Origin of the sequence: Burkholderia sp. BCC1640, from assembly GCF_902833125.1 — a bacterium.
Taxonomy (GTDB): domain Bacteria; phylum Pseudomonadota; class Gammaproteobacteria; order Burkholderiales; family Burkholderiaceae; genus Burkholderia; species Burkholderia diffusa.
Window position 1 is genome coordinate 1 of record NZ_CADFEF010000019.1, and the last position, 57,266, is coordinate 57,266.

Sequence of the window (57,266 nt, forward strand, 5' to 3'; positions counted from 1 at the left end):
CGGTGTCGGTCAACTCGCGCGTGTCGGGCCAACAACAGGCTCTTTTGCATTGGAAACGCGCCGAAAGCGCTACGCAAGAGCCAGTGCAGACCCTCGTCCAGGCTCCTGTTCCATTGGAAAGCGCTACCGACCGTTACCGGACAATTCTTGACGGTGTGCGCTCTCCCGAACTGGTAGGATGCGCGTCGCCTCGCCTCATGCAATGCGCCACCGGCGCCATGATCGAGCCCTTTATCTGTCCGCACGCGAGCTTCGCGCGAACTCCATACCGCGCCCGCCCGGCCCCTCGTTGAACCCGTAGCCCCCGGCGCCGCCCCACCCGGCCCCGTTGCAGCAACCGTTGAAGTGGCGCACGTTGCGCCTGCAAGCATGAAGAAACTGAAGCAGCACATCCGCACCCTGAGCGAGATCGACCGTACGCCGGCGGTGCGCGTCTGCGCGCTGCTGCTGATGGTCGGCCTGCTATACCTGCTATGGCCGTCCGCCGAAGTCGCGCGCCTCGCGCTGGAATCGGTCGTGCGCTGACGCACGGCTCGCCGCCGCTACGCTATACTCGCGCAATGGAAACCAAACCTGCCTCGCCGAACGTGCATTGCTGGTGGCGCGCCTGACCCAGGCGGCCCGTTTCCTTTTGCATGTCCCGAACGTGATGCCGCCAGCCATGGCGGCATTGTCGTTTCTGCGCTCACGTCATGGCTGGTGGCTTCGATAACCCGGAGCCAATCCACACCATGACGCACCCGCCCCGACCGACCATCCTCACCGGCGACCGCACGACCGGCCCGCTGCATCTCGGCCATTACATCGGCTCGCTGCGCGCGCGCGTGCAGATGCAGCACGAAGCGACGCAGTTCCTGCTGCTCGCCGATACGCAGGCGCTGACCGACAACATGGGCCGCCGCCAGCGCGTCACCGAGAACGTGATCGAGGTCGCGCTCGACTACCTAGCCGTCGGCATCGATCCGGCGATCTCGACGATCGTCGTCCAGTCGCAGGTGCCCGAGCTCGCCGAGCTGTCGCAATACCTGCTCAACCTCGTGACGGTCGCGCGCCTCGAGCGCAATCCGACCATCAAGGAAGAGATCCGCCTGCGCGGCTTCGAGCGCGACATCCCGGCCGGCTTCCTGACCTACCCCGTCAGCCAGGCCGCCGACATCACCGCGTTCAAGGCAACGCACGTGCCGGTCGGCGACGACCAGCTGCCGATGATCGAGCAGACCAACGAACTCGTGCGCCGCTTCAACGCGACGGTCGACAAGCCGGTGCTGGTGGAATGCGAGGCCGTGCTGTCGGCGGTCACGCGGCTGCCCGGCATCGACGGCAAGGCGAAGATGAGCAAGTCGCTCGGCAACGCGATCACGCTCGGCTCGACGCCCGACGAAATCGCGCAGGCCGTGAAGGACATGTACACGGACCCGAACCACCTGCGCGTGAACGATCCCGGCCAGGTCGAAGGCAACGTCGTGTTCACGTTCCTCGACGCGTTCGAGCCCGACGTGCAGAAAGTCGACGAACTGAAGGCGCACTATCGCCGTGGCGGCCTCGGCGACAGCGTCGTCAAGCGCGTGCTGAACGAGCGACTGCAGGCGCTGATCGAGCCGATCCGCGCGCGTCGTCGCGAATTCGAAGCGGACAAGGCGGAGGTGATGGCGATCCTGAAGCGCGGCACGTTGTATGCGCGCGAGGTGGCCGGCGCGACGCTGGCCGAGGTGAAAGGAGCGATGGGGCTGACGTACTTCGATTGAGCCGCGCGCGCAGCAAACGCGACCGGCGCCGCGCTTGTCCGCGACCCGACGGCACGACACCGTGCCGCGGGCGATCAGTCGTCGGCGAGTGCCGTCATGGCCGCTCGTGCGCCGGTGGCGCGGCGTGGCACACGACCTCGATCCGGTTGCCGGCCGGATCGACGACAAAGGCCGCGTAGTAGTCGGCGTGATAGTGCGGCCTCAAGCCGGGGTCGCCGTCGGGCCGCCCGCCCGCGGACAGCCCCGCCTCGAAAAATGCATGCACCTGCGGGCGGGAAGCCGCCTTGAAGCACCAGTGTCGCTTGCTCGTCCCGACTTCGGCGGGATCCAGATAAATCGCCAGGAAGGTCGATGCGGTGTCGGTGGCACTGCAACGTTCGCCGTAACCGAGCGCGGTGCCGCGATCATAAACCTTGGTCGCGCCCAGCGCGGCCATGACACCGTCGTAGAAGGGGCGGACCTGGTCGATATCCGGAACGCCGATGGACACGTGGTCAAGAAGTTGCATGATGTTGGCTCCATTGAACGAGCACGAGTCTACACAAACTTCCTTGGTTGACTCCACCGATGTCGCACCTGCGCCCTTTCACGCCATCATGACGCCCCACAAAATGATCGACCGACGCGACTGAAACGAACCCGAGCGGCTCCTCGCGGACAACGCGTCACTTCATCTGCATGAGCTGCACGAGGTTGCCGCACGTATCGTCGAGCACCGCGATCCGCACGGGCCCCGCGTCCATCGGCGCCAGCGTGAAGTGCACGCCGAGCGCGTCGAGCCGCGCGTACTCGGCGTCGAGATCGTCGACCTGAAACGACGCCGCCGGGATGCCGTCCTCGTACAGCGCCTGACGATAAGGGCCGACCGCGCGATGATGACTCGGTTCGAGCATCAGCTCGGTGCCGTCGGGCTGATCCTTCGACACGACCGTCAGCCAGCGGTACGCGCCCACCGGCACGTTGTTCTTCAACCGGAAGCCGAGGGTGTCGGTATAGAACGCGAGTGCCTTGTCCTGATCGTCGACAAAAATACTCGTCACGTAGATGCGCATGCGAAGTTCTCCCAATCGTGCGCGCCGCGACGCGCGTTGCCGCTTACGTGATCTGATACGTCGATGCCGGCACGAACTCCTCCGGCATCGCGCGCTCGCCCAGCTCGAGCACCGACCGCTCGATCGTGCGCGCCATCGCATCGAGCGCTAGCGCGTTCGGCGCGAGGCCGAACGGGTCGGCCACCTCGTTCGCGATCGCTTCGAGCGCGATCAGCGTGTACGAGATGAACACGCAAATCAGCGGCGTGAAGAATTCCGTCGAATCGACGAGTCCGAACGGCAACAGCACGCAATAGGCATAGACGGTGCGATGCAGCAGCACGCTGTACGAGAACGGGATCGGCGTCGTCAGGATGCGCTCGCAGCCGCCCACGGCCTTGCCCAACGCGGCCAGTTGCGTATCGAACATCCAGCACGTTGCTTCGCTACCGGGCGCGCGACCCAGCGCGCGGACGATTCCGCCGCGCAGTTCATCGAGAATCGCGACGGGCTGGTAACACTTGTGCGCGAACGCGGCGGCGCGCTCGGCGCCGAGAATGCGCTGCAGGTCCTGCGCCGGATCGGTATGACGCAGCTGATGCTTCAACGCATACGTGAACGCGATCAGCAGATCGGCGAGCCGGTCGCGCTCCGCATCGCCGACGCTGTCGGGCAAGTAGCGCCGCAGCTGCGACGTGACGGTGCGCGCGGCGATCAGCAGGTTGCCCCACAGAAGCCGCGCCTCCTTGAAGCGCTCGAAGCTCGCGTTGTTGCGAAACGCGAGAAAGATCGCGAGGGCCAGCCCGAACAGCGTGAACGGCGCGGTGTTCAGCGGTATCTTCTCGCCGAAGATGCGCCCGTTCGTGAAGACCGCCAGCGTGCTGACGATCGCCATGAACACGAGTTGCGGAATGATCGATTGCAGCACGGAGCCGTTCCATATGAACAGCATCCTGAGCCAGTTTTGTCGTGGTCTGACGATCATGGTGTTGTCTCGACTGCCGATGAAATACGCCATACGGATCGCCGCCGCCCGATGTGCAACGGCCCGCGCGTGGCGGGCCGGGTGACGCGCTTCACCGCGCTTGCGCATGATGATACGCCCGCGCACGCCCTGCCCCGTCACCGGGGCGCGCCGGTCAGTGATAACCGGCGTCGCCCTCGCGCACCTTGCCGCGGAACACGCGGTACTGCATCGCGTTGTACACGAGGATGATCGGCAGCACGATCACGGTGCCGACGAGCGCGAAGAGCTGGCTCGAATGGCTCGACGACGCGTCCCAGATCGTCAGTGACGGCGGCACGATGTTCGGCCAGATGCTGATCACGAGGCCGGTGTAGCCGAGGAACACGAGCGCGAGCGTCAGCAGGAACGGCGTCGCCTCGTGCTCGCGCTTCACCGTGTGGAAGATGCCCCACACGCACGCGACGACGAGGATCGGCACCGGCAGGAACCAGCCGAGGTTGCCGCTGCCGAACCAGCGATGCGCGACGGCCGGCAGCCCGATCACGGTCCACAGGCTGACCACGCCCATCACCGCGAGCAGCACGCCCGCGAGCGGCTTCATCAGCAGGCGCATCTTGCGCTGCAGTTCGCCGTCGACTTTCAGGATCAGCCAGCCGCAACCGAGCGTCGCATAGGTGACGAGCACGCCGATCCCGCAGAACAGGCTGAACGGCGACAGCCAGTCGAACGGCCCGCCCGCGAACTGGTTGTTCACGATCCGGATGCCCTGCAGCAACGAACCGAGCGTGATCCCCTGGCAGAACGCGGCCAGCGCGGAGCCGCCGATGAACGCGAGATCCCACAGGTGCTGCGTGCGGTTCGCCTTCGCACGCAATTCGAACGCGGCGCCGCGGAAGATCAGCCCGACCACCATCAGGATCAGCGGCAGGTAGTTCGCCGGCAGCAGCGTCGAGTAGACGACCGGAAACGCGCCGTACAGGCCCGCGCCGCCGAGCACGAGAAAGGTCTCGTTGCCGTCCCATACCGGCGCGACGGTATTCAGCATGACTTCGCGTTCGGCCTTCGCGTCGAAGAACGGAAACAGCAGGCCGATGCCGAGGTCGAAGCCGTCGAGCATCACGTAGATGAACACGCCGAGGCCGATGATCGCGGCCCACACGACAGGAAGATCGATGTGCATCGCTTACTCCGCTTCGGTGACGTTCAGCGGCGTGGACAGCGCGCTCTTGCGCAGCCCCGGATGCCGGTGCAGCTCGATGTATCCGGCCTGGGCGGCCGGCCCGCGCTTCATCAGTTGCATCATGTAGTAGATACCCGTTCCGAACACCAGGAAATACACGACCACGAAGATCAGCAGCGACACGCCGACCTGCTGCGCGCTGAGCGGCGCGATCGAATCGACGGTGCGCAGCACGCCGTATACGGTCCACGGCTGCCGCCCGACTTCGGTGGTGATCCATCCGGCCAGCAGCGCGACGATGCCGGACGGCCCCATGCACACGACGAACCACTGGAACCAGCGCGTTTCATACAGGCGTCCGCCTTTTCTCAGCAGCAGGCCGAGCAGCGCGGTGAGCAGCATCAGCATCCCGAGGCCGGCCATGATCCGGAAGGTCCAGAACACGATCGGCGAATACGGGCGGTCCTGCGCCGGGAATTCCTTCAGCCCGCGAATCTCGCCGTCCCAGCTGTGCGTGAGGATCAGGCTGCCGAGGTGCGGCACCTGGATCGCATAGCGCGTCGTCTCGGCCTGCATGTCGGGCAGACCGACGAGGTTCAGCGCGGTGCCGCCCTTCTCGGTTTCCCACAGCCCCTCGATCGCCGCGATCTTCGCCGGCTGGTATTCGCGCGTGTTCAACCCGTGCGCATCGCCGACGACGATCTGGATCGGCGCGAGCAGCAGCAACATCCACAGCGCCATTGAGAAGCTGCGCTTAACCGGCTCGTCGCGGCGCCCCTTCAGCAGGTGCCACGCCCCGCACGCGGCGACGATGAAGCCCGCGACGATGAACGCGGCGATCGTCATGTGCACGAGGCGATACGGGAACGACGGGTTGAATATGACCTTGAACCAGTCGACCGGCACGACGAGACCGTTCTCGATCCTGTAGCCCTGCGGCGTCTGCATGAAGCTGTTCGACGCGAGGATCCAGAACGTCGAGATCAGCGTGCCGACCGCGACCATCAGCGTCGCGAAAAAATGCGCACGCGGGCTGACGCGCTGCCAGCCGAACAGCATCACGCCGAGAAAGCCGGCCTCGAGGAAGAAGGCCGTCAGGACTTCGTAAGTGAGCAGCGGGCCGGTGATGTTGCCCGCGACGCGCGAGAAGCCCGCCCAGTTCGTGCCGAACTCGTACGCCATCACGACGCCGGAGACGACGCCCATCCCGAAGCCGATCGCGAAGATCTTCGACCAGAACTGGAACATGGATTTATAGGCGGCGTCGCCGGTGACGAGATAGCGCCATTCCAGCACCGCCAGGAAGCTCGCCATGCCGATGCTGATCGCCGGAAACACGATGTGGAACGACACCGTGAACGCGAATTGCAATCGGGCGAGATGGAACGCATCGAAGATTTCCATGACCGTAATTTGCTCGTGATTGTGAGGACGTCAGCTCGAAGCAGGAAATCGCGCGACGGCTTCGCGACGGCACGTGCAGGCAAGAACGGATCGCGGGGCGCGGCAACGAAGCGTGAATGACGATATCGCGTTTCCGACGATACTCGCAATCGCGCGAACGTGCGCTGAAACTGTGCTTTCCCCGGGGCCGAAGATGTGTGCACGGAAAACCCGTTGCGGGGCCGCGAGGCTGTCAGCTGTACTGCTTTCCGCACTGCGACGCTGTGCATCCGCGTCACGGCCGAACGCCCGTACCCCGTATTACGATTTCGCGCACTGGCTCGCGTGAGCACGAACATGAGCATGGATTGGCGCGTCATGCCCACCTTTCGCGCATCCGGGATGACGAACTGTATTCCTGCATTTCGTGCGGGATTGTGTCTCTGCCGATGGAATCCAGCGGCCTATCCTCACGATGAGGCTCGTCACGACCCGTGCGCCGACACCTCTGCGCACGCACGGCCGATCGCCGATGCCGTTCCGATCACTTCATGCAGGCAGCCGAACCCATCGTGAATGCCATCGCTTCCGCGCCAGTCGCCGCCGCAACCGGCGGCGCATCGCCCGGTGTCTTTTCCCGCCCGCTCGACACGCTCGCGCGGCCGCTGCGCGACCTCCGGCTGTCCGTCATCGACCAGTGCAACTTCCGCTGCGGCTACTGCATGCCGCGCGACAGCTTCGGCCCCGACTATGCGTTCATGCCGTCGTCCGAGCGGCTGTCGTTCGCGCAACTCGAGAAGATCGCGCGCGCGTTCGTCTCGCTCGGCGTCGAAAAGATCCGCCTCACCGGCGGCGAGCCGCTGCTGCGCCGCAACCTCGAAGCGCTGATCGAACGGCTCGCGACGCTGACGACCGTCGACGGCAAGCCCGTCGAAATCGCGCTGACGACCAACGGTTCGCTGCTCGCCGCCAAGGCACGCGCGCTGCGCGATGCAGGCTTGTCGCGCGTGACCGTGAGTCTCGACGCGATCGACGATGCCATATTCCGCCGGATGACCGACACCGCCGTGCCGGTGGCGCGCGTGCTGGCCGGCATCGAGGCCGCGCAGGCGGCCGGGCTCGCGCCCGTGAAGGTCAACGCGGTGATCGAGCGCGGCGCGAACGACGACCAGATCCTGCCGCTCGTGCGTTACTTCCGTCATAGCGGCGTGGCCGTGCGCTTCATCGAATACATGGACGTCGGCGGCGCGAGCGCGTGGTCCGGCGACAAGGTCGTGCCGGCCGCGCGGATGCGCGAGCTCATCGAAGCGAGCTATCCGCTCGTCCTCGTCGGCGAACCGGGACACGATGCCACCGCGATCCGCTGCCGGCACATCGACGGCGCGGGTGAGGTCGGTTTCATCGCGAGCGTGTCGCATCCGTTCTGCGGCACGTGCTCGCGCGCCCGCGTGTCGGCCGACGGCCAGCTTTATACGTGTCTGTTCGCGATGCATGGCACCGACCTGCGGCCGTGGCTCGATGACGCCGCATCGATCGACGGCCTCGCCGACACCGTGCGCGCACGATGGACACGGCGCGACGACCGCTATTCCGAACGGCGGGCCACGAACGCGGCCAGGCCGTCCGGCAAGACCTACCCGACCGTGCGCATGTCGCTCGTCGGCGGCTGACGGGCTGCTGCCGCGCGAAGCGGAGCGAACCGCATACTGGAGAACCGTCATGACCAGTTTCACCGAATCCCGTGCCGCGTCGCCAAACGATCCGCCGCGTGACGGCGGGCAGTCCGAACCCGTCGACTCGCACACCGAGCCGCCGCCGGCGATCGCAGCCGGATTCGAGGTGCGTGTGCAGTACACGGCGATCGACGCCGGCGCCGAGATCGCGCCGATCGTTCGCAATCCGAATGTCGGTGCGGTCGTGAATTTCCTCGGTGTCGTGCGCAACGAAGGCGACGTCGACGACGTGATCGCGCTGGAAGTCGAACACTATCCGACGATGACCGAGCAGGCGCTTTGGAGCATCGTCGAGGAGGCCAGTGCGCGGTGGCGGCTCGAGACGGCCAAGGTCGTGCATCGCGTCGGGCGCATTCCGTTGGGCCATGCGGTCGTGATCGTCGTGGTGGCCGCCGCGCATCGCGCGTCGGCGTTCGATGCGTGCGAATTCATCATGGACTTCCTGAAGACGCATGCGCCGTTCTGGAAGAAGGAGATCCGGCACGACGGCGTGGCCGGCTGGGTCGAACCGAAGGCGCATGACGATCAGGCGATGCGCCGCTGGGGATGAACGTGCCGGCCAACGCCTTTCCGATCCCGCCGATTGCACCGATTTCGCTCAGGACATCGTAATGAAACTGACGATCAAATACTTTGCGAGCATTCGCGAACAACTGCATACCGACGAGGAAGTTGTCGAGATCGATGCGCATGCCCTCACCGTCGACGCGCTGCGCGCCGCGCTCGCCGCACGCGAGGCGCGCTGTGGCGAAGCGCTGCGGCTGGACCGGCCCGTGTGCGCGGCCGTGAATCTCGAGATGGTGACCGGCACATTCGTCGTGCGGGAGGATAGCGAGGTGGCGTTCTTTCCGCCGGTGACCGGCGGGTAATGCGTTCACATCCAGCGGCGACTGACGGATCGTAGCCGTTCGACGCGCGACGGGTTGGCTAATGGAGCCCACGAAGAAAATCCGGAACCGGATGGTCGATCGAAGCAAGATAACCCGCCATCGCACCAGCCACTTTCCGCACGGCCGGACGCGCGGTCATTCGTTCGCGCCAGGCGAGCAGGTTCGGCGTCTCCGCCGTCATCGGCGCGCCCTTGCGCGCGCCGAACAACTGCGCCATGTAGAACGCGATGTCGGCGTACGAATAGGTGCCGACAAGGAATTCCCGGTCCGCCAGCACGCGTTCCATGCGTCGATAGTATTGCCGCGCTTCGTCGCGCGCGGCCCGTGCCGCTGGATGATCCGGCGTCTCTTCGAGGCCCATCAGCCGGATCACGTGCGGAAAATAAACCTCGTCGCTGCAGTGCTCGAGTTGACGCGCCACCGCGCGCGCTTTCGGCTGCGCGGGCCATAGCGCGGGATCGGGCTTCAGGTCTTCCAGGTACTCGAAGATCTGCGTGGAATCGAAAATCTCCAGGTCGCCGTCGATCAGCACCGGCACCTGACGCTTCGGATTGATGCGCAAGACGTCCGGATGCTTCGGGTCGTAGCCGCGCTGCTGGCTGAACGGCACCAGCACGCGCTCGAAGGCGATGCCCTTCTCGTGCGCCGCGATCTCGACTTTCGCGCCGAACATGCTCAGCGGACCGGTCATGATTTTCATGTATCGCTCTCCTCGTCGGGTTTCGCGCAGCGGCCCTCACATGAGCACCGCCCGCGTGTCGGCAAGCCCGCGCCCGACTCCGTTGCGCGCCAGCCGATCGCGGATGTGTCGGATCATAGATCCGATAACATGACATCCCGTGTCATGTATTCCGGATGAGGTACCACACATGAAAGCCAGCCGGCTGTTGTCGATCATGATGATGCTGCAGGCGCGCGGCCGCATGACCGCGCCGGCGCTGGCCGCCGCACTGGAAGTGTCCGAGCGGACGATCCTGCGCGATATCGATCAACTGTCGACGGCCGGCGTGCCGATCTGGGGCGATCGCGGACGCAACGGCGGCTTTCAGTTGCAGGACGGCTGGCGTACCGATCTCACGGGGCTGACCGAGCAGGAGGCACATGCGTTGATTCTGGCCGGCCTGCCGGGGCCGGCGGGAGAACTCGGGCTCGACGGGATGGCCGCGTCCGCGCGGCTGAAGATGATCGCCAGCCTGCCGCCGGACTCGCGCGAACATGCCGATCGTGTCGCGAGCCGGCTGCATGTCGATACCGTGGATTGGTATCGGGCGCAGGAAACGCCGGCGTTTCTGCGTGAAGTCGCCGATGCCGTGTGGCAGTCGCAGCGGATCGAGGTGACGTACGAAAGCTGGCGCGGTGTGTCGCGCCGCGCACTCGATCCGCTCGGGCTGGTGCTCAAGGGCGGTGCGTGGTACGTGGTGGCGAAGGTCGCCGGCAAGCGCGATGCACTGACTTTTCGGCTCGCGAACATTCGGGAACTCGCGGCGTCGCGCCGGCGATTCAAGCGGCCCGCGCGGTTCGATCTGGCCCGGCACTGGCGTAATGCGATGAGCCGGTATGAAGCGGAGCTTTACCGGTTGACCGCGCACGTCGCGGTGTCGGCGCGCGCAGAGAGCTGGCTGATCAATGCGCGCGTCAAGGTCGCGCCCGTCTCGGATAGCGCCGGCAGCAGCGCGATCCCGCCGGGATGGAGGGAATTCCTGATGCCGATCGAATCGATCGAGCACGGTGCGCGCAAGCTGCTTGGATATGGTGCGGAGTTGAAAGTGCTCGGGCCGCGGGAACTCGTGGTTCGATTGACCGACGAGGTTGCAGCGACGAAGGCGCTGTATTCACCCGCGCCGCCGACGATCGACGACGCTCCAACATTCGCGGCGTGATCGGAGCGAAACTGCTCGCATTCACCGTCTTCACCGCGCACTCCGTCGTGATGGGCGCATTCCTCGAAGACACTGCCCGTCGAGATCGCCTGGATCGGCGTCGGTGTCTTCATCGTGCCTATCTTGCGTTGGGATCTTGAAGCTTCGTTGCGCAGGATGTCGGCATTTCTGCTTTCATTCGCCCTATTTTTCGCAAATTCGCAACTCCTCGGCTTTTTCGATTGGCGTTTTTGCCGATGTGGACGGCGCGTGCGGGATTTTCCACATGATGAAACCGCGCCGGTCGGGCGAACGCCGCATCTGCGACCGGCCATATGCCCCGCTGCGCCCGGATTCGCGGCCACTCTCTGCACCAAGCCCCAACTCAATCCACCGAATTCTTCCGCAAAGTGCACCGCTACAGCACTCGCCTTTCCAGGTCCCATATACAACTCTTATATAAGACATAAGACATTTGACGCCTGACCATATTGCGACTAGAATCCCGTCCAAGCAGTGAAGCAGTGTCCGGAACAGCAGCCTCGGCGTGCCTGGAAAGCCCTTCCCCTGAAACGCAATCTCAGCAGGTCCCCCCATGCTTGAAAACTTTCGTGCTCACGTGGCCGCCCGCGCCGCGCTCGGTATTCCTCCCCTGCCGCTGACGGCTCAGCAAACCGCCGAACTGGTGGAACTGCTGGCGAACCCGCCCGCAGGCGAAGAGCAAACGCTGCTCGACCTGATCACCCATCGCGTCCCCGCCGGCGTCGACGAAGCCGCGCGCGTGAAGGCCGGCTTCCTGGCCGCCGTCGCAAAGGGCGAGACGGCCTGCCCGCTGATCTCGCGCGAGCGCGCGACCGAACTGCTCGGCACGATGCTGGGCGGCTACAACATCCAGCCGCTGATCGAGTTGCTGTCCGACGAAGCAGTCGCGGCCGTCGCTGCCGACGCACTGAAGAAAACCCTGCTGATGTTCGACCAGTTCCATGACGTGAAGGAACTCGCCGACAAGGGCAACGCGCACGCGAAGGCCGTGCTGCAGAGCTGGGCCGACGCCGAATGGTTCACGAGCCGTCCGGAAGTGCCGGAAAGCCTGACCATCACCGTGTTCAAGGTCACGGGCGAAACCAACACCGACGACCTGTCGCCGGCCCCGGACGCCACCACCCGCCCGGACATCCCGATGCACGCGCTGGCGATGCTGAAGAACGCGCGCCCCGGCATCACGCCGGAAGAAGACGGCAAGCGCGGCCCGGTCAAGTTCATCGAATCGCTGAAGGACAAGGGTCACCTGGTCGCCTACGTCGGCGACGTGGTCGGCACCGGCTCCTCGCGCAAGTCGGCCACCAACTCGGTGCTGTGGTTCACCGGCGAAGACATCCCGTTCGTCCCGAACAAGCGTTTCGGCGGCGTGTGTCTCGGCGGCAAGATCGCCCCGATCTTCTACAACACGATGGAAGACGCCGGCGCGCTGCCGATCGAGCTCGACGTGTCGCAGATGAACATGGGCGACGTCGTCGAACTGCGCCCGTACGAAGGCAAGGCGCTGAAGGACGGCAACGTGATCGCCGAATTCCAGGTCAAGTCCGACGTGCTGTTCGACGAAGTGCGTGCCGGCGGCCGCATTCCGCTGATCATCGGCCGCGGCCTGACCGCGAAGGCGCGTGAAGCGCTCGGCCTCGCGCCGTCGACGCTGTTCCGCCTGCCGCACCAGCCGGCCGACAGCGGCAAGGGCTTCTCGCTCGCACAGAAGATGGTCGGCCGCGCATGCGGTCTGCCGGAAGGCCAGGGCGTGCGTCCGGGCACGTACTGCGAACCGAAGATGACCTCGGTCGGCTCGCAGGACACCACGGGCCCGATGACCCGCGACGAACTGAAGGATCTGGCCTGCCTCGGCTTCTCGGCCGACCTCGTGATGCAGTCGTTCTGCCACACCGCCGCTTATCCGAAGCCGGTCGACGTGAAGACGCACCAGACGCTGCCGAACTTCATCAGCACCCGTGGCGGTATCGCGCTGCGCCCGGGCGACGGCGTGATCCACTCGTGGCTGAACCGCATGCTGCTGCCCGACACCGTCGGCACCGGCGGCGACTCGCACACGCGCTTCCCGATCGGCATCAGCTTCCCGGCAGGCTCGGGCCTGGTCGCGTTCGCGGCCGCCACCGGCACGATGCCGCTGGACATGCCGGAATCGGTGCTGGTCCGCTTCAAGGGCAAGATGCAGCCGGGCGTCACGCTGCGCGACCTCGTCAACGCGATTCCGCTGTACGCGATCAAGCAGGGCATGCTGACGGTCGCCAAGCAAGGCAAGAAGAACATCTTCTCGGGCCGCATCCTCGAAATCGAAGGCCTGCCCGATCTGAAGGTCGAGCAAGCGTTCGAACTGTCGGATGCGTCGGCCGAGCGTTCGGCAGCCGGTTGCACGGTGCACCTGAACAAGGAACCGATCATCGAGTACCTGAACAGCAACGTCACGCTGCTGAAGTGGATGATCGCGCAGGGCTATCAGGATCCGCGCAGCCTGCAGCGCCGTATCGCGGCGATGGAGCAGTGGCTGGCCGACCCGCAACTGCTGTCGCCGGATGCCGACGCCGAATACGCGGCCGTCATCGAGATCGATCTGGCCGACATCCATGAACCGATCGTTGCGTGCCCGAACGATCCGGACGACGTGAAGACGCTGTCCGACGTCGCCGGCGCGAAGATCGACGAAGTGTTCATCGGTTCGTGCATGACCAACATCGGTCACTTCCGTGCCGCGTCGAAGCTGCTGGAAGGCAAGCGCGACATCCCGGTCAAGCTGTGGGTCGCGCCGCCGACCAAGATGGACCAGAAGCAACTGACGGAAGAAGGCCACTACGGCGTGTTCGGCACGGCCGGCGCGCGCACCGAAATGCCGGGCTGCTCGCTGTGCATGGGCAACCAGGCACAGGTGCGCGAAGGCGCGACGGTGATGTCGACGTCGACCCGTAACTTCCCGAACCGTCTGGGCAAGAACACGAACGTGTACCTCGGCTCGGCGGAACTGGCGGCAATCTGCTCGCGTCTCGGCAAGATCCCGACCAAGGACGAGTACATGGCCGACATGGGCGTGCTCAATGCCAACGGCGACAAGATCTACAAGTACATGAACTTCGACCAGATCGAAGACTTCAAGGAAGTCGCCGACACCGTGCAGATCTAAGCATGCGGTCGAGCTGCGGCGGGCTGTGCCCGTCGTGGCGACACGCGATGGCGCCGCGGGCTGAATGCCTGCGGCGCCATTTTTTATGCTGCCGGCGTCGCGCATCGATCCGGCTCACACGTCAGGCCATCGTCCTCAGCCAGTCGCGCAGAGCCCACTGCGCGCTCCCGTCCTTCACGGGCGCCGGCGTCAGCAGACAATAGTGCGTGCCGTCTTCGGCGAAACCCATCGGCGCGACCAGCACGCCGCTCTCGAGGTCATCGCGAACGAGATGCCACGGGCCGATCGCGACACCCAGCCCCGCGACGGCCGCCTGAAGGCTGAAATAGAAATGCTCGAACACCTGCCCGCGCCCGCTGCCCGGTGATTGTTGCGCGGCCGCCGCCCATTCCTTCCACGCGTCCGGTCGTGTCCGGGTATGCAGCCGCGGCGCGCCGCGCTTCAGCGCGCGACTGTCTCGACTGCCGGAAAACCACATGTCCACCTTGTCGGGCCGGCACACCGGCCCCACCCTTTCCGCGAACAGTTTCTCCGCGTGATAGCCGTCGGGCCACGCAAAGTCGTTGCGCCGGATCGCCATGTCGATGCCGTTGTCGAACGAGAACGGGCCGCCCGCCGCGGCGAGGTGGATGTCGATGCCCGGGTACATGGCCTGGAAGTTCGGCCAGCGCGGAATCAGCCAGCGCATCAGCAGCGTGGGTTCGCACGACAGCACCGAACGCTGCGCACGGGCCGCGTCGGTCCGCAATTCATGCGCGGCCTGCTTCATCAGATGCAGACCGTCATGGACAGCCTGCGCCAGCTTGCGGCCCGCATCGGTCAGGAACACCCGACGACTGCGCCGCTCGAACAATGCCACTCCCAGATCGTCTTCAAGCAGACGCACCGCGCGACTGACGGCGCCGTGCGTCACGTGCAGTTCATCGGCGGCGCGGCTGAAATGCTCATGGCGCGCCGCCGCCTCGAAGCAGCGCAGCGCCATCAGCGACGGCAGACTGGCGCGGACATTCTGTGAATCCAACTCACCATTCTGGTCAGAAATCATCGCTTTTCCTGGTGAAACGTGATCCCTAATATTGGAGCATCACGGTGAAAATCAAAAGGACGATGCAATGACGGAATGGATAGTCGTAGTCACCATCACGTTGCTCGCGGTCATCAGCCCCGGGCCCGATTTCGCGATGGTCACGCGCAACAGCCTGATGCTGTCGCGCCGGTCGGGCTTGCTCACCGCATGCGGGATCGGGCTGGGTGTGACGGTACACGTGAGCTATACGTTGCTCGGCGTAGGCCTGCTGATCCGTCAATCCCTGTGGCTCTTCAACGCCGTCAAGCTCGTCGGCGCGATCTACCTGATCTACCTCGGCGCAAGGATGCTCACGACCAGGCCCGCTGACGGACAGCCCGCAACGCATGCCGCGCCGCTATCCGATCCGGCGGCGCTGCGCACCGGTTTCCTGACCAATGCACTGAATCCGAAAACCACCGTGTTCATCGTCAGCCTGTTCATGCAGGCCGTACGCCCCGACACGCCATTGATCGTGCAGATCGGCTACGGCCTGTTCATCGCGCTGGCGCATGCGGGCTGGTTCAGCCTGGTGGCCGTCTGCTTCTCCGCCCAGGCCGTCCGCGATCGTTTGCTGTCCTTACGTCACTGGATCGACCGCACCTTTGGCGTTCTGCTCGTCGGCTTCGGGATCTTGCTGGCCGTTGCGCGCGGCAGTCGCTGAGCATCACGCCGCGCGACGTCATCCGGGGCGGTGCATGCGACGCGCACCGGCGTCGCTTCATCGCATGCACGACGCCGCGAGCTTCCCGACCGCGATCACCGCCTGCTCGATCTCCCACGACCACGCGCTGCTGTAGTTCAGCCGGATGAAGTTCCGGTAGTTGTCGGTGATCGAGAACATGTAGCCGGGGCCGATCGTGATTCCCTGCTCCAGCGCGAGCTGATACAGCCGCATCGCGTCGACCTGCACCGGTAACTCGACCCACAGCACGTAGCCGCCGGCCGGGCTCGAGATGCGCGTGCCTTCCGGGAAGAATCGCGACACCATCGCACGCATCAGGTTCGCCTGCTGTGCATATGCCTTGCGCAAGCGTCGCAGGTGATGCTCGTAGCCGTCGCGTTCGAGAAACTCGGCGATCGCGAGCTGCGGCAGCGACGGCGTGGCCAGCGTGTTCAGGAACTTCAGCTTCTCGACCTGATCGCGATAGCGGCCCGGCAGCGCCCAGCCGACCCGGTAAGCCGCCGTCAGGCTCTTCGAGAACGATGCGCAATGCAGCACGATCCCGTTGCGATCGCAGGACTTCAGCGCGCTCGGATGCGACTCGCCGAAATACAGTTCGTTATACACACCGTTCTCGATGAGCGGCATGTCGACGCGGGTCGCGAATTCCACCAGTTCGCGCTTGCGCTCGTCGGGCATCTGGAAGCCCAGCGGATTCTGGAAATTCGGCATCACCATGCACGCGGCGATCGGCTGCGACTTTGCAATCGCTGCCAGCGCGGCGATATCGATCCCGTATTCCGGATGCGTCGCGACCTCGATCGCCTTCATCCCCATCCGCTCGATCGCGTGCAGCATCGCGTAGAACGTCGGCGACTCGACCGCGATCGTGTCGCCCGGTTTCGCGACCGCCTGCAGGCACAGGTTGATCGCCTCGGTCGCGCCGACCGTCACGATGATCTCGTTCGGATCAACCGACATCCCGTTTTCCAGGTAGCGTCGTGCGATCTGCCGGATCAGACGCGGATGGCCGGGCGGCAGCCCGTCGGTCACGCCCCACAGCGACTTGTCCCGGCCGGCCGCATACGCGTAGCGGTTCAGCTTCTCGAACGGAAAGAGGCTCGGGTCCGGATACGGCGAACCGAGCGGCACCGCGTCGTCGGTGCCGATCGAGCGCAGCGTCGACAGCACGAGCCGGCTCATGTCGACCGACGACGAAATCGCGATCGGCTTCGACGGCCGCAGCTCGCGCACCGGCGCGTGGTTGTCGTCGCGCCGCAGGTTCACGAAGTAGCCCGACTGCGGACGGCTTTCCAGCATCCCGCGGCTTTCGAGCAGCAGATATGCGTGCAGCACGGTCGTGATGCTGATCCGGTGCTGCTGGCTCGCCTGCCGCACCGACGGAATCCGGTCGCCGTGCCGGTACACGCCCTGGCGGATCAGGCGTTCGATGTCGTCCGCGAGTTTTTCGTAGAGCTTCATCGCGTGCTCCCCGCCGGCCTGCGCCTGCGCGCCGCCGCCCCGCGCACGCCCGATCCGCGCATGTGCCGCCCGCCGACCGGGCTGTCGTGATGCCTGATTGCTCCCTCCGGTTTTGCCTTTTCCATCGTCGCGGCTCGCTTTTGAAGATGCGCCGTCAGGCCCGTGATGTCTGGGCCTGCGGCACTGTGCACTTGATGATGGAATCGCAAGAGCAGAACAGTTGAGACGGAGTACACACATCGGATATGCACATAAGAGTACAGTTCGGCGCGAATTCGCGACTTCGGGCGAACTGTACGTCTTACGAATTTGGTGCCGGGAGCGGCGATCGGAGACCCGTGCGACGTGGCGCGCAGCGCTGTCGGCACTGGCTGGTCATGTCCGGCCGGCCCGACAGGAAAAGGTCGAGGCGGCCCGAGCTGCACCGCCAGGAACATGACATCAGAGCGACGGGGCGTGCCGCACGGGCGTCAGCAAGTCGACCGATGAAGGGCTTGGGGTGAAATGCGGACGCTGACCGGTGGAGCGACGCGGTGCGGCTGTTCGCCTGTGCCCGGGGCGAGCATCGACGCCCGTCTGCCCGATACGGGAAGCGAGCCGGCAGCCTTCGCCGCTGGCGCGGCGCCGTGGCGACCTTGGACGAAGCGCTGCCGCAAGGTTGCCGGCGCAAGCGGCGCGCGTCAGATCGACCCGAACAGCGCGCGCGGCCGGTCCTTCAGCGTGCCGGCCAGAATCCGCAGCCCGTTCACGAGTTCGTCGCGCGTCGCCGGGCACGCCAGGTTGATGCGCACACCGTGCTCGATTTCCGCTCGATCGACCGCGAACGTCGACGACGGCATCACAATCACGCCACGCGCCTTCGCGTTCGCGGCGAAGTCGTCGGCACGCCACGGCGGCGGCAGCCGCAGCCACACGAACATGCACGCGGGATCAGACTTCAGTTGACCGGCCGGCAGCAGCTCCCGCGCCAGATCGACGCGCGCGCGGATCTCCGCCAATTGCGCGCTCATGATCCGCTCGGCCGTGCCGTTCTCGATCCACACCGTTGCGATCAGCATCGACGTCGGCGCGGGCATCCATGCTGTGGTGCGCACCGCTTCCGCGCACAGCGCGACGCTGTCGCGCGGGCAACTCAGGTAACCGAGGCGCAGCCCGGGCGCGAGGATCTTCGACGTCGCGCCGATATGGAACGTGAGCTCCGGGCACAGCCCCGCGATCGCCGGCAGCCGGTCGCGCACGAGCGGCCCGTACACGTCGTCCTCGATGATCGTCACGTGATGGCGGCGCGCGACGTCGACGAGCGCCATGCGGCGCGCGAGGCTCATCGTCGTCACGGTCGGGTTCTGCAGGTTCGGCACGACGAAGATCGCCTTGACGGGCATGCGCTGGCAGATCCGCTCGATCTCGTCGGGCAGCAGGCCGTCGTCGTCGGCCGGCGCACTGACGATCTCGAACTGGAACACCGGCGCGAGCGCCTTCAGCCCGTAATACGTGAGCCGGTCGGCGACGATCACGCCGTCGGTGCCGATCAGGCTGTTCAGCACCGCGTAGAGCCCATGCTGCGCGCCACTCGTCACGACCACCTGGTCCCGCGACGGCGTGAAGCCCGGCGCGGCAAGCCACTGCGCGCCCGCGGCGCGCGCCCACTCGGGGCCTTGCGGCGGCTGGTATTCCTGCAGCGACGCGAAACGCAGATCGGCCGCCAAGGTGCCGAACGTCTGCGCGAGACTCGCCAGGAATTCGCCGGTCGCCGGCCGGTTCACCGTCAGGTCGATCACCCCGCTGCCCGCCGCGAGCGATGCACGGGCCGGCTCGATGCTCGGCATCGCGCCGCCGGTGACGAGCGAACCGCGCCGCTTGCTGCCGATCACGAGGCCACGCAGCTGTAGTTCCTTATAGGCGCGCGACACGGTCGACACGTTGATGCCGAGCTCGGTCGCGAGTTGGCGCTGCGGCGGCAGACGGCTGCCTGGCGGGTACATGCCGTTGCGGATTTCCGCCTCGATCGAACTCGATACCTCGACATAGGTCGGCCGCTTTGCCTGCGCCGGCCCATCATCGTCGCGCGCTCCGGAAAGTTTGTCTGCTGCCATGTATCGTCCACATCCACACAAAAAGCGTTTGTCTGCCGTCTAAATCCGTCCAGCGATTGTATATGACATTCCATTCAGGTCAACCATCTGCCGAAATGTCAGTCGAATCAGTCAGTTGAAGTCGGGTAAACGCTAGCACCACACAATCTCTTTTTGATTGCACACAAAAATTTACTGTGTGATTCTTTATCCCATCTTTGTGTGAATCAGGTGCGGTGAAGGAGAGGCGTCATGGCGGACATCGCCATCGTGGGTGCAGGCTTCATCGGGCTCGGCGCGGCGGCATGGCTGCAGCGCGACGGGCACCGCGTCACGCTGTTCGATCCGGCCGGCGTGGGTCATGGCGCGTCGTTCGGCAACGCCGCAACGTTCGCGCCGTATGGCTGCGTGCCGGTGAACGGCCCGTCCGTGTTCCGCGACATGCCACACTTCCTGTTCGCCGCAGACAGCCCGCTGCGCATCCGCTGGCCGTACCTGCTGCGCGGCGCGCCGTGGCTCGCGCGATTCCTCGTCGCGTCGATGCCGGCGCACCACGCGCGCAGCGCGGGCGCGCTGGCCGCGCTGCTGTCGCGCGCCGCCGACGGCTATGCGCCGCTGCTCGCTTCCACGCGGCTCGCGGCATTCGTGCGGCCGCGCGAATGCCTGTACCTGTATGCACGGCAGGCGTCGTTTGACGCGGCGCAACCGTCGCTCGCACTGCGGCGCCGGCTCGGCGTGCCGTTCGACACGCTCGACGCGGACGCGATCCGCCGGCTCGAGCCCGCGCTCGCGCCGATCTTCACGCGCGGCGTGCTGTTCCACGGAAGCTGGCATTTCTCCGACCCGTGCGGGTTTCTCGGCGAACTGTTCGCGCATCTGGCAACCGGCGGCGCGACGCTCGAACGCACGCAGGTCGACCGGATCGAGCCCGTCGGCGACGGCGTGAACCTTTATGCAGGCGGTGCGGTGCGTCCCTTCGATCATGTGGTGATTGCCGCCGGCGCCCGCTCGCGCGCGTTCGCCGCCGCGTGCGGCGACACCGTGCCGCTCGATACCGAGCGCGGCTATCACGTGCAGTTCGCCGCGCATGAGCAGATCGTCACGCGGCCGGTCGGTTGGGCCGAGCGCGGGTTCTACATGACGCCGCTCGACGAAGGATTGCGCGCGGCCGGCACCGTCGAACTCGGCGGCTTCGACGCCGGCATGAACCGCTCGCTCGTCGCGCTGCTCACTCGTTCCGCACACGAAGCGCTGCCTTCGCTCGGCGCGCCGACACGCAGCTGGCTCGGCTTTCGGCCCACGTTGCCGGACGGCGTGCCGGTGATCGGCCGCGCGCGGCACAGCGAATGCGTGATCCATGCATTCGGCCACCAGCATCTCGGCGTCACGCTCGCCGGCATCACCGGGCGGATCGTCGCCGATCTCGTCGCGCAACGCGCGCCGCCGCTGGATCTCACGCCATACCGGGCCGCGCGATTCTGACGCGCGCCACGATTTCCACCACTGCAAGGAGGCATCATGAATCGTCGTAACTGGCTGGCATGGCTGGCCGTCTGTTCGCTCGGCACAGCCGCTTCCGCATACGGCGCGGACCCGGAAACCGTCAAGATCGGCTTCGCCGGCCCGTTGACGGGGCCGGTCGCGCGCGTCGGCAAGGATCTTCAATACGGCACGCAGCTCGCGCTCGACGAGGAGAACGCGAAACACCCGACCATCGGCGGCAAGCCGGTGCGCTTCGTGCTCGACGTGCAGGACGACCAGGCCGATCCACGCATCGCGATCCAGGTCGGGCAGAAGCTCGTCGACGACGGCGTGGTCGGCGTGATCGGCCACTACAACTCGGGCTGCAGCATCCCCGCGTCGGCCGTCTACAAGCAGGCGAACGTCGCGATGATCACGCCCGGCTCGACCAATCCGCAACTGACGATGCAGGGCTTCAAGAACGTGTTCCGCACGATGGGGCACGACGGTGTCGGCGGCGTGGTCGCCGGCCGTTTCGCGGTCGAGCAGCTGAAGGCGAAGCGCATCGGCATCATCGACGACCGCACCGCCTTCGGCCAGGGGCTTGCCGACGCTTTCGAGAAAGGCGTGAAGGACGCACACGGCAGCATCGTCGGCCGCGAATACACGAACGACAAGGCCGTCGATTTCCGCGGCATCCTGACGACGATGAAGAGCAACAACGTCGACCTGCTCTTCTTCGGCGGCCTCGACGAACAGGGCGCGATGCTCGTCAAGCAAATGCGCTCGCTCGGCATCCGAGCGCAACTGTTCGGCGCCGGCGCGTTGAAAAGCAATGCATTCCTGAAGATCGCCGGCAACGCGGGCGAAGGCACGCAGGATCTCGAGCCGGGCCCGGCGCTCGACAAATTGCCGTCCGCCATCGCGTTCGCGCAGCGTTACAAGGCGCGCTTCAACCAGGATGTCGAGCTGTATGCGCCGTTCGCGTACGACGCGGCGCTCGCGATGATCGCGGCGATCCGCAAGGCGGATTCGGTCGACCGCGGCAAGGTCGTCGCGAGCCTGCCGGACGTGTCGGTCACGGGCGTAACGGGGAAGATCTCGTTCGACGAGCGCGGCGACCTGATCAAGCCGCCCTACACGCTGTTCCGCGTCGAACAGGGGCAGTGGCACAGCATTCGCACGGTCGGCGGCGCGTCGAACTGATCGACGCCGGGCAGCCCGGCAGCGGGCAGCGTCATCGCGCCGCCTGCTGCCGCTGCACCTCCTGCGCTTTCATCTGCAGATACGCGCCGCGCTCGACTTCGTGCAGTTGCTTCGGATACTGCTCGGTCGCGTCGAACCAGCGCGCAAGGCGCTGGTCGAGCGGCTTGTCGAGCGTCGCTAGATACGTGTCGATCGCGAGGTAGTAGCGCATCGTGTTGCGCTCCAGCAATCCGCGCACGCCGCCGATGTACTGCGGCTGCGCCGCCGATGCGCCGCTGGCTGCCGTGAACCCGACCTTGTCGCTGCCGACCGTCGAGAGGTAGGTCTTCATCGCCATGCGGCCGACCGCGCCGAAGCCGTACGAATACGTGAGGTGCAGGAACGTGCGCGATCCGCCGACCGGCACCGCTTCCAGCACGATCCGGTAGTCCTTCGTGCCCATCGGGCCGCTGTCGGCAGCCAGGTCGACCTGGAAATAGTCGGGTGTCGCGGCGGCCACGCGGTAGCGGAACTGCACGCGATAGGTATCCGACAGCTTCTGTTCGATCTTGCGGCCGAGGTTCACGTCGAGCACCGGGCCGTCGCTGCCGGTCGACGCACGACAGTACTTCGTGTTCAGGTGCAGGATCAGCACCGCGCACCAGTTCGCGGGGCCTTGCGCGGGGTCGTTGAGCTTGCCGTTCACGACGGAGAACGGATAGTCGACGACCGCGTAGATGTCGCCCTTCAGCGACGAAGACGCCTCGGACGATTCGAGGTACAGCGGGCGATGGAACGAGTTGTTCTTCAGTTGCTCGCCGAGGCTGTGATAGCGGTCGAGCAGCGCCGCCGCGCCGTCCGCGCCGAACGACAGCGCGCTCCAGCCGAGGCACACGGCCGCGACGAGCGCATGCCATGCGCGGCGCGCGTAGCGCGGTGCTTGCGGATGTTGGGATGTCTCCATTCTTGTGCTCCAGCGGGGGCGCGGTGGTCGCGCACATGGTTCACAGAATACGCCGACCGCTATCGACTCCGCTTCACCGGCACCGGCAGTTGCGCGGCAGTGATCCGGATCAATGTCGACAGCCATTCGCGGTCGTCCCAGCGCTCGCCTCCGATGACGAGATGCGGCTTCGCGGTCGGATACGGTGGCGCTTCGTCGCAGGTGCCGAGAAACGCACGCCCGTCAGGCGTCGGCTTGACGAACAACCGGTCGTCGCACACCAGCGCGACCATCTTGCCGTCGCAGTAGATGCCGTATTCGCCGAACATCTTGCGCGCCGACACGGCGCCCGCCGCAGCCATCTGCTCGACGACGAAATCGACGGTTCCCTGACTCGATGCCATCCATCCGCTCCGTTACCGAATAACCCTTCTGACCGTCACCGACGCGGTGCCGTTCCGTTCGAATCCCACGCGATCACGCGTGCGCCCTGCTCATTTGTCAGCCGAAAACGCACTCGACATCTGCCGCGCCCGCTTCACGTCGTCGCCGTGCAGATAAATCGACGTCGTCGAGATCGACGCATGCCGCAGGTTGTCGCGCACCGTCGTCAGCTCCGCACCGCGCGCGAGCGCATGCGTCGCATGGGTATGACGCATCCAGTGCGGGCTCGCCTGGCGCAACTTCTGCGCGAGCGCCGGGTTGTCGTCGTCGACGAGCGCGGCCGTCTGCGTGAAGAAACGCTGCATCACCTTCCACAGCCGCACGCTCGTGATTCCGGCCGCCCCGTCTTCCGCAAGGCTCGGAATCAGCGGCGTATCGGGACGCCAGCGCACCGGTGTCACCGGCAGCCGCCGCGCGACCAGATGACGATCGAGCGCCGTGCGCGCGAGCGGCGGCAGCGCGACGCGCGCGGCCTTGCTGCCCTTGCCGATCACTTTCAGCCACGCATCGCCGTGCGCGTCCGTTTCGATGTCGCCGAGCGTCGCGCCGACCAGTTCGCTCGCGCGCAGCCCGGTCGCATAGCCGAAATCGAGGATGAAGCGCAGCCGTTGCGCGGCCGCCGGCGTCCAGCCGGATTGCGGTGCGCCGGACGGCTTGTCCTTGCGAAACTCGAGCCCGTCCGCGATCGTGCGCACGAGCAGCCACTCGCCTTCGGTGAACGCATGCGACGTGTCCAGCGCATTCGCCCCGCGCGTGTCGCGCACCTTGACGCCCGCGAACGGATTCGCGAGCAGGTAGCGCTGCTCGATCAGCCAGCGGAACAGCGCGCCGAGGACCGACAGCGTGTACGCGGCCGAACGCGCGGACAATCCGCCCGAAAACGGCCGCCAGTCCGGCGCGCTGCGCGGCCGCACCGGGCCGATCCAGCGTTCGTGCGGCGTCGGGTTGCGCACGAACGCGCGATACGCGACCGCATCCTCGGTAGTCAGCGACGACAGCGCGCGCCCGCGCTCGACGATCGCCCACAGGATCAGGCGCTCGGCCTCCTTCCGGTATGCGCGGCGCGTCGCGGCCGATTCGTGCAGCGACAGCCACGCGTGCACGGCCGCGTAATCGTTGTCCGCGTCGAGCGTGCTGGTCGCGCGCGGCGCGCGGAACGTGCCGGCCGACCCGTCGACCTCGTGCAGCAGCTTCAGTTGCTCCCACGGCACGATGGCGCTGCGCGGCGTCGCCGCGATCAGCGCGCGCGCCCGCTCGGTCAGGTCCGGATGCGCGGAAAAGAACGCCTCGATATGCCGCGCGCTCGCCATGCCGAGCCCCGCTATTGCGCGCCACCACTGACGCCGCCGCGGAATCCGCACGGTCAAGTCGGCCAGCGTCGCGATCCCGTGCGCACGCAGCGCGACGACCGCGCGTGCGGGCAGCCACAAGCCGATGTCATCGCTGATCTGCGGCACCGGCGCGCGCGCATGGCGCAGCAGGCCGATCGCATCGGTCGAGGCCTTCGCCATCTGGACGCGCGCGCTGTCGGCATGCGCGAGCTGCTCCGCGAGATCGGGCCGCCCGACCTGCCGCGCGACGCGCACGAGGCGGCGACGAATTCCACCGATCACACCGCGCGCCGACCGCCGTTCGCCGAGCCGGTCGGGCAGATAGCGTTCGACCGCCTGACGCACGGTCATACCCGCGTACCACGCGCGCAGCGCGGCCAGTTCGTCGGCGTCGGGGAAGCCTGCTGGTGCAGGCGTGGAATCGGAGGAAGGCGGTAAGGCGAGGCGCGGTGTCATGGGCGCCAGTTTGACAGAACTGCGGACGCTCGAAAACGCCCGGCGCGCTGCAAGATGCGTGCGCGACGCCGGCGGCTACCGGCATCGCGCACGAACGCTCAGCCCGTCACGGGCGTGCGCCGCACCTCGGACAGATAGATCAGGATCAGCGACACCCACACGATCCCGTACAGGAACATGAAGCAGGTCGTGCGCACGCGCAGCAGGTCGAGCAGCAGGCCGAACAGGATCGGCAGCAGGAAGCCGCCGAGCCCGCCCGCGAGGCCGACGATGCCCGTGACGACGCCCATGTTGTCCGGGAAATCGTCGGCGACGTACTTGAAGGTCGACGCCATCCCGAACGCGAACACCGCACCGAGCACGAAGGTCAGCGCGACGAAGCCTGCCACCGGCATCGACAGATTCAGCGACGCGGTGCCGTCGATCGTGTGAATCACGAAGTCGGTCGCCGGATACGACAGCAGGAACAGGCAGATCCATGCGACCCACAGCCCCCACCAGGTGACCGCATGCGCGCCGAAGCGGTCGGACAGCGCGCCGCCGAGCGCGCGCAGCACGGAGCCCGGCAGCGAGAAGCCGGCCGCGAACGCGGAGGCCATCACGAGCGACATCCCGTATTCGCTTTTCAGGTACTGCGGGATCCACAGCGACAGCGCGGTGAAGCCGCCGAACGTGATCGAGTAGTACTGGCAGAGCCGCCACACGCGCGGATCGCGCAGCACCTTGAACGCGTCGAGCATCGATCCGCCCCGTTTGCCCGCCCCCGGATCCGGCGCCGACGCGACCCAGAAGATCGCCGCCGTGACGAGCAATGCAACCGCGTAGACGCGCGGCACGAAACGCCAGCCGTAAGCGGACAGCAGCAGCGGCGTGACGAACAGGTTGACCGCCGCGCCGCACGTGCCCGCACCGAACACGCCCATCGCGAGCCCGCGCCGCTTCGGTGGGAAGAAGCGCGCGACGTACGGCGTGCCGACCGCGAACGACGCGCCGACGCAGCCGAGGAACAGCCCGATCACGAGGAACTGCCAGAGCTGCGTCGCATAGCTGACGATGTAGACGGGAATCGCGCATACGACGAGCAGCACCGTCATCACGATGCGGCCGCCGAAGCGGTCGGTCCACGTACCGAGCGGCAAGCGCATCAGCGCGCCGGTCAGCACGGGCGTCGCAGTGAGCAGCCCGAATTCCGTGCTGTTCAGGCCAAGATCGGTGCGCAGTTGCACGCCGAGCACGCCGAACATCATCCACACGACGAAACACACCATGAACGCGAGCGTGCTCGCGGCCAGCACCGACCACGCGCGCAGCGGGATGGCCTGCGTGTCCGCGGACAGGCCGACGTTACCTTGTTGAGTTGCCATACGAAAAACCTCGTTTCATTGGACGAGCGGCCCGTTCGCGCCGTCGAAGGTCACGCCTTCGACTCGCGCGCCGCCCGCAAGTATCGCCACGTACTGCCGCATCGCCCGCTGCCGCACGCGTTCCGACAGGTACGCGGCGATCTGGCCGGCGGCCTCGTCGAACGGCACCACGTCGCCCGGCACGCGGCGCTCGATGCGCACGATGTGGAAGCCGAAGCGGGTGTTGACGAGCTTCGGCAGCACGCCAAGCCCGTCCGTGTCGAACAGCGCGGCCTCGAATTCCGGCACGGTGTCGCCGCGCAGGAGCTGCCCGAGGCTGCCGCCGACTTGCGCCGACGGACAGTTCGACGACGCGCGCGCGACCGCTTCGAACGTGTCGGGTGCGGCCACCACGTCGGCGAGCGCGCGTTCCGCGCGCTGCCGCAGCGGGGCGAGCGGCACGCGGTCGGTCACCGCGAACAGCACATGGCTCGCATACACGATGTCATTGCGGCGAAAGCGCGCCGGATGCTGCGCGTAATAGCGCTCGCAATCGGCGCGATCCGGTTCGGGCACGTGCGTCAGCTCGCGTTCGAGCAATGCGTCGACCGCCGCGTCGTCGAGCGGCGCGCCTGAGTCGATCAGCGCGAGCGACACCGCGCGCTGCCGCAGCAATTCGCGCACCGCGAGCGCATGCCGTGCCGCGTCGAGCGGATCGGGCGCGTCGCCGTGATGCTCGGCCTCAGCCGCGATGGCCGCCTCGTCGATCGCAACGCCGTTGATCGTCAGCGGCACCGTCGCGACTTCGGGGAGAACGTCGTTCATACGGCCTCCTCAGCGCTTGCGCACGAGCTGGTACGGACGGATCAGGTATGCGACCGACGCGATGCCGCTCCAGATGTGCACCATCCGCGTGAACGGCGACACGAGGAAGATCGTGAAGCCCAGCAGGATATGCAGCCGGTACGTCAGCGGCACGCCGGCCAGCAGGCTCGCGATGTCCGGCCGGAACGTGACGACGCCCTTCACGTAGTCGGTGAGCTGCTCGAACATCACGCCGTCCATGTGGCGCGTCGACAGCACGACGGTGCCGAGCCCGAGCGCGAGCTGCACCCACAGCATCAGCACGATCAGGATGTCGGACTTGCGACTGTTCTTGCGGATGCGCGGGTCGCCGAGGCGTCGCCAGATCAGGATCGTCAGCCCGATGATCGCCGCGACGCCGGCCGCACCGCCCGCCACCATCGCGACGAGCTGGTGCCCGGACGCCGACAGGAACGGCGACACGAGCCAGTGCGGCGCGAGGAAGCCGCCGAAGTGCCCGAGCACGACGACCAGCACGCCCCAGTGGAACAGGTTGCTGCCGAGCCGCAGCATGCCGTGGCGCAAAAGCTGCGACGAATCGCTCTTCCACGTGTACTGCTCGCGGTCGAAGCGGATCAGACTGCCGACCAGCAGCACAGCGAGACAGATGTACGGGTAGATCCCGAACAGGAACTGATGCAAATAAGCGTTCATGTCTTTCCCCAGTTGGGCCCGCGCTTACGCGCCGCGGGCCGGCCGCTTGTCGTGGAACCGCACCGTCTGCTCGGCCGGCGTTGCCGCGCCGACGAAGCGCACCGCCTCGTCCGCATACGACGCGTCGAGCGCGCGGTAGTCGTCGGCACTCGGCCGCTCGGCGGCGACGTCGTCGTCCGCGGCCGCAGGTGTGTCGGCCGGCGCGAGGCCGGCCATCGGCAGCAGCGCGCCGACGACGAAGCTGTAATGGCTGCCGCGCTGCGCGAGCTGGCCGGCCAGCGCGCGCAGGATCTCGCCGGTCTCGCCGAGCAGGTTGCGCGCATCGGCCGCCGGCAGCCGCGACAGATATTCGAGGAACACGGGCAGGTAGTCGGGCAGCTCGCCCGGATTCAACGTCAGCCCGTGTCGCTCGTACATCTGAAGCAGGTCGACCATCGCCTGCCCGCGGTCGCGCGATTCGCCGTGCACGTGCTCGAACAGGTGCAGCGACGTCGCGCGGCCGCGATCGAACAGCGCGACGTAGTTCTCCTGCAATGTCAACAGGTCGCGCTCGCGCACGTAGGCGAAGAAGCGGTCGAGGCCCGCGCGCACCGCCCTCGGCACGCGTACGTTTTCGCGCAGGTGAGCTTCGATCGAATCGAGCACGTGGATGAACGCTTCGTCGGGATAGTCGAGCAGCGCCGCGAACGCCGCGTAGGTCGGATCGGATGCGGTGCTCATCGGGACGCCTCGTGGATCGGAATGGTTTTCGTGCCCTTCTTCGGGCTGAACAGGCTGCCCTCCGAACGGCCGTCGGAACAGCCGTTGCCGAACGAGAAGCCACACGACGCGCGCAGGTCATACGCGTTCTCCGCATACTCGCGGTGCGTCGTCGGGATCACGAAGCGATCCTCGTAATTCGCGATCGCGAGATAGCGGTACATCTCCTCGACCTGCGCGAGCGACAGACCGACCTGATCGAGCACCCCGCGCGCATCGATGCCGTCGACGTGACGCGCGCGCATGAACGCACGCATCGCGAGCAGCCGTTGGAGCGCGAGCTTCACGGGCGCCTCGTCGCCGGCCGTCAGCAGGTTCGCCAGATAGCGCAGCGGAATGCGCAGCGATTCGACGTCCGGCAGATAGCCATTCATCCCGAGCGCGCCGCTGTTCGCGGCCGAGTTGATCGGCGACAGCGGCGGCACGTACCAGACCATCGGCAACGTCCGGTATTCCGGATGCAGCGGGAACGCGATCTTCCAGTCGATCGCCATCTTGTAGGTCGGCGAGCGGCGCGCGGCGTCGAGCCACGCGGCCGGCACGCCGTCACGCTCGGCCTGCGCGATCACGGCCGGGTCCTCCGGATCGAGAAACAGCGACAGCTGCGCTTCATACAGGTCCTGCTCGTTCTCCGCGCTCGCGGCTTCACTGATCCTGTCGGCGTCGTACAGCAGCACGCCGAGGTAGCGGATGCGGCCCACGCAGGTTTCCGAACACACGGTCGGCTGGCCGGCCTCGATGCGCGGATAGCAGAAGATGCACTTCTCGGCCTTGCCGCTTTGCCAGTTGTAGTAGATCTTCTTGTACGGGCAACCCGACACGCACATGCGCCAGCCGCGGCACTTGTCCTGGTCGATCAGCACGATGCCGTCTTCCTCGCGCTTGTAGATCGAGCCCGACGGACACGACGCGACGCACGCCGGATTCAGGCAGTGCTCGCAAAGGCGCGGCAGGTACATCATGAAGGTGTTCTCGAACTGTCCGTAGATCTCCTTCTGCACCGACTCGAAGTTGGTGTCCTTCGCGCGCTTCTCGAACTCGCCGCCGAGGATTTCCTCCCAGTTCGGGCCCCACTCGATCTTCTCGAGCCGCTGGCCGCTGATCAGCGAACGCGGCCGCGCAACCGGCATCGCGCGCGTGTTGCCAGCTTCCTGAAGATGCCCGTAGTCGAACGTGAACGGCTCGTAGTAATCGTCGATCTCGGGCAGGTGCGGGTTCGCGAAAATCTGCGCGAGCAGCCGCCACTTGCCGCCGAGACGCGGCTCGATCCTGCCGTCGGCACGACGCTGCCAGCCGCCGCGCCAGCGGTCCTGGTTCTCCCAGTCCTTCGGATAGCCAATGCCCGGCTTCGTCTCGACGTTGTTGAACCACGCGTACTCCATCCCTTCGCGGCTGGTCCACACGTTCTTGCAGGTCACCGAGCAGGTATGGCACCCGATGCACTTGTCGAGGTTCAGCACCATCGCGATCTGTGCGCGTACCTTCATGACGTTTCTCCATCCCGTACGGCCTGTGTTGTCGGGTCGACCGCGGGTTCCTCGCCGTCGAGCCAGTCGATCTTGCTCATCTTCCGCACGATCAGGAACTCGTCGCGATTCGAGCCGACCGTGCCGTAATAGTTGAAGCCGTACGACAGCTGCGCGTAGCCGCCGATCATGTGGGTCGGCTTCAGCGCGATGCGCGTGACCGAGTTGTGAATGCCGCCGCGCGTGCCGGTGATCTCGGAGCCCGGCGTGTTCACGATCTTTTCCTGCGCGTGGTACATCATCACCATCCCGGACGGAATCCGCTGACTCACGACCGCCCGCGCGCACAATGCGCCGTTCGAGTTGTAGCACTCGATCCAGTCGTTATCGACGGCGCCGATCGCCTTCGCGTCGTCCTCCGACATCCACACGATCGGGCCGCCGCGCGACAGCGTCAGCATCAGCAGGTTGTCCGTGTACGTGCTGTGGATCCCCCACTTCTGGTGCGGTGTCAGGAAGTTCAGCACGCGCTCGGGGTTGCCGTTCGAGCGCTTGCCGACCATGTGTTCGTAGCTGCCCGTGTCGATCGGCGGCTTGTACACGCACAGCGACTCGCCGAACGCGCGCATCCACGCGTGATCCTGGTACAGCTGCTGACGGCCCGTCAGCGTGCGCCACGGCACCAGCTCGTGCACGTTCACGTAACCGGCGTTGTACGACACGTGTTCGGATTCAATCCCGCTCCACGTCGGCGACGAGATGATCTTGCGCGGTTGCGCCTGGATGTCGCGGAAACGGATCTTCTCGTCCTCGCGCGCGGCGGCCAGGTGCGTGTGGTCGATACCGGTGATGTCGGCCAGTGCGCGCCATGCCTTCACAGCGACTTCGCCGTTGGTTTCCGGCGCGAGCGCGAGAATCACCTCGGCTGCGTCGAGTGCGGTGTCGATGCGCGGGCGCCCCTGCGCGGCGCCATGAGCGACTGTGTAGTTGAGTGCGCCCAGCAGCCTCACTTCGTCCTTCGTGTCCCAGCCGATGCCCTTGCCCGCGTTGCCGAGCTTGTCCATCAGCGGGCCGAGCGACGTGAAGCGCGCATAGGTGTTCGGATAATCGCGCTCGACGGCGATCACCGCCGGCATCGTGCGGCCCGGCACCGGCTCGCATTCGCCGCGCTTCCAGTCCTGCACGTCGAACGGCTGCGCGAGTTCGCCCGGCGTATCGTGCGCGATCGGCGCGAGCACGACGTCGCGTTCGACACCGAGATGCCCGTCGCACAGCTCGGAGAAGCGCTTCGCGATCCCCTTGAAGATCTCCCAGTCGCTCTTCGATTCCCACGCGGGATCGACCGCGGCCGACAGCGGATGGATGAACGGGTGCATGTCGGACGTGTTCATGTCGTCCTTCTCGTACCACGTCGCGGTCGGCAGCACGACGTCCGAATACATGCAGGTGGTCGACATCCGGAAGTCGAGCGTGACGAGCAGGTCGAGCTTGCCGCGCGGCGCTTCGTCGCGCCACTTCACTTCCTCGGGGCGCGCGCCGCCCGTCGCGCCGAGGTCGTCGCCCTGCACGCCGTTGGTCGTGCCGAGCAGATGCTTCAGGAAGTACTCGTGACCCTTGCCCGACGAACCGAGCAGGTTCGAACGCCACACGAACAGATTGCGCGGGAAGTTGTCGGGGGAATCCGGGTCCTCGCACGCCATCCGCAGCATGCCGGCCTTCAGTTGCCGCGCGACATCGGCGCCCGCCTGCGCGGGGTCGCCGAGACTTGCGCCGACCTTCAGCGGATTGACCGCGAGTTGCGGCGCGGACGGCAGCCAGCCCATCCGTTCGGCGCGCACGTTGTAGTCGATCGGCGAACCGTGGAACTGCGTCTTGTCCGCGAGCGGCGACAGCAGCGCGCCCGGGTCCATCGTGTCGTAGCGCCACTGATCGGTGTGCGCGTAGAAGAACGACGTCGCGTTCATGTGCCGCGGCGGGCGGTTCCAGTCGAGCGCGAACGCGAGCGCGGTCCAGCCCGTCTGCGGACGCAGCTTCTCCTGGCCCACGTAATGCGACCAGCCGCCGCCCGGCTTGCCGACACATCCGCACATGATCAGCATGTTGATGATCGCGCGGTACGACATGTCCATGTGGAACCAGTGGTTGATCCCCGCGCCGATGATCACCATCGACTTGCCTTGCGTCTTGTGCGCGTTCTCCGCGAACTGCCGCGCGACCGAGATCACGTCCGCACGCTTCACGCCCGTGATCGTTTCCTGCCACGCCGGTGTATACGGAAGATCGTCGTCGTAGCTCGCGGCCACGTCGCGGCCGCCCAGCCCCTGGTCGAGCCCGTAGTTCGCGGCGAACAGGTCGTAGACGGTCGCGACCAGCATCTCGCCGTCGCGAGTCGCCACGCGCCGCACGCCGATCCGGCGCGACAGCTCGGAGCCGTGCTGCGTCGAGTTGAAATGCGCGTGCGGCTGGTTGCCGAAGTACGGAAACAGCACGTCGACCACGTCGTCGTGCTCGGCCGTGCAGGACAGCCGCGGCGACAGCGCCGCGCCCTTCGACGTCTCGTCGCGCAGGTTCCACTTGCCCTTGTCGCTCGATCCGTCCTTGGTCTGCTGCCCCCAGCGGAAGCCGATCGAGCCCACCGGCACGACGAATTCGCCGGTCGCGTCGTCGATCATCACGGTCTTCCACTCCGGATGCGCGGCCTCGTCGAGCGCATCGTCGAAATCGGACGCACGCACGAGGCGCTCGGGCACGTAGCCGTCGCCGTGCGGCACGAGGCGCACGAGCGCCGGCATGTCGGTATAGCGCTTGCAGTAGTCGATGAAATAGTCGCTCTTGCCCGCGAGGTGGAACTCCTTCAGGATCACGTGACCCATCGCGAGCGCGAGCGCCGCGTCGGTGCCCTGCTTCGGATGCAGCCACAGATCGCCGAACTTCGCGCCTTCCGAGTAATCGGGAAACACCGACACGACCTTCGTGCCGCGATAGCGCGCCTCGACGAGGAAGTGCGCGTCGGGCGTGCGGGTCTGCGGGACGTTGGAGCCCCACATCATGATGAACGTCGAGTTGTACCAGTCGGCCGATTCCGGCACGTCGGTCTGCTCGCCCCAGGTCTGCGGCGACGCGGGCGGCAGGTCGCAATACCAGTCGTAGAAGCTCAGGCACACGCCGCCGATCAGCGACAGGTAGCGCGACCCTGCCGCATACGACACCATCGACATCGCCGGGATCGGCGAGAAGCCGACCACGCGATCGGGGCCGTGCCGCTCGACCGTGTAAACGTTTGCGGCCGCAACGATCTCGTTGACCTCATCCCAGCTCGCACGCACGAAGCCGCCAAGCCCGCGCCGGCGCTGGTACGAGCGCCGCGCGTCGTCGTCCTCGACGATCGAGCGCCATGCGTCGACCGGCGCGAGCGTGCGGCGGCGTTCGCGCCACAGCTTCACCAGCGCGCTGCGCACCATCGGATGCTTGAGACGGTTCGCGCTATACAGATACCAGGAGTACGAAGCGCCGCGCGAGCAGCCGCGCGGTTCGTGGTTCGGCATGTCGGGGCGCGTGCGCGGGTAGTCGGTCTGCTGGGTTTCCCAGGTGACGATCCCGCCTTTCACATAGACCTTCCACGAGCACGAACCCGTGCAGTTCACGCCGTGGGTCGAACGGACGATCTTGTCGTGCTGCCAGCGCAGCCGATAGCCGTCTTCCCATTTGCGGTCCTCGTCCGTGACGGCGCCGTGTCCGTCGGAGAAGGTTGGCCTCGTGGTGGAGAAATAACGCAATCTATCCAGGAAATGGCTCATGGGGATCTCGTTTTTTTCCGGTCTTTTGGCAGACCCTGAATATTTAAGGAGGTGAAATCCCGGATGTAAAGGACGATCGGCATTCGACTCGTTGCGTTCGCTTCCATCCCTTGCGTCCGGGTCGAATGAATTCTCTTTCGGATCGACATATCACGACTTGATACAAATCACGATATCGCCGCCCTGGTACGCGTCGGTGTTAAATGGGGATCGATACAGGAGTGCCAATGGCATGCCCGGCACCGGACTTTCGCGTCAGGGTTTGACGGGTTGCAGGCCGGCGCTCGGTCACGCGTTTATGCATGAGAGCCGCCGTGTTGCGACGTCACGCGTTTTTGCGGCGCGATGCAATCACGCACGAGTCGCGGCCGCATGCGCGCGACCGGCTGCCGTGTCAGGCCGGATCAAATACGGGCATGCCGGCGAGGGAGATGCCGGCCGGGCAGGATGGTGCAAATGCGCCGGACATGACGGACGGAGAGACGCGGAAAGACGGACCGGCGGTGCTGCTGCGGTGCCGGTCCTGCATGAAACCGGGGAAGTGCCGCGCGTCACCCCTCGCCCTTCGGCCCCGGGTTGAGCATGATGACGAAGCCGGCCACGCCGACGATCAACGCGACCGCGCCGCCACGCAGCGCGATCGTTTCGTCGAACAGCAGCCCCGTCACCACGGCCATCATCCCCGCGAGCGACACGAATACGGCGATCGCCGCGACGACGATCCGGTATTGACGGCGTATCATCGCGCGCCGCCGTGTCAGGCTGCCGCGGCGGACGCCGGCTCGCCGGTATCGTCGCCGCGAATCAGCAGCACCGGGCACTTCGAGCCACGCACGAAGCGCTCGGCGACGCTTCCGAGCAGCACGCGCCGGATGCCGCGCCGCCCGTGCGTGCCGACCACCGCGAGGTCGATCCCGCGCTCCTTCACGTAACGCTGCAGGCGCTCCGCGACGTCCTCGCCGATGCTCTCGGTTTCGACCAGTTCGGCTTCGCCCTTCGCGCCAGCCTGCGCGAGGACCTGTTCGGCTTCACGCAGCACCTTGCGCCCGTCGTCGCGGATTTCCTCGATGAGCGCATGCGGATCGAAACGACCCGCGTACGTGAACAGCACCGACTTGTCGACCACGTACACGACGCTGACGTGCGTGTCGCCAGCCACTGCCACCTTCACTGCCTCGGCAAGCGCCTGTTTCGACGAAGCGCTGCCGTCGACGGCCACCATGATCTTCTTGTACATGCGAACCTCGCTGGGGTGAGTTGCCGCGCGCGGTCGCGTGCGGCCATGTCCCCATCATCGGCGGACAGCCGGTTCGAAGCTTGACGGCGATCAAGATCCACCAAAAACGCGGCGTGCGGCAAAGCGCCACGCGCAAAAACGGCGCGCCGTCCGCGCGGCCGCGCCGCGCAACCGGGCGGCCATGGCGCCGAAGGCGCTATCATCGACGTTGCGACCTTCGTCCGGCCCTTTTTTGCCGGCTCACTTTCAACTCGCTCAACCGACATGACAACGACTACCGAACGCGTGGACGGCGCCGCCCAGCATCTCGTCGCCGCCCGCCATGCCGGCATGCCCGGCCCGCTGCTGCCCGACGCCTTGCGTCCCGAGAACGTCGATACCGCGCTGGCGATCCAGCATCGCGTCGCCGATCTGCTCGGCGAAGCCATCGGCGGATGGAAATGCGCGCTGCCGCCGCCCGACCGCGTGATCGTCGCGCCGATCTTCGCGTCGACGATCCGCGAAGCCGATGCGCCGTATCGCGTCGTCGGCGGCCCGATCGTGCGGATCGAGCCGGAGATCGCGTTCGTGCTCGATCGCGACCTGCCCGCCCGCGCGCAGCCATACGATGAGAACGACGTACGTGCCGCGATCCGCGAAGTGCGCATCGTGCTCGAGGTGCTGGGTTGCCGTTACGCGGAGCCCGCACGCGCGTCGAAGTTCGAACTGCTCGCCGACGGGCAGTTCAACCAGGGATTGTGCGTGGGTCCCGTCGTGCCCGACGGATTGAACGTGCCGCTCGAGACGCTCGCGCTGTCGTTCGAGGGCGCACTGAATCGCACGATCGACGGCCGTCATCCGGACGGCGATCCGCTCAAGCCGCTCGTGTGGCTGGTCAATTTCCTCGCATCGCGCGGCGACGGCGCGCGTGCCGGCCAGATCGTGACGACCGGTTCGTATGCGGGCGCGATCGGCGTGCCGCTCGGCGATGCGCTGACGGTGCGCTTCGGCGAACTCGGCAGCCTGTCGGTGACGCTGACGGCCTGATGTCCGGCGGCGGGCGACGGGCCACGCAGTGCGTTTCGTCGCCCGCGCACAGTGAGGTGCCGGCATCGACGCGCTGAACGACTCACACCGGCCGGCACCCGTCACGCCTTCATCGCTCGCCCCGGCACGTCGCGCCATTTCCGCGAGCTCGCCGCATGTACGGCTCGCGGGCCGCTACGCCCGCGCTTCCACCTCGGCCAGTCGCGCCGGCAGCTGGTTCACGAGCGCATCGACGGCCGCACGCACCTTCAGCGGCAGGTGCGACCTATGCGGCCACACTGCATGGATCCCATAGGTCACGCCCGGCCGGTCAGCCAGCAGCTCGCGCAACGCGCCGCGGCGAATCTCGTCGCGAACCAGCCAGTAAGGCAGCCACGCGACACCGAGCCCCGCGACGGCCGCGTCGAGCACCGCGCGCAAGTCGTCGGAGAGCAGACGGGCCGCCGGTTGCAGTTCCTCCGTCCGGCCATCGACGACCACTTGCCAGCGATGCACCTGACCGTAATGCGTATAGGCCAGCGCCTTGTGCTGCGCGAGCGCGTCGACGGTCGCGGGTTCGCCGCAGCGTTCCAGATACGCCGGTGACGCACAAAAGGCCATCTTGTGCTCGCCGAGCGCACGCGCGACGAGGCCGCTGCTGTCGGGCAGCGCGCCGACCCGCACCGCCAGGTCGACACGCTCCTCGACGAGGTCGATCGTCCGGTCGCTGAACGACAGGTCGAGATCGAGTTCGGGATGCTCGCGCGCGAGCCCGATCAGGATCGGTGCGACGCACAAATGCCCGAACAGCGCCGGCATCGACACGCGCAGCCGCCCCTTCATCTGCCATTTGCCACTTTCGAGCAGCGCCTCGCCCGCATGGATTTCCTCCACCGCGCGCAGGCAGTATTCATAGAACAACGCGCCCTCGTTCGTCAGGCTCTGGCTGCGCGTCGTGCGCTGAAACAGCACGACGCCCAGCCGCGCCTCGAGTCGCGCGATGCTCTTGCCGACCGCGGAACGCGTGATGTGCAGCGTCTCGGCGGCCTGCGCGAAGTTGTCGGCTTCCGCCGCGGCAACGAACACGGCGATGCCGTTGAGGTTGTTTCCCATGCAATTGGATCCAAAAAATCTACATTAATGAGAAATCTTATCGCTTTTTGAGACAAAAAGTGGGTGATAGGATCGGCTTCATTCTTCATGCATGAACGGAGCAATCCAGATGGCCCGCATTCTCGTACTCAAGTCCAGCATCAACCGCGACCAGTCGCAAACCAACGCGCTGATCGACGCATACCTCGCCCAACGCAAGGCCAGCGGGCACGCGGACGACGTGGTCGTGCGCGATCTCGTCGATCTCGACCTGCCGGTGCTCGACGGCGAACTGTTCCATGCGCTGCGCGGCGCGGCGAATCCGGGCGAGCGTGCGCGGCAGGCGGTCGCGCTGTCCGACGAACTCGTCGCCGAGCTGAAGGGCAGCGACCTGCTGCTGATCGGCGCACCGATGTACAACCTCAACGTGCCGACCCAGTTGAAGAACTGGTTCGACCTGGTGGCACGCGCACACGTGACGTTCCGCTACACGGACACCTATCCGATGGGGCTCGTCGAAAGCGTCGACGCGATCGTGTTCAGTTCGCGCGGCGGCGTGCACGTCGACCAGGCGACCGATGCCGTCACGCCGTACCTGCGTGCCGTGCTGGGCCTGATGGGCATCCATCAAGTCCGGTTCGTCTACGCGGAAGGGCTTGACATGAAGCCGCACGGCTTCGAAGCGGGGTTGGCGAACGCGCGCAAGCAGATCGACGCGCTGCACGCGTAACGCGCGGCGGGTACGGCGGGCGCCACGCGAACGGCAGCTTCGCCGCGACACACGCTGCAGCATCCGGGCACTGCGTGATACCGTTGCACATCGCCCGTCACGCGCGAACCGCGTGCCACTCCCGTCATTCGCCATGCCGCCGACACCGTTGCCTGCCCTGCTGGACGAAGTCCTGAGAACCGTCGATCGCCGCTACCGGCTGCCGCCGTTCGTGCGCGCATCGTCGCTGACCGACGCCGCGAACCCGGCCGCCGTCATCGCCGTCGTGATCGAGGAAGCGCGCCGGATGCAGGCCGACGGCCTCACGCCCGCCCCGGCGTTGCAACGCCGCTTCATCGACGCGCTCGCGCGGATGATCGGCGACGCGACGGACGCACAATCCGGCGATCCCGCATTCCAGGCCGCGGTGCTTCGACATGGTGCCGCGGCCGTGCGCGAATATGCATCGCTCGCCGCGCATGCCGAGCAGGATCGGCGCACGCTGCGCTCGGCCGTCAACACGATCGCGCATCCGGCCCGGCTCGAACGACGTGCGCAGGCATGGCAACGCGAGCCGCTCGCACGACTGCATGCGGCCGCGGCCGCCGCATCGTGGGACGATCTCGATGCCACGCTGCGTCACCTGCTCGCGCAACCGGAGATGGCGACCGATCCCGCGTTCGAACAGGACATCGCCAAACTGAAGGACAGCACCGCGCTCGCCCGGCTGCAGCGTCTCGATGCACTGTCACCGGATCCGGACGTCCAGCGGTATCGCACGCTGTGGAGCCGCCAGGGTCCGCTCGAAGGCAGCGCGCTCGCCGTCGCGCAAGGCGTCTCGTCGCAACAGCGGGGCGCGGCCGTCGAAGCGCTGGCCGCGCAGGCGCTCGACGCCCTGGCCGCGCAGCTCGATGCGAGCGACGCGCACCGCACGTATCGCGTGGTCACGTCGATGCGCGTGCCGGCCTCGATACCCGGCAAGCACGATCGCGCGAAAACCGAGTGGGATGCGGTGCTGCTCGAGCGCGCGCGGGGCGACGATCCGTCCGCCGCGTGGCACGTCCTGTTTCTCGTCGAAGCGAAAGCATCCGCGGATGCCGCGACCACCGACCTGCCGCGCCTGCTGCGCGGCCTGAACCTGCTCGCGCAAGCCGATCCGGACACCGTCTATGCGTTCGAGACGCGCGAAGGCGCGGTACGCCTGCACGGTGCGTCGCTGCACGCTTTGACGATCGACGACGCGGCATTGCAGCGCGAGGTGCTGTATTGCTGCGATGCATCGGCAGATCCCGCGCCGCGCCTGCTGGGTGCCGCGAGCCGGATGCAGCTGCTGTCGGCGCCGGCGAGTCTTGAATATGCGAGCGCGCTAGCACGGCACGCGGATGCCGATCCGCACTGCCTCGGCGTCGTGTGGCAAGCGCTGCTGGAACTGCCGTCGTGGCGCGCGGTGCTGCATCAGTACGAATCGCTGCGCCAGGTTCGAGCGCTGATGGTGGGCGTCGACGATCTGATGGCCGCGATCGAAGGCGATGTCGGCGACAGCGCCGCAAACGATGCGTGATGCGTGACGCGTGCGGTGCGGTCCGGCCGCACGCGCGACGCCGCCGGCGCATCGGCTCGGTGGCAAGACGACGCGATGTCCTCGCGCTGCACAACGCACAGGATGCCGAAGCAAATCGGAGTCGAAGCGGCCGGCGTGACCGGCCTGCACGGCGCAGCCCGCGAAAGCGGGCATGCGCCGTTAGCATTACGACTGGATGAAGGCCAGCAGATCGGCGTTCAGCACGTCGGCATTGACCGTCAGCATCCCGTGCGAATAGCCCGGATACGTCTTCAGCGAGCCATTCTTCAGCAGCTTGACCGCCTTCAGCGCCGAGTCCGCGATCGGCACGATCTGGTCGTCTTCGCCGTGCAGCACGAGCGTCGGCACCGAGATCGAGCGCAGGTCTTCGGTCTGGTCCGTTTCCGAGAACGCCTTGATGCCTTCGTAGTGCGCCTTCGCGCCGCCGATCATGCCCTGGCGCCACCAGTTCTGGATCACGCCCTGGTGCACCATCGCGCCCGGCCGGTTGAAGCCGTAGAACGGACCCGACGGCACGTCCAGGAAGAACTGCGCGCGGTTGTCGGCGAGCGCCTTGCGGAAGCCGTCGAACACCTCGAGCGGCAAGCCTTCCGGGTTCGCGTCCGTCTTCAGCATCAGCGGCGGCACCGCGCTGACCAGCACCGCCTTCGCGATGCGTCCGGCCGGCTCGCCGTGGCGGGCCACGTAGCGCGCGACTTCGCCACCGCCGGTCGAGTGACCGATATGCACCGCGTTGCGCAGGTCGAGCGCTTCGGCCACGGCGAACGCGTCCGCCGCGTAGTGATCCATGTCGTGGCCGTCGGAAACCTGCGCCGAGCGGCCGTGGCCGCGACGGTCGTGCGCGACCACGCGATAGCCCTTCTGAACGAAGAACAGCAGCTGGGCATCCCAGTCGTCGGAAGACAGCGGCCAGCCATGGTGGAACACGATCGGCTGCGCATCCTTCGGGCCCCAGTCCTTGTAGAAGATGTCGACGTTGTCCTTCGTGGTGATGTACGGCATGGCTGCAGGCTCCTTTGAGGTAGGTGAACATCACGTGCCGGCCGGCCACCCGGGCGGGTGTCGGTCACGAACTGCGGCGCGGTGGCACACCGCGTCGGTCGACGCAGCACCCCAGTGTTGTAGCGGAAAACCGCGACCGTGTCATGAAGCCAATTACATACCGGCATGCATCGGCCTCCGGTGGGCAACGGCGCCCGCAGGCGTGACTGTCAACGCCACTCGCCGTGTGACGCGTCACGCACCGCCGATCGCGCGTCAACCGTCCGTCGACACGGTTACCGCCTCCCACGTGCGAATTTCGTCTTCCAGCGCCGACCATTTGGCGCGCACGAGCCGAAGCGCATCGCTGCCGAGCAGCAGATGCGCCGGCGGACGATCCGCCGCGATGACCGCCAGCATCGCGCGTGCCGCCTTCGCCGGATCGCCCGATTGCCGGCCGTTTTTCTCCTCGCGTGCCTGGCGGATCGGATCGAAGAGCGCGTCGTAATCGGCGATCGAACGCGGCGTTCGCGTCATCGAACGGCCGGCCCAGTCGGTTCGGAACGAGCCCGGCGCCACCGCCGTCACCGCGATGCCGAACGGCTCGAGCTCCTTGCCGAGCGTCTCGGAAATCCCTTCCAGCGCGAACTTGCTGCCGCAGTAATAGGCAATGCCGGGCATCGTGATGTGGCCGCCCATCGACGTGATGTTCAGGATGCGGCCGTGCCGGCGCTCGCGCATGAACGGCACGACGGCCTTCATCATCGCGACGGCGCCGAACACGTTCACGTCGAACTGCCGGCGCATCTCCGACAGCGGCGACTCCTCCATGATGCCTTCGTGCCCGTAGCCGGCATTGTTCACCAGCACGTCGACGGGCCCGGTGCTCGCCTCGATTTCCGCGACGACGCCGTCGATGCGCTCGAAGTCGGTCACGTCGAGCACGCGCCCGATGGCCGCACGCGGGGACCGCGCCTCGAACGCCCGTTTTGCCGCTTCGCTTCTCACGGTGCCGACCACCGTATGACCCGCGGCCAGTGCCGCTTGCGCGAGCGCACGGCCGAAGCCGCTGCTGACGCCGGTGATGAGCATGATGTTGCCGGATGCCATGTGAGCTTCTCCCGAATGTCGATCGAAGCATGCATGCTAGTCTGACGAACCACGTCGAATAAGCCCGATTCCGCTGAATTTCTTGCCTGAAACTATGAGCGACGCACCCTCCTCGCCCCGCTCGCCGTCGCTGCCTGCGCGCGGCCGCAAACGCCTGATCGCGTTGCTGCATGCGTTGGCGCCGGACGAAGGCTACAACCTGACCGCGCTGCCGAGCGTGCGCATCCTGCGTTCGAACCGCGCGCTATCCCGCACGCCGGTGCTGTACGACCCGGGCATCGTAATCGTGTGCCAGGGCAGCAAGCGCGGCTATTTCGGCGGCGAACGCTATCTGTACGACGAGGATCACTACCTGGCCGTATCGGTGCCCGTACCGTTCAGCATGGAAACCGACGCAACGGCGGAGCGCCCGCTGCTCGCGCTGTATCTGCACCTCGATTTCCCGATGGCCGCCGAACTGGCCGCGCAGATCGATCGCGAGGGAATCGCCGAACCCGTGCAGGCGCCGAAAAGCATGATGTCGACGCCGATGGACGATGCGATGCACGCGACCGTGCTGCGTTTCGTCGAGGCGATGCAACGCCCGCTCGAAGCGGCGGTGCTCGGCCCCGGGTTGCTGCGCGAACTGTATTTCCGCGTGCTCACCGGCGCGCAGGGCGGCGCGATGAGGAACGCGCTGGCGATGCGTGGACAGTTCGGCCGGATCGGCCGTTCGCTGCGCATGATCCATGCCGACTACGCACAGTCGCTCGACGTGACGCAACTGGCCGCGGAAGCCGGCATGAGCGTGCCGAGCTTCCACGCCCACTTCAAGGCGATCACGCAGGTGCGCCGATGCAGTACCTGAAGTCGACGCGGCTGCATCAGGCGCGCCTGTTGATGGTGCGTCAGGACCTGACCGCGGAGGCGGCCGGCCATGCGGTCGGTTATGCGAGCGCGTCGCAGTTCAGCCGGGAATTCAAACGGCTGTTCGGCCAGACGCCCGCGCAGGAAACGAAGCGCATGCGCGCGCAGTTCGCGATTCCGGCGGCGTTCGACGATGCGGTGTTCGTGTCGTCGCACTGAATGGCTGAGCCGCGCGCGGCGTCGCGCACCAGACCCGCCAGCGACTTCAGGGTGAGCGCGGTCACGCTCCGGATGTCCTGCGTCTGGTTCACCCAGTACCGGGGGCCAGCGCGTTCCCCGTCACGGTATTGCCGCGGCAGATCGGGGATTCAGCAGCGCCATGTCTTCCTCCGGCCTGACTGATTCGGCAAGCGTCGTGCGTTGCATGGGCACGGCGGCGGCGTGATCGAATCGAATGATTCCGGATTCTCGGGCGACCGCGTGCTCCGGCGAAAAAATATCCGCGATCGTTGCGTAATCGAGAATGCCCGGGCCGGATCGCCGTCGACGAATCGGACAGACCCGATGATGCATGAAAACTGAAATTCCGATCGGTCGCGCATCGATCGGCGCGATGCGTCCGGCAGAATACGGAATCGCGCCGAAGCAGCCCGACACGCTGTCGACGCTCGCGCGTCCCGACCGGCAAGACCCACCTACGCGAGATCCCGATGACACAGTACGCGTTCCGCCTGCTCAACGTATTCGCCGAATCCACGTTCGGCGGCAACCCGCTCTGCGTGTTCGAGGATGCGCGCGGCATGGACGACGCGACCATGCAGGCACTGGCCGTGCAGTTCAACCTGTCGGAAACGACCTTCGTGCTGCCGTCGGAGTGTGCGCGTGCACGCGTGCGCATCTTCACGCCCGGCCATGAAATGGCGTTCGCGGGCCATCCGACGCTCGGCACCGCGCATGTCGTGCGCGACCTGCTGAATGTCGGCAACGAGTTCTCGCTCGAATTCAAGGCCGGCGTGGTCGACGTCAAGGCCAGCGACGACGTGTGGACGTTCACCGCGCCGCACGCCGGCGTGCCGAAAACGGCACCCTGTGCATTGTCCGATGCCGAAACGGCCGCCATGCTGGGACTGACGCAGGACGACTTGCTCGCGCCGCCGCGCTGGGTCGATACCGGCGCCGATCAGCTGCTGGTCGCCGTCAACGACCCGGCTGCCGTGCGCCGCGCCCGGCCCGACAGCGCCTGCCTGGATATCTGGCCGACCAGCAGCCTCGGCCGCAAGACCGCCTACGTGTTCGCGTTCGACGCGAATCGCCCCGGGAAAGTGGTCTCCCGCTATTTCTTTGCGAAACAGGGCGGCGGGATTCTTGAAGACCCGGGTACCGGGTCGGCCTGCGCGAATCTCGGCGGCTGGCTGCTTGCAGCCGGCCATCCGCTGCCCGCCGCGTTTCAGGTCGAACAAGGCGAAGCCGTCGGCCGGCCTTGCCTGCTTCGGTTGTCGGTCAGCGAGCACGGCTCGATCGGCGTCGGCGGCCGCGTGGTGGCACTCGGGCGCGGGGTCGTCGACGTGTAGCGGCGGCGCGCCCGATCTTTCACACCGTCCCTCATGCAGCGTCAGCCTCGGCCTGAGCACGGTCGTCGGGGACGACGGATGCCCTCGCAGCAGCCTCATCGGCGATGTCGCGTTCGTCACAAACCGATGTGAGAAGATCAACTTTCCGTGTACCTTTTCGGCACACGATCCGTGGAGTCTCGACACATGCCGCTTTCCAACGCCCAGCTCGCCCAAACCATCGATCACACGCTGCTCGCGCCCGACGCGAGCGACGCACAGATCCGCGAACTCTGCCGCCAGGCGGCCGAGCATCGCTTCTATTCGGTCTGCGTGAATTCGGCGAATGTGCCGCTCGCCGCGCGCGAGCTGGCCGACACCGGCGTGCTCGTGTGTGCGGTGGTCGGTTTCCCGCTCGGCGCGGGCCTGTCCGCCGCGAAGGCGTTCGAAGCGTCGGCCGCGATCGCGGCGGGCGCGCGCGAGATCGACATGGTGATCAACCTCGGCGCGCTGAAGAGCGGCCGCGCCGACGACGTGAAGGCCGACATCGACGCGGTGCACCGCGCCTGCGGCACGGTGCCCCTCAAGGTGATCCTCGAAACGGGGTTGCTGACCGACGACGAGAAGGTGCGCGTGTGCGAGATGTGCCGCGACCTCGGCGTCGCGTTCGTGAAGACGTCGACCGGCTTCGGGCACGGCGGCGCGACACTCGAGGACGTCGCGCTGATGCGCCGCACGGTCGGCCCCGTGCTCGGCGTGAAGGCATCGGGCGGCGTGCGCGACCGCGCCACCGCGCTTGCGATGCTCGAGGCCGGCGCGACGCGGCTCGGCACGAGTTCCGGCGTGGCGATCGTCACCGACCAGGGCGGCACCGACGCGGCGTACTGACCGGTGGCGGGCCGGCTGGCCGCGCATCGGCGCGCAGCCAGCCGACGCCGGACAGTTCGGCACGCCTCCCCCGCCAGGCGGCATGCCGGTTGCGATGCACCGCTCGGTCACCACGCACGACCGATCGCGGCAACCCTCATTGCGTCGGGTCTTTCAACTCGATCAGCAGATCTTTCGCCGCCACCCGATCACCCGGCTTCACATGCACGGCCGCGATCTCGCAGTCGCGCTCCGCCGCGATGTGCGTTTCCATCTTCATCGCCTCGAGCGCGATCAGCGTCGTGCCGGCCGACACACGCTGCCCCGGTTGCACGGCCACCGTCACGACCGAGCCCGGCATCGGCGCGGCCACGTGCAGCGGATTCGCCGGGTCGGCACGCTGCAGGCCATGACGCTCCTTGCCCGCCTGCACGACGCTCTTCTGCTCGACCAGCGCCGAACGCGACTGGCCGTTCAGCTCGAACAGCACTTTCACGATGCCGTCCTGCGCATCGGCGTGCTGGCCCTGCAGCGACACGAGCAGCGTCTTGCCCGGCTCGATGTCGATCGCCACTTCCTCCTGCGGCTGCAGTCCGTACAGGAACGCCGGCGTCGGCACGACCGACGTGTCGCTATACGCGCGAACGTGCGCGTAATAGTCGACCGTCTGTTTCGGATACATCAGGTAGGACGCGAGTTGCCGGTCGTCGAGCGGCTGCTCGCAGGCGGCCTCGGCCTGCTTGCGCACCGCATCGAGATCGACCGGCGGAATCTGGTCGCCGGGACGATACGGCGCCGGCGGCTCGCTCTTGAGCACCTTGCGCGACAGGTCCGCCGGGAAGCCGTCGGGCGGGAAGCCCAGCTCGCCCTTGAACAGCGACACGACCGACTCGGGGAACGCGATGTCCTTGTCCGGGTTGCGCACGTCGTCCACGGCGAGGTCGTTCGCGACCATCATCAGCGCCATGTCGCCGACCACCTTCGACGTCGGCGTGACCTTGACGATGTCGCCGAACAGGCGGTTCACGTCCGCATACGCGCGCGACACCTCGGTCCAGCGGTGATCGATGCCGAGCGAGCGCGCCTGTTCGCGCAGGTTCGTGTACTGGCCGCCGGGCATCTCGTGGCGGTAGACGTCGGCCGTACCCGCGCGGATCTCCGATTCGAACGGCGCGTAATACCGGCGCACGCCTTCCCAGTACATCGACGCTTCGTGCAGGCGGTCCTGGTCCAGCCCCGGATCGCGCTCGCCGCCGGCCAGCGCCGCCGCGATGCTCGACAGGTTCGGCTGCGACGTGAGCCCGCTCATCGCGTCGAGCGCGCCGTCCACCGCATCGCAGCCCGCACCGACTGCCGCGAGCACCGACGCCGCGGCGATCCCGCTCGTGTCGTGCGTATGGAAATGCACGGGCAGCCCGGTTTCTTCCTTGAGCGCCTTCACAAGTGTGGCGACCGCCTGAGGGCGGCAGATGCCGGCCATGTCCTTGATGCCGAGCACGTGCACGCCGGCCTGCTGCAGCTCGCGTGCGATGCCGACGTAGTATTTGAGGTCGTACTTCGAACGTGACGTGTCGAACAGGTCACCGGTGTAGCAGATCGCGCCTTCGCACAGCATCCCGCTCTCGCCGACCGCATCGATCGCCACACGCATGTTGCGCACCCAGTTCAGCGAGTCGAACACGCGGAACACGTCGACGCCCGCGCTCGCGGCCTGCTGCACGAAGAAACGCACGACGTTGTCCGCGTAGTTCGTGTAGCCGACCGCGTTCGAGCCGCGCAGCAGCATCTGGAACAGGATGTTCGGCACGCGTTCGCGCAGCAGCGCAAGGCGTTCCCACGGGTCTTCCTTCAGGAAGCGCAGCGCGACATCGAAGGTCGCGCCGCCCCAGCATTCGAGCGAGAACAGCTGCGACAGCTCGCGCGCGTAGAACGGCGCGATCGGCAGCATGTCGGCGGTGCGCATGCGCGTCGCGAACAGCGACTGGTGCGCGTCACGCATCGTCGTGTCGGTCAGCAGCACCTGCTTTTGGTCCAGCATCCAGGTCGCGAATTTCTCGGGGCCGAGCTCGCGCAAGCGATCGCGTGTGCCGGCCGGAATTGGCATCGCCGTATCGACCTTCGGCAGCACGGGCTTCGACAACGGCAATGCCGGCAGCGTGCGGCCGCTCATCTCGGCGTTCCCATTCACGTTCAGCTCGCCGAGATAGCGCAACAGCTTCGTCGCGCGATCGCCGCGCTTCGCGAATTCGAGCAGTTCCGGGGTCTTGTCGATGAAGCGCGTCGTCACGTCGCCCGCGATGAAGGCCGGGTGATTGATCACGTTCTCGAGGAACTGCAGGTTCGACGTGACGCCGCGAATCCGGAACTCGCGCAGCGCGCGATCCATCCGGTGGATCGATTCGGCGGCCGTCGGCGCCCAGGTCGTCACCTTGACGAGCAGCGAGTCGTAGTACGGCGTGATCACCGCGCCGCCGTATGCAGTGCCGGCGTCGAGGCGCACGCCGAAGCCCGCCGCGCTGCGGTACGCGGTGAGCCGCCCATAGTCGGGCAGGAAGTCGTTCTCCGGGTCCTCGGTCGTGATCCGGCATTGCAATGCATTGCCGTTCAGCGGAATCGCCTGCTGAGCGGGCACGCCGGCCGCACGTTCGACGATCGCGCCGTCGCCGTTCACGACGTCCTCCGCAAGCCCGATCCGGCCACCTTCCGTGATGCGGATCTGCGCCTTCACGATGTCGATGCCGGTGATCATCTCGGTCACCGTGTGCTCGACCTGGATGCGCGGGTTCACCTCGATGAAGTAGAACTGGCCGGTGTCGGCATCCATCAGGAATTCGACGGTGCCCGCGTGCGTATAACCGACCGCGCGCATCAGGCGCAGCGCGGATTCGCACAGCGCCTGCCGGCCTGCGTCGTCAAGATACGGCGCCGGCGCGCGCTCGACCACCTTCTGGTTGCGCCGCTGCACCGTGCAGTCGCGCTCGTACAAATGCACGACCGTGCCGTGCAGGTCACCGAGTATCTGTACCTCGACGTGCCGCGCGTTGCGCACGAGTTTCTCGACGTACACCTCGTCGTTGCCGAACGCGGCAAGCGCCTCGCGACGCGCGACCGGCAGCAGGGTTTCGAGGTCCTGATCGTTTTCCAGTACGCGCATCCCGCGCCCGCCGCCGCCCCAGCTCGCCTTGAGCATCAGCGGATAGCCGACTTCCGCGGCCAGCGCCTTGCAGGCGTCGAGGTCGTCCGGCAGCGGCGAGGTCGCCGGCATCACGGGCACGCCGGCCGCGATCGCCGCATTGCGCGCGGCCACCTTGTTGCCGAGCGTGCGCATCAGGTCCGGTGACGGACCGATCCAGCGAATGCCGGCATCGATCACCGCCTGCGCGAAATCGGGGTTCTCCGACAGGAAGCCGTAGCCGGGGTGGATCGCGTCGACCTTCGCCTGCCGCGCGACGCGCAGGATGTCGTCGATGTCGAGATACGCGGCGAGCGGCTTCTTGCCTTCGCCGATCAGGTAGCTCTCGTCCGCCTTGAAGCGGTGCAGCGCAAGGCGGTCTTCCTTCGAATACACCGCGACCGTACGCATGTTCAGTTCGGCGGCGGCACGCATCACGCGAATCGAGATTTCCGAGCGGTTCGCGATCAGGATGGACTGGATGGGGGTAGGCGTCACGGCGGCCATGGAAAGTGAATGGTTGAATTGAGCTCGCCGACGCGCCGTCCTCCACCCGCCTGCTTCGCTGGGCGGCGTGCGGATTCGCGCGTCGGTCATTCGAGGTTGCATCGTCCCTGGCTTTCGCCAGTCGACATGTTCGCCAGATCGCCGGATGGCCGCTATCGACATCGCGACGACGAATAGCATCCAGCCGACCAGCGGGAAATAAGGGACCGGCTCGCAGGTCGATCATCGATCGTCGTCGGTCGAACCACGGGGCGATCCCGTGGCACGACCTGCGTTCGCGACAGGATCAATCGCGGTGATCGAAAAGTGGTGCGTGATCCATCCAGTCGTAGCCCGCCGTTCCCTTTGCCCATGCCCAGTTCGTATCGGGTCGTCGTTCACCGGACGATTCGCGCGTCGTCGCGGATCGATCTGCGTCCGCCTCGCGCTCCGGCGCTACGCAGCGCGCGTCGTTGCCCGGTACCGTGTTTCGTTTACCGCTGCCAGTCATTGCATTCACCTTACGATTGAAAAGCGAGTCGCCTCTCGAACTGTCCGCTTCGTTTCATCAGGAAAGACCGGTCAGACGAGAGGACATCGAGCATGTCGTCCGGTTAACGCAAAAAGCAGGCCACGTTCGATATCGAACGGACAGCGTTGATGGTCGGGGACCGGACGCGAAGCGCGGCGCCATATCGGCTCAGATATGGAATCGAAGTTTCAATTCTGAAATCCTGCGCGCCGGGACGGATCGACTCCGATCCTCTCTCGGCGCGTCCAACCGGCGTCAGACTCCATGTGCGCTCAACCGCGCCGAATACCAGCGTGAGAACCGATCGACGTAAGCCTCGGTGAACGGCGAAAACACACCCGGCGCATACGCGGGGTCCTGCGTGCCCGCGTGCGTGATCTCGACGAGGTGCTTGTCCTGCGTATTCGTCGCGACCCATACCTCGGTCAGATCCGACAGTGTGTAATCGACGCCCTCGACCGCGTCGGCATGGACGAGCCATTTCGTGCGCACGAGCGTCTTGTCCGGTGCGAGCGGGATGATGTACGAGATCACCGCGTGGTCGCTCATCACGTGGGTCCACGAATTGTGCGTCCACAGATGCATATCGCCGAGATCGCGCCGCTCCAGCTCGCCGAACAGCTTCGTGCTCGCCACCTTCGTGCTCATCGTCTGCGATTCCCCCTCGCCGGCGATCACGAGCTGCTGCGTCCTGAACTGCGTGACGGCATCCTCGTCGAGCCATTCGACGGTCGAGCCGACGAAGCCTTCACGCTCCCAGTTCGCCTGGCAGGTGGCATTGCGCGCCTGGTATTCCTCGAACGCCTGACGCTGTTCTTCCGTGAGGTTTTCCGGGCAGATGCCGAAATCCTCGGGCAGGAACGAAGCGGTCAGCTCCGGATGAGTGCCAGCGCAGTGGTAGCACTCGCGGTTGTTCTCGATCACCAGCTTCCAGTTGCCGTTCTCGACGATCTCCTGCTCGAACGCGATCTTCGTATGCCGCAGGTCGTACGGCGCGAAGCGTGGCGCCATCGTCTCCTCGAGCTTCGAGATATCTTCGGGTGCATCGTCGTCGAGACATACGAAGATGTGCGTGCCGATGATCCGGGTCTTCACCGGAATCAGGCTGCGGCACTTCGTGTCGAAATCCTTGCCCATGTGCGTCGCGTGGCGCAGTGTGCCATCGAGATCGTAGGTCCATTGATGATAAGGACATACGAGCATTCCGACGGTCGACTTCCCGGCCTCCTTAAGGCGCGCGCCGCGGTGGCGGCACACGTTCCGGTGGGCACGGATGTTCTCGTCGTCGTCGCGCACGATGAGGATCGACGACTTTCCGATGTCGACGGTCGACACGTCGCCGGGCTCCGGAACGTCGGCGGTCACGCCGACCAGGATCCAGTGCTTCCGGAAGAAGACTTCGACATCCGTTTCGAATACGTCCTGACGGCCGAACAGCTCACCGGGCATCCCGTGGCCCGATTGGCGGCCGCGGACCAGCTCGCCATGCGTCTTGACTTGTACTTCGGACATCGTCTTTCTCCAATCCGGTGTTGATGGAATCGCGCGGCTTCGAATGTTCCGCGTCGATTTCAGTATTGGATTGCCGAAAAGGAGCATCAACGCGCTTTATTTTCGTTCTGGCATTACCTTGCGTCATGCGAATCGGGTGTGCGGAAAAGTGCCGGGGAAATCCGGTCACCGAGCCGGGTCAGCGCTGCCCGCCGTCGGCCCGCAGCCAGTCGACGAGGCCGCCGATCGCCGGCGTGATCCTCTTTCCGTGCGGCACCACGATGTAGTAGGCGTCCGTCATCTGCAGGGATGCCACCGGCAATCGCACCAGTTCCCCAGCGTCGAGCAGGTCATGAACGAGCCGCCCCCAGCCGAGCGCGACACCATGACCGTAGCGCGCGGCGTCGATCGCATCGGTGTACAGGCTGCAGCGCAGCGCGTAATTCAGGCGGTCGGGCCGGAAGCCGACGGCATGGAACCACGCCTCCCACCCCATCCAGCCCTCCGATGTCGAATCGGACTCCACCAGCGCGACGGCGGCGAGTTCCGTCAGCGATTCCGGCGTGCCGTGCTGCCGCAGCCAGGCCGGCGAGCAGACGGGAAATACTTCCTCGTCGAACAGCAGGATCGCGGTGCCACCGGCCCAGCGACCATTCCCGTAGCGCACCGCGATATCGATTTCGTTGTGTCGAAGATCGGCGGTAAACATCAGCGTCGCGAGACGCAGTTGCCGTTCGGGCTGCGCGGTCTTCAACGCGGCAAGCCGCGGCAGCAGGCAGAAATGCGAGAACGCGGAGGTCGCCGCGAGGACGAGTTCCTGCCGGATCGGGCCGCTCGTCAGGCGATCGAACACGCCGGCGATCTTCTGCATCGACTCGGCGACCACCCGGTACAGCGCCTCCCCCTCTTCGGTCAGCGCGATCGAGCGATGCAGCCGATGGAACAGGCGCGTGCCGAGCACTTCCTCGAGGAACCTGATCTGCCGGCTCACCGCGGCCTGCGTGACGCCGAGCTCGTGCGCGGCCAGCGTGAAGCTGCCGAGGCGGGCAACCGCCTCGAATTCGACGAGTGCGGTCACGGACGGGATCAGACGACGATAACCTTTGGGCGATGACAACGCAGCTTTCATCTGACGAACGCGCGATGCGGGGCGGCGTGCTATTGAGCGATCTCGACGCCGGCATCGAGCCAGCCGCGCATCATCACGCCGACCTCGTCGCCGAGCCACTTCCGGAACAGCCGGTATTCCTCGCGCGGCTGCGCATTCCGGTGGGTGATCAGATAGTGATGGCGATCGCGAAACACCAGCACGTCCTGCACCGGCCGCATCAGGATGCCCTGGTCGATCTGACGGTGCACGAGGTGGTGCCAGCCCAGCAGCGTGCCCTCGCCGGCTTCGGCCTGCGCGACGAGCAGCCGGTAGTCGTTGCTTTCCAGATACTTGTTCCCGGTCAGCATGTCGGTGCCGTCGCTCTGTTGGAACCAGTTGCGCCACACGCGCCAGTCCACGTGCTCGCAGACCTGCGCGCGGCCGAGCATCGACAGGTTCAGGGTCGGGCTCGAAAGCAGGTCGAGCGGCTTCAGCGACCGGCCGTGAAAATGCCGCTCGTGAAACGACGGGCTGCACACCGGATACACGATGTCGTGAAACAGCGGCTCGGCCTCGAACTCGGGCTCGCGCGGCGGGTTCTTCGTGATGATCACGTCGGGCTCGATGAGCCCGTCGAGTTCCATGAAGTGCTCGGTGACGATCACGTTCAGCCGGATATCCGGAAACCGCTCGCGAAACGCGGGCAGCCGCGACGACAGCCACAGCGCCGAGAACGTATGCGACACGCAGACCATCAACGCATGCTTGTCGGTCCGGCGCACGGCCTCCGCCGCCTCGGCGATGTTCATGATCGACAGGTACGACGCGTTGTAGAGGACGCGCCCCGCATCCGTCAGCGCGATATGCCGGCCGGTTCGCTCGAACAGCGCGACGTCGAGCGAATCCTCGAGCTCCTTGATCTGCCGGCTGATCGCGGCCTGCGTCACGCAAAGCACCTCGGCCGCTTGAGTGAAGCTCTCGTAGCGCGCCGCCGTCACGAAACACCGCAGCGCGCGAAGCGACGGCATCTGCGCGAGGAGTCGGTCTGCAAACAATTGCTTCTTCAACATGGCGTTCACTCTCAAAAACGGAGGTCGGACGCAGCGTCGACGCATTCGTCGACGACCGTCCCCATCGGCTGCCCGCGGACAGTTTCATCGCAAGCCTTTCGATTGTCTGAATATTACGGCTCGCGAGTCGGCCGGGCAGCGTTGCGATGACGCCATTCTCGATCGATCGTGCACTGCGTCGCCATTATCGGAAGCGATGACGGGGACTGCAAGGCGCACGGCGGATCGGCATGTTCGTCGGCCCCGCCGCGCGGCCCGCGCGTGCACTCAGTCCAGCTTCAGCCAGGTGGTCTTCAGCTCGCAATATTGATCGTGCGCGTACACGGATTTGTCGCGTCCGCCGAAACCCGACTGCTTGAAGCCGCCGAACGGCGTCGACAGGTCGCCTTCGCCGAAGCAGTTCACGGTGACGGTTCCGGCACGAATCCGCGCGGCGACCTTGTGCGCGCTGTTCACGTTGTCGGTCCACAGCGACGCGGCCAGCCCATAGCACGTGTCGTTCGCGATCCGCACCGCATCGTCGACGTCGTCGTATTCGATGAAGCACACGACCGGCCCGAACACCTCGTCGCGCGCGATGCTCATCTCCGGCGTCACCTGATCGAAGATCGTCGGCTCGACGAACCAGCCGCCCGTCTCCGCGAGGATCGCGCGCCCGCCGCACACCACGCGCGCGCCTTCCGCCTTCGCCTGTTCGATATGGCCGAGCACCTTCTCGTAATGCTTCTGCTCGATCAGCGCGCCGAGCTTCACGTCCGGGTCGAGCGGATCGCCGGTCTTCCACCCGGCGAGCACCGCCTCGACCTTCTCCAGCAGTTCCGCCTTCCGGCTCGCCGGAACGATGATCCGCGAGCCGGCGCTGCAGTTCTCGCCCATGTTCCAGAACGCGGCCGCGACCGCCTGCTCGGCCACCGCGTCAAGGTTCGCGACGTCCGGCAGGATGACCTGCGGATTCTTGCCGCCGCATTCGAGCACGACGCGCTTCAGGTTCGTATCGGCCGAGTAGTGCAGGAACCGCTTGCCGGTGGCCGTCGAGCCGGTGAACGCGACGAGATCGACGTCCCGGTGGCGGCCGATCGCCTCGCCGGCCTCGCCGCCGAACCCGGTGACGACGCTGAACACGCCCGGCGGCACGCCCGCTTCGAGCGCGAGATCGGCGATCCGCAGCGTCGACAGCGACGTCTGTTCGGCCGGCTTCACGACCACGCTGTTGCCGACCGACAGCGCGGGGCCGATCTTCCACGCGAGCATCAGTGCCGGGAAATTCCACGGCAGCACCGCGCCGACGACGCCGATCGGCTCGCGCGTGATCATGCTCACCACGCCCGCACCGGACGGCGACAACGCGTCGTAGCGCTTGTCGGTCACCTCCGCGTGCCAGCGAATGCACGCGGCCGACTCGGGAATGTCGAGCCCCAGGCATTCGCCGATCGGCTTGCCGGCTTCCAGCGCTTCGAGCAGCGCGAGTTCCTCGGCATGCTCGTCGATCAGTTGCGCGACCCGCAGCAATACCGCCTTGCGGTGCGCGGGCGCGGCCTTCGACCAGACGCCGGATTCGAACGCGTCGCGCGCGGCCGCGACCGCGCGGTCGACGTCGCGTTCGCCGCATCGCGCGACCTCGGCGAGCACCTCGCCGGAGGCGGGGTTGAGCGTCGCGAACGTCTCGCCCGACGCCGACGCGCCGCGCTGCCCCGCGATGAACGCGCGACCGTCGAGCGACAACGCGTTCGCTTTCTGCTTCCAATCCTGATGGGTCGTCATGTTGTTTCCTCAATAATCAAAGCTCGGCACCGGCCGAGAATTCCTTGGCCCAGATTGTCGCCGACACGGCCAGGTCGACGATCGGTCGAACCGGCAGCGGGCGCGGATGCGGCTGCTTGAGCAACTGCTGCACGAGGCTGTTCGATTCGCCGAGCGCATATTCGGCAATCAGCTTGCCGGAGGCCGACCCGCGGCTCAGGCCGAGGCCATTGCAGCCGATCGCCTCGTAGAGGCCGTCGTCGCGCCTGCCGAACAGCGCACCGTTGTTCGCGGACAGGCACAGCGGCCCGCCCCACGTATATTCGAGCTCGACGCCGCCGAGCATCGGGAAGCGTCGCTCGAACGAGCGTTGATGCAGATGCCGGGACTTCGCGAGATCGGCCTGCGATATCTTCACGTCCGGCCGGAACGCGAAATGGTTGCGCACGCAAATGCGATTCGTGATCAGACGCCGCACCGTCGTGCCCATCGGATCGGCCGGAATCAGCGCCCACGACCGCGTGCCGCCGAGTTTCGCCACTTCGTCGGGGTTCATCGGGCGCGTGAGCGACGCGAACGTATAGACGGGCAGCAAGCCGTTCGAATGCATGCCGAAGGTCGCCGCGTATGCGTTCGTGCACAGGATCACCTGCTTCGCGACGATCGTGCCGCCGGCGAAATGCAGCACGCGCGTGTCGCCGCGCGGTTCGATCCGCGTCACCGGGCTGAGTTCGAACACCGTCACGTTGTCCGGTTGCGTCGCCGCCAGGCCACGCATCAGCGCCGCCGGCTGCACGGTGCTGCAGCCCGGCGTGAACAGCGCGCTCGTGTAAAAGTCGGTTCCGGTCACCCCCTGGATGCCGGCCTGGTCGAGCCATTCGCACGCTTCGCCGATGCGGGCCAGCCCGTCGGCGAAATGCGCGAGCGCGGCGGCACCCTTCTTGTTGACCGACGCGTGGAATTTGCCGTCGTCGCGCCAGTCGCAATCGATGCCGAAGCGCCGCACGATCTCGCGCACATAGTCGATGCCATGCCGCTGAAACCGCACGTCCGCACGATCCTCCTCGATGCTGCGCGAGTAGCTTTCGCTGCTGATGTCGTGCGGCAGATCGACGAAGAATCCGGAATTGCGCCCGGCCGTCGTGCGGCCGATCCGGTCGGCCTCCACGAGCGCGACGGACGCGCCGGGTGCCAGTTCCGCCAGCCGCCGCGCCGCGCAAAGCCCGGTGATGCCGCCGCCGACGACCACCCAGTCGAACCGGCTGTCGGACGTCACGGTCCTCGCTTCCGGCGCCGGCGGCAGACTCTCCCACCAGCCGTTCATCCCGTCCGGCGCCGGAAACCGCGCGAATTCCAGAGTCGAGCTCATGGTGAATTACCGACCGTCGCGCAGCAGCGGCTTCACGAGCTTCGCGAACGCATCGCGCTCGTCGTCCGACAGCGCACCGAGCGGCGCACGGGCGACGCCGACCGGCAAGCCGGCCAGCTCGCAGCCGTAGCGCACGTACTGAATGAACTTGCCGCTGCGCTCGAGCAGTTCGAGCACCGGCAGCAGTTGTGCCATCAGCTTGCGACCGGTCGCGAAATCGCCGCGCTCCACGCATGCGTCGAACAGATCGGTGTGCGCTTCGGGCAGGAAGTTCGATGCGCCGCCGACCCAGCTGCGCGCGCCCCACGCGAAGAACTCGAGCGCCTGGTCGTCCATCCCGCAGCTCAGCACGAGCCGGCCGCTGAAGTGCGTCGACAGATGATGCAGATGCGCGATGTCGCCGGTGCTTTCCTTCATCGCGACGAAATTCTTTCGCTCGAGCAATTGCTCGAGAATGTCGTCTCCGATTTCGGTGCCCGTGCGGGCCGGGAAGTTGTAGAGCATGATCGGCATGTCGAGCGCGTCGTCGACCGTGAGCAGGTGCGCGAGCAGTTCCTGCTGCGTCGGTTGCGCGTAGTACGGCGCTGCAACGAGCAGCGCGTTCAGCCCCGCGCGCTTCGCTTCGCGGCCGAGGCGCAGCACTTCCTTCGTCGTCGTCGCGTTGATACCCGCGGTCAGGAATGTCTTGCCACCGGCCGCGGCGGCAACCGTGTCGAACGTGCGCACACGCTCGTCGAAGCTCAATGCGTAGTATTCGCCTGTCGTCCCGCCGATGCCGAGACCGGATACCCGGCCGGCGAGATCGGCCGCGTGGCGACCCAGCAGTTCGTGGTTGATTTCGCCATCCGCGTCGAACGGGGTGACCAGCGGTGTGTGTACGCCCTCGAAGCTCATTTTCGATTCCTCAATCAAGTGGTTGCGCCAGGTTTCAGCCGTCAGGCATGAAACCGGCAATTCGACAAAACGTCATCGGTACGCCGCTGCATTCGCGCAGCCAGCTTCCGATCGATTCGATACGTGATCCGTATGATTTCCTACGCCAGGCCCGACTCCAGGATCAGGCAAACGCCTCCGCAGGCGCGTAGATGGGGAACTGGCTGCACAGGTCGCGCACGCGGGTCCGGACCGCCCGCTCGACCGCCTCATCGCCGTCCGGATTGCGCCCCAGCGCTGCCAGCACGTCGAGAATCATTTCGCCGATCTGCTCGAACTGCGCGGTTCCGAAGCCGCGCGTCGTGCCGGCCGGCGTGCCGAGCCGAATGCCAGACGTGACGGACGGGTTTTCCGTATCGAACGGAATCCCGTTCTTGTTGCACGTGATGCCGGCGCGCTCCAGTGCCTTCTCGGCCTGCGTGCCGGTAATGCGTCTTGACCGCAGGTC

General features: G+C 66.3%; 48 protein-coding genes and 1 pseudogene (1 of these 49 running past the window's edge). 17 read left to right on the forward strand and 32 right to left on the reverse strand.

The features are described 5' to 3' along the window. The first annotated feature begins 369 nt into the window (after positions 1–369). Both HWX25_RS20675 and trpS read left to right on the forward strand, forming a co-directional pair. Positions 370–525 (forward strand): hypothetical protein, encoded by a 156-nt coding sequence (locus HWX25_RS20675; protein WP_175910122.1) that lies wholly within the window; start codon positions 370–372, stop codon positions 523–525. A 206-nt stretch (positions 526–731) separates the two neighbouring features. Next, complete coding sequence (gene trpS, locus HWX25_RS20680) at positions 732–1,745, forward strand: tryptophan--tRNA ligase (RefSeq protein ID WP_175910124.1); 1,014 nt, start codon at positions 732–734, stop codon at positions 1,743–1,745. Positions 1,746–1,839: 94 nt separating this feature from the next. On the opposite strand, the gene HWX25_RS20685 is transcribed toward trpS, so the two are convergent. From HWX25_RS20685 to HWX25_RS20695, 3 genes are all read right to left on the reverse strand, one after another. After that, positions 1,840–2,253 carry a VOC family protein gene (locus tag HWX25_RS20685; protein WP_175910125.1) on the reverse strand — a complete coding sequence of 138 codons (414 nt, stop codon included), beginning with the start codon at positions 2,251–2,253 and terminating at the stop codon, positions 1,840–1,842. Between the two features lie 157 nt (positions 2,254–2,410). Beyond that, on the reverse strand, positions 2,411–2,797 hold the full coding sequence (locus HWX25_RS20690) for a VOC family protein (protein ID WP_175910126.1): 387 nt from the start codon (positions 2,795–2,797) through the stop codon (positions 2,411–2,413). A gap of 43 nt (positions 2,798–2,840) precedes the next feature. Then, positions 2,841–3,761, reverse strand: coding sequence for a bestrophin family protein (locus tag HWX25_RS20695; RefSeq protein ID WP_175910127.1), 921 nt, complete (start codon positions 3,759–3,761; stop codon positions 2,841–2,843). Here HWX25_RS20695 and HWX25_RS33755 point away from each other — a divergent pair. Beyond that, a complete protein-coding gene (locus HWX25_RS33755; RefSeq protein WP_279610126.1) occupies positions 3,718–3,846 on the forward strand; it encodes a hypothetical protein in 129 nt (42 codons plus the stop codon). The genes HWX25_RS20695 and HWX25_RS33755 overlap by 44 nt on opposite strands. Before the next feature lie 69 nt (positions 3,847–3,915). Here the strand turns inward: HWX25_RS33755 and cydB are convergent, their stop codons facing one another. Continuing rightward, positions 3,916–4,923: a cytochrome d ubiquinol oxidase subunit II gene (gene cydB, locus HWX25_RS20700; protein WP_175910128.1), complete on the reverse strand. Its 1,008-nt coding sequence runs from the start codon at positions 4,921–4,923 to the stop codon at positions 3,916–3,918. Positions 4,924–4,926: 3 nt separating this feature from the next. Beyond that, the gene (locus HWX25_RS20705) at positions 4,927–6,327 is read right to left on the reverse strand and encodes a cytochrome ubiquinol oxidase subunit I (protein ID WP_175910129.1); all 1,401 of its coding nucleotides are present in this window, start codon (positions 6,325–6,327) and stop codon (positions 4,927–4,929) included. Between the two features lie 530 nt (positions 6,328–6,857). Here HWX25_RS20705 and moaA point away from each other — a divergent pair. The 3 genes from moaA (at position 6,858) to moaD (ending at position 8,908) form a co-directional block, all read left to right on the forward strand. Continuing rightward, positions 6,858–7,976: a GTP 3',8-cyclase MoaA gene (gene moaA, locus HWX25_RS20710; protein WP_175910130.1), complete on the forward strand. Its 1,119-nt coding sequence runs from the start codon at positions 6,858–6,860 to the stop codon at positions 7,974–7,976. 49 nt (positions 7,977–8,025) lie between these two features. Continuing rightward, positions 8,026–8,589 carry a molybdenum cofactor biosynthesis protein MoaE gene (locus HWX25_RS20715; protein WP_175910131.1) on the forward strand — a complete coding sequence of 188 codons (564 nt, stop codon included), beginning with the start codon at positions 8,026–8,028 and terminating at the stop codon, positions 8,587–8,589. Positions 8,590–8,650: 61 nt separating this feature from the next. Further along, complete coding sequence (gene moaD, locus HWX25_RS20720; RefSeq protein WP_175910302.1) at positions 8,651–8,908, forward strand: molybdopterin converting factor subunit 1; 258 nt, start codon at positions 8,651–8,653, stop codon at positions 8,906–8,908. A 58-nt stretch (positions 8,909–8,966) separates the two neighbouring features. Here moaD and HWX25_RS20725 read toward each other — a convergent pair whose 3' ends face one another. Beyond that, complete coding sequence (locus tag HWX25_RS20725; protein WP_175910132.1) at positions 8,967–9,629, reverse strand: glutathione S-transferase family protein; 663 nt, start codon at positions 9,627–9,629, stop codon at positions 8,967–8,969. A 169-nt stretch (positions 9,630–9,798) separates the two neighbouring features. On the opposite strand from HWX25_RS20725, the gene HWX25_RS20730 reads away from it, so the two are divergent. Then, positions 9,799–10,809: a YafY family protein gene (locus HWX25_RS20730; RefSeq protein WP_175910133.1), complete on the forward strand. Its 1,011-nt coding sequence runs from the start codon at positions 9,799–9,801 to the stop codon at positions 10,807–10,809. A 574-nt stretch (positions 10,810–11,383) separates the two neighbouring features. Further along, a complete protein-coding gene (acnB, locus tag HWX25_RS20735; RefSeq protein WP_175910135.1) occupies positions 11,384–13,969 on the forward strand; it encodes a bifunctional aconitate hydratase 2/2-methylisocitrate dehydratase in 2,586 nt (861 codons plus the stop codon). 121 nt (positions 13,970–14,090) lie between these two features. Here acnB and HWX25_RS20740 read toward each other — a convergent pair whose 3' ends face one another. Beyond that, on the reverse strand, positions 14,091–15,014 hold the full coding sequence (locus tag HWX25_RS20740; RefSeq protein WP_175910137.1) for a LysR family transcriptional regulator: 924 nt from the start codon (positions 15,012–15,014) through the stop codon (positions 14,091–14,093). Positions 15,015–15,081: 67 nt separating this feature from the next. On the opposite strand from HWX25_RS20740, the gene HWX25_RS20745 reads away from it, so the two are divergent. After that, the gene (locus tag HWX25_RS20745; protein WP_175910304.1) at positions 15,082–15,699 is read left to right on the forward strand and encodes a LysE family transporter; all 618 of its coding nucleotides are present in this window, start codon (positions 15,082–15,084) and stop codon (positions 15,697–15,699) included. Positions 15,700–15,756: 57 nt separating this feature from the next. Here HWX25_RS20745 and HWX25_RS20750 read toward each other — a convergent pair whose 3' ends face one another. Further along, positions 15,757–17,181 (reverse strand): PLP-dependent aminotransferase family protein, encoded by a 1,425-nt coding sequence (locus HWX25_RS20750; protein ID WP_175910139.1) that lies wholly within the window; start codon positions 17,179–17,181, stop codon positions 15,757–15,759. Positions 17,182–17,861: 680 nt separating this feature from the next. Beyond that, positions 17,862–19,274: a PLP-dependent aminotransferase family protein gene (locus tag HWX25_RS20755; RefSeq protein ID WP_175910141.1), complete on the reverse strand. Its 1,413-nt coding sequence runs from the start codon at positions 19,272–19,274 to the stop codon at positions 17,862–17,864. A 231-nt stretch (positions 19,275–19,505) separates the two neighbouring features. On the opposite strand from HWX25_RS20755, the gene HWX25_RS20760 reads away from it, so the two are divergent. After that, positions 19,506–20,735 carry an FAD-dependent oxidoreductase gene (locus tag HWX25_RS20760; RefSeq protein ID WP_175910143.1) on the forward strand — a complete coding sequence of 410 codons (1,230 nt, stop codon included), beginning with the start codon at positions 19,506–19,508 and terminating at the stop codon, positions 20,733–20,735. Between the two features lie 36 nt (positions 20,736–20,771). Next, the gene (locus HWX25_RS20765) at positions 20,772–21,920 is read left to right on the forward strand and encodes a branched-chain amino acid ABC transporter substrate-binding protein (RefSeq protein WP_175910145.1); all 1,149 of its coding nucleotides are present in this window, start codon (positions 20,772–20,774) and stop codon (positions 21,918–21,920) included. A gap of 31 nt (positions 21,921–21,951) precedes the next feature. Here HWX25_RS20765 and HWX25_RS20770 read toward each other — a convergent pair whose 3' ends face one another. The 11 genes from HWX25_RS20770 to HWX25_RS20820 all read right to left on the reverse strand — a co-directional run bounded on the left by HWX25_RS20770 (position 21,952) and on the right by HWX25_RS20820 (position 35,193). After that, complete coding sequence (locus HWX25_RS20770; protein WP_175910146.1) at positions 21,952–22,863, reverse strand: hypothetical protein; 912 nt, start codon at positions 22,861–22,863, stop codon at positions 21,952–21,954. A gap of 59 nt (positions 22,864–22,922) precedes the next feature. Further along, entirely contained in the window at positions 22,923–23,246 is a 324-nt protein-coding gene (locus HWX25_RS20775) for a TfoX/Sxy family protein (RefSeq protein ID WP_175910148.1), read from the reverse strand. A 90-nt stretch (positions 23,247–23,336) separates the two neighbouring features. Beyond that, complete coding sequence (locus HWX25_RS20780; protein WP_175910150.1) at positions 23,337–25,073, reverse strand: site-specific integrase; 1,737 nt, start codon at positions 25,071–25,073, stop codon at positions 23,337–23,339. A gap of 98 nt (positions 25,074–25,171) precedes the next feature. Next, positions 25,172–26,437 carry a nitrate/nitrite transporter gene (locus HWX25_RS20785; RefSeq protein WP_175910152.1) on the reverse strand — a complete coding sequence of 422 codons (1,266 nt, stop codon included), beginning with the start codon at positions 26,435–26,437 and terminating at the stop codon, positions 25,172–25,174. A gap of 15 nt (positions 26,438–26,452) precedes the next feature. Next, complete coding sequence (locus HWX25_RS20790; RefSeq protein WP_175910154.1) at positions 26,453–27,241, reverse strand: peptidylprolyl isomerase; 789 nt, start codon at positions 27,239–27,241, stop codon at positions 26,453–26,455. A 9-nt stretch (positions 27,242–27,250) separates the two neighbouring features. Beyond that, a complete protein-coding gene (gene narI, locus HWX25_RS20795) occupies positions 27,251–27,934 on the reverse strand; it encodes a respiratory nitrate reductase subunit gamma (RefSeq protein WP_175910156.1) in 684 nt (227 codons plus the stop codon). A gap of 24 nt (positions 27,935–27,958) precedes the next feature. Then, entirely contained in the window at positions 27,959–28,654 is a 696-nt protein-coding gene (gene narJ / locus HWX25_RS20800; protein WP_175910158.1) for a nitrate reductase molybdenum cofactor assembly chaperone, read from the reverse strand. Continuing rightward, positions 28,651–30,180 carry a nitrate reductase subunit beta gene (gene narH, locus HWX25_RS20805; protein WP_175910160.1) on the reverse strand — a complete coding sequence of 510 codons (1,530 nt, stop codon included), beginning with the start codon at positions 30,178–30,180 and terminating at the stop codon, positions 28,651–28,653. Before narH ends, narJ begins: the two co-directional genes overlap by 4 nt. Beyond that, a complete protein-coding gene (locus HWX25_RS20810) occupies positions 30,177–33,956 on the reverse strand; it encodes a nitrate reductase subunit alpha (RefSeq protein ID WP_175910162.1) in 3,780 nt (1,259 codons plus the stop codon). Before HWX25_RS20810 ends, narH begins: the two co-directional genes overlap by 4 nt. 551 nt (positions 33,957–34,507) lie before the next feature. After that, positions 34,508–34,699 carry a DUF2964 family protein gene (locus tag HWX25_RS20815; protein WP_059537270.1) on the reverse strand — a complete coding sequence of 64 codons (192 nt, stop codon included), beginning with the start codon at positions 34,697–34,699 and terminating at the stop codon, positions 34,508–34,510. 14 nt (positions 34,700–34,713) lie between these two features. Further along, entirely contained in the window at positions 34,714–35,193 is a 480-nt protein-coding gene (locus tag HWX25_RS20820; protein ID WP_059692769.1) for a universal stress protein, read from the reverse strand. Positions 35,194–35,457: 264 nt separating this feature from the next. On the opposite strand from HWX25_RS20820, the gene HWX25_RS20825 reads away from it, so the two are divergent. Further along, positions 35,458–36,219: a fumarylacetoacetate hydrolase family protein gene (locus HWX25_RS20825; RefSeq protein WP_175910164.1), complete on the forward strand. Its 762-nt coding sequence runs from the start codon at positions 35,458–35,460 to the stop codon at positions 36,217–36,219. 174 nt (positions 36,220–36,393) lie between these two features. On the opposite strand, the gene HWX25_RS20830 is transcribed toward HWX25_RS20825, so the two are convergent. Then, positions 36,394–37,311 carry a LysR family transcriptional regulator gene (locus tag HWX25_RS20830; protein ID WP_175910166.1) on the reverse strand — a complete coding sequence of 306 codons (918 nt, stop codon included), beginning with the start codon at positions 37,309–37,311 and terminating at the stop codon, positions 36,394–36,396. A gap of 109 nt (positions 37,312–37,420) precedes the next feature. Between HWX25_RS20830 and HWX25_RS20835 the strand changes: the two genes are divergently transcribed. Both HWX25_RS20835 and HWX25_RS20840 read left to right on the forward strand, forming a co-directional pair. Then, on the forward strand, positions 37,421–38,020 hold the full coding sequence (locus HWX25_RS20835) for an NAD(P)H-dependent oxidoreductase (protein ID WP_175910169.1): 600 nt from the start codon (positions 37,421–37,423) through the stop codon (positions 38,018–38,020). Positions 38,021–38,153: 133 nt separating this feature from the next. Continuing rightward, the gene (locus tag HWX25_RS20840; protein WP_175910171.1) at positions 38,154–39,560 is read left to right on the forward strand and encodes a 3-deoxy-D-arabino-heptulosonate 7-phosphate synthase; all 1,407 of its coding nucleotides are present in this window, start codon (positions 38,154–38,156) and stop codon (positions 39,558–39,560) included. Positions 39,561–39,746: 186 nt separating this feature from the next. Here the strand turns inward: HWX25_RS20840 and HWX25_RS20845 are convergent, their stop codons facing one another. Both HWX25_RS20845 and HWX25_RS20850 read right to left on the reverse strand, forming a co-directional pair. Next, positions 39,747–40,583, reverse strand: coding sequence for an alpha/beta hydrolase (locus HWX25_RS20845; RefSeq protein ID WP_175910173.1), 837 nt, complete (start codon positions 40,581–40,583; stop codon positions 39,747–39,749). A 255-nt stretch (positions 40,584–40,838) separates the two neighbouring features. After that, complete coding sequence (locus HWX25_RS20850; protein ID WP_175910174.1) at positions 40,839–41,672, reverse strand: oxidoreductase; 834 nt, start codon at positions 41,670–41,672, stop codon at positions 40,839–40,841. Between the two features lie 94 nt (positions 41,673–41,766). On the opposite strand from HWX25_RS20850, the pseudogene HWX25_RS20855 reads away from it, so the two are divergent. Continuing rightward, a pseudogene (locus tag HWX25_RS20855) lies at positions 41,767–42,737 on the forward strand (AraC family transcriptional regulator). A gap of 120 nt (positions 42,738–42,857) precedes the next feature. Here HWX25_RS20855 and HWX25_RS20860 read toward each other — a convergent pair. Continuing rightward, positions 42,858–43,175, reverse strand: a complete 318-nt coding sequence (locus HWX25_RS20860; protein ID WP_175910176.1) for a hypothetical protein — start codon at positions 43,173–43,175, stop codon at positions 42,858–42,860. Positions 43,176–43,228: 53 nt separating this feature from the next. On the opposite strand from HWX25_RS20860, the gene HWX25_RS20865 reads away from it, so the two are divergent. After that, positions 43,229–44,089: a PhzF family phenazine biosynthesis protein gene (locus tag HWX25_RS20865; RefSeq protein WP_175910177.1), complete on the forward strand. Its 861-nt coding sequence runs from the start codon at positions 43,229–43,231 to the stop codon at positions 44,087–44,089. A 186-nt stretch (positions 44,090–44,275) separates the two neighbouring features. Beyond that, entirely contained in the window at positions 44,276–44,956 is a 681-nt protein-coding gene (gene deoC / locus HWX25_RS20870) for a deoxyribose-phosphate aldolase (RefSeq protein WP_175910178.1), read from the forward strand. A 136-nt stretch (positions 44,957–45,092) separates the two neighbouring features. On the opposite strand, the gene HWX25_RS20875 is transcribed toward deoC, so the two are convergent. The 8 genes from HWX25_RS20875 to glyA form a co-directional block, all read right to left on the reverse strand. Next, complete coding sequence (locus tag HWX25_RS20875) at positions 45,093–48,614, reverse strand: pyruvate carboxylase (protein ID WP_175910179.1); 3,522 nt, start codon at positions 48,612–48,614, stop codon at positions 45,093–45,095. A gap of 766 nt (positions 48,615–49,380) precedes the next feature. Beyond that, positions 49,381–50,637, reverse strand: coding sequence for an aromatic ring-hydroxylating dioxygenase subunit alpha (locus HWX25_RS20880; RefSeq protein ID WP_175910180.1), 1,257 nt, complete (start codon positions 50,635–50,637; stop codon positions 49,381–49,383). 178 nt (positions 50,638–50,815) lie between these two features. After that, on the reverse strand, positions 50,816–51,745 hold the full coding sequence (locus tag HWX25_RS20885; RefSeq protein WP_175910181.1) for a LysR substrate-binding domain-containing protein: 930 nt from the start codon (positions 51,743–51,745) through the stop codon (positions 50,816–50,818). Between the two features lie 29 nt (positions 51,746–51,774). Further along, positions 51,775–52,776, reverse strand: coding sequence for a LysR substrate-binding domain-containing protein (locus tag HWX25_RS20890; protein ID WP_175910182.1), 1,002 nt, complete (start codon positions 52,774–52,776; stop codon positions 51,775–51,777). A 267-nt stretch (positions 52,777–53,043) separates the two neighbouring features. Next, the gene (locus tag HWX25_RS20895; RefSeq protein WP_175910183.1) at positions 53,044–54,537 is read right to left on the reverse strand and encodes an aldehyde dehydrogenase; all 1,494 of its coding nucleotides are present in this window, start codon (positions 54,535–54,537) and stop codon (positions 53,044–53,046) included. Positions 54,538–54,553: 16 nt separating this feature from the next. Beyond that, a complete protein-coding gene (locus HWX25_RS20900) occupies positions 54,554–55,885 on the reverse strand; it encodes an FAD-binding oxidoreductase (protein ID WP_175910185.1) in 1,332 nt (443 codons plus the stop codon). Between the two features lie 6 nt (positions 55,886–55,891). Next, entirely contained in the window at positions 55,892–56,779 is an 888-nt protein-coding gene (locus tag HWX25_RS20905; RefSeq protein WP_175910187.1) for a dihydrodipicolinate synthase family protein, read from the reverse strand. 163 nt (positions 56,780–56,942) lie between these two features. After that, on the reverse strand, positions 56,943–57,266 hold the 3' end of the coding sequence (gene glyA / locus HWX25_RS20910) for a serine hydroxymethyltransferase (protein WP_175910189.1). It continues 969 nt past the right edge of the window; the window shows 324 of its 1,293 coding nt (coding positions 970–1,293); its start codon lies off the right edge, out of view — the gene reads right to left on this strand; it ends in the stop codon at positions 56,943–56,945.

Excerpts from the sequence above, each read along its gene's own strand:
- HWX25_RS20675 (WP_175910122.1), top strand. The coding sequence starts at position 370 with ATGAAGAAACTGAAGCAGCACATCCGCACCCTGAGCGAGATCGACCGT.
- trpS (WP_175910124.1), top strand. The coding sequence starts at position 732 with ATGACGCACCCGCCCCGACCGACCATCCTCACCGGCGACCGCACGACC.
- HWX25_RS20685 (WP_175910125.1), bottom strand. The coding sequence starts at position 2,253 with ATGCAACTTCTTGACCACGTGTCCATCGGCGTTCCGGATATCGACCAG.
- HWX25_RS20690 (WP_175910126.1), bottom strand. The coding sequence starts at position 2,797 with ATGCGCATCTACGTGACGAGTATTTTTGTCGACGATCAGGACAAGGCA.
- HWX25_RS33755 (WP_279610126.1), top strand. The coding sequence starts at position 3,718 with ATGAACAGCATCCTGAGCCAGTTTTGTCGTGGTCTGACGATCATGGTG.
- HWX25_RS20695 (WP_175910127.1), bottom strand. The coding sequence starts at position 3,761 with ATGATCGTCAGACCACGACAAAACTGGCTCAGGATGCTGTTCATATGG.
- cydB (WP_175910128.1), bottom strand. The coding sequence starts at position 4,923 with ATGCACATCGATCTTCCTGTCGTGTGGGCCGCGATCATCGGCCTCGGC.
- HWX25_RS20705 (WP_175910129.1), bottom strand. The coding sequence starts at position 6,327 with ATGGAAATCTTCGATGCGTTCCATCTCGCCCGATTGCAATTCGCGTTC.
- moaA (WP_175910130.1), top strand. The coding sequence starts at position 6,858 with ATGCAGGCAGCCGAACCCATCGTGAATGCCATCGCTTCCGCGCCAGTC.
- HWX25_RS20715 (WP_175910131.1), top strand. The coding sequence starts at position 8,026 with ATGACCAGTTTCACCGAATCCCGTGCCGCGTCGCCAAACGATCCGCCG.
- moaD (WP_175910302.1), top strand. The coding sequence starts at position 8,651 with ATGAAACTGACGATCAAATACTTTGCGAGCATTCGCGAACAACTGCAT.
- HWX25_RS20725 (WP_175910132.1), bottom strand. The coding sequence starts at position 9,629 with ATGAAAATCATGACCGGTCCGCTGAGCATGTTCGGCGCGAAAGTCGAG.
- HWX25_RS20730 (WP_175910133.1), top strand. The coding sequence starts at position 9,799 with ATGAAAGCCAGCCGGCTGTTGTCGATCATGATGATGCTGCAGGCGCGC.
- acnB (WP_175910135.1), top strand. The coding sequence starts at position 11,384 with ATGCTTGAAAACTTTCGTGCTCACGTGGCCGCCCGCGCCGCGCTCGGT.
- HWX25_RS20740 (WP_175910137.1), bottom strand. The coding sequence starts at position 15,014 with ATGATTTCTGACCAGAATGGTGAGTTGGATTCACAGAATGTCCGCGCC.
- HWX25_RS20745 (WP_175910304.1), top strand. The coding sequence starts at position 15,082 with ATGACGGAATGGATAGTCGTAGTCACCATCACGTTGCTCGCGGTCATC.
- HWX25_RS20750 (WP_175910139.1), bottom strand. The coding sequence starts at position 17,181 with ATGAAGCTCTACGAAAAACTCGCGGACGACATCGAACGCCTGATCCGC.
- HWX25_RS20755 (WP_175910141.1), bottom strand. The coding sequence starts at position 19,274 with ATGGCAGCAGACAAACTTTCCGGAGCGCGCGACGATGATGGGCCGGCG.
- HWX25_RS20760 (WP_175910143.1), top strand. The coding sequence starts at position 19,506 with ATGGCGGACATCGCCATCGTGGGTGCAGGCTTCATCGGGCTCGGCGCG.
- HWX25_RS20765 (WP_175910145.1), top strand. The coding sequence starts at position 20,772 with ATGAATCGTCGTAACTGGCTGGCATGGCTGGCCGTCTGTTCGCTCGGC.
- HWX25_RS20770 (WP_175910146.1), bottom strand. The coding sequence starts at position 22,863 with ATGGAGACATCCCAACATCCGCAAGCACCGCGCTACGCGCGCCGCGCA.
- HWX25_RS20775 (WP_175910148.1), bottom strand. The coding sequence starts at position 23,246 with ATGGCATCGAGTCAGGGAACCGTCGATTTCGTCGTCGAGCAGATGGCT.
- HWX25_RS20780 (WP_175910150.1), bottom strand. The coding sequence starts at position 25,073 with ATGACACCGCGCCTCGCCTTACCGCCTTCCTCCGATTCCACGCCTGCA.
- HWX25_RS20785 (WP_175910152.1), bottom strand. The coding sequence starts at position 26,437 with ATGGCAACTCAACAAGGTAACGTCGGCCTGTCCGCGGACACGCAGGCC.
- HWX25_RS20790 (WP_175910154.1), bottom strand. The coding sequence starts at position 27,241 with ATGAACGACGTTCTCCCCGAAGTCGCGACGGTGCCGCTGACGATCAAC.
- narI (WP_175910156.1), bottom strand. The coding sequence starts at position 27,934 with ATGAACGCTTATTTGCATCAGTTCCTGTTCGGGATCTACCCGTACATC.
- narJ (WP_175910158.1), bottom strand. The coding sequence starts at position 28,654 with ATGAGCACCGCATCCGATCCGACCTACGCGGCGTTCGCGGCGCTGCTC.
- narH (WP_175910160.1), bottom strand. The coding sequence starts at position 30,180 with ATGAAGGTACGCGCACAGATCGCGATGGTGCTGAACCTCGACAAGTGC.
- HWX25_RS20810 (WP_175910162.1), bottom strand. The coding sequence starts at position 33,956 with ATGAGCCATTTCCTGGATAGATTGCGTTATTTCTCCACCACGAGGCCA.
- HWX25_RS20815 (WP_059537270.1), bottom strand. The coding sequence starts at position 34,699 with ATGATACGCCGTCAATACCGGATCGTCGTCGCGGCGATCGCCGTATTC.
- HWX25_RS20820 (WP_059692769.1), bottom strand. The coding sequence starts at position 35,193 with ATGTACAAGAAGATCATGGTGGCCGTCGACGGCAGCGCTTCGTCGAAA.
- HWX25_RS20825 (WP_175910164.1), top strand. The coding sequence starts at position 35,458 with ATGACAACGACTACCGAACGCGTGGACGGCGCCGCCCAGCATCTCGTC.
- HWX25_RS20830 (WP_175910166.1), bottom strand. The coding sequence starts at position 37,311 with ATGGGAAACAACCTCAACGGCATCGCCGTGTTCGTTGCCGCGGCGGAA.
- HWX25_RS20835 (WP_175910169.1), top strand. The coding sequence starts at position 37,421 with ATGGCCCGCATTCTCGTACTCAAGTCCAGCATCAACCGCGACCAGTCG.
- HWX25_RS20840 (WP_175910171.1), top strand. The coding sequence starts at position 38,154 with ATGCCGCCGACACCGTTGCCTGCCCTGCTGGACGAAGTCCTGAGAACC.
- HWX25_RS20845 (WP_175910173.1), bottom strand. The coding sequence starts at position 40,583 with ATGCCGTACATCACCACGAAGGACAACGTCGACATCTTCTACAAGGAC.
- HWX25_RS20850 (WP_175910174.1), bottom strand. The coding sequence starts at position 41,672 with ATGGCATCCGGCAACATCATGCTCATCACCGGCGTCAGCAGCGGCTTC.
- HWX25_RS20865 (WP_175910177.1), top strand. The coding sequence starts at position 43,229 with ATGACACAGTACGCGTTCCGCCTGCTCAACGTATTCGCCGAATCCACG.
- deoC (WP_175910178.1), top strand. The coding sequence starts at position 44,276 with ATGCCGCTTTCCAACGCCCAGCTCGCCCAAACCATCGATCACACGCTG.
- HWX25_RS20875 (WP_175910179.1), bottom strand. The coding sequence starts at position 48,614 with ATGGCCGCCGTGACGCCTACCCCCATCCAGTCCATCCTGATCGCGAAC.
- HWX25_RS20880 (WP_175910180.1), bottom strand. The coding sequence starts at position 50,637 with ATGTCCGAAGTACAAGTCAAGACGCATGGCGAGCTGGTCCGCGGCCGC.
- HWX25_RS20885 (WP_175910181.1), bottom strand. The coding sequence starts at position 51,745 with ATGAAAGCTGCGTTGTCATCGCCCAAAGGTTATCGTCGTCTGATCCCG.
- HWX25_RS20890 (WP_175910182.1), bottom strand. The coding sequence starts at position 52,776 with ATGTTGAAGAAGCAATTGTTTGCAGACCGACTCCTCGCGCAGATGCCG.
- HWX25_RS20895 (WP_175910183.1), bottom strand. The coding sequence starts at position 54,537 with ATGACGACCCATCAGGATTGGAAGCAGAAAGCGAACGCGTTGTCGCTC.
- HWX25_RS20900 (WP_175910185.1), bottom strand. The coding sequence starts at position 55,885 with ATGAGCTCGACTCTGGAATTCGCGCGGTTTCCGGCGCCGGACGGGATG.
- HWX25_RS20905 (WP_175910187.1), bottom strand. The coding sequence starts at position 56,779 with ATGAGCTTCGAGGGCGTACACACACCGCTGGTCACCCCGTTCGACGCG.